The sequence below is a fragment of the Neobacillus rhizophilus genome, assembly GCF_018343535.1.
Taxonomy (GTDB): Bacteria; Bacillota; Bacilli; order Bacillales; family Cytobacillaceae; genus Neobacillus; species Neobacillus rhizophilus.
The window spans coordinates 607146-664816 of sequence record NZ_JAGYPF010000002.1 but is presented as its reverse complement, the minus strand read 5'-3'; the positions used below and the strand labels follow the sequence as shown (position 1 = coordinate 664816).

The 57671-nt window shown below is 43.8% G+C and carries 53 protein-coding genes (2 of these 53 cut by a window edge); 5 read left to right on the top strand and 48 right to left on the bottom strand.

Translation table 11 applies throughout. The features are described 5' to 3' along the window. The 32 genes from KHA99_RS11055 to KHA99_RS10900 all read right to left on the bottom strand — a co-directional run. On the bottom strand, positions 1 to 220 hold the beginning of the coding sequence (locus KHA99_RS11055; RefSeq protein ID WP_213117501.1) for an ROK family protein. 683 nt of this gene lie to the left of the window's left edge; only the first 220 of its 903 coding nucleotides appear in the window; its start codon is at positions 218 to 220; its stop codon lies off the left edge, out of view. Between the two features lie 180 nt (positions 221 to 400). Beyond that, complete coding sequence (locus KHA99_RS11050; RefSeq protein WP_249366652.1) at positions 401 to 1159, bottom strand: carbohydrate ABC transporter permease; 759 nt, start codon at positions 1157 to 1159, stop codon at positions 401 to 403. Positions 1160 to 1248: 89 nt separating this feature from the next. Next, positions 1249 to 2187: a carbohydrate ABC transporter permease gene (locus KHA99_RS11045; protein WP_213117984.1), complete on the bottom strand. Its 939-nt coding sequence runs from the start codon at positions 2185 to 2187 to the stop codon at positions 1249 to 1251. A gap of 70 nt (positions 2188 to 2257) precedes the next feature. Continuing rightward, on the bottom strand, positions 2258 to 3508 hold the full coding sequence (locus KHA99_RS11040; RefSeq protein ID WP_213117499.1) for an ABC transporter substrate-binding protein: 1251 nt from the start codon (positions 3506 to 3508) through the stop codon (positions 2258 to 2260). Between the two features lie 256 nt (positions 3509 to 3764). Next, complete coding sequence (locus KHA99_RS11035) at positions 3765 to 5039, bottom strand: Gfo/Idh/MocA family protein (RefSeq protein WP_213117498.1); 1275 nt, start codon at positions 5037 to 5039, stop codon at positions 3765 to 3767. A gap of 88 nt (positions 5040 to 5127) precedes the next feature. Then, positions 5128 to 6177, bottom strand: a complete 1050-nt coding sequence (locus tag KHA99_RS11030; RefSeq protein ID WP_213117497.1) for a LacI family DNA-binding transcriptional regulator — start codon at positions 6175 to 6177, stop codon at positions 5128 to 5130. Between the two features lie 213 nt (positions 6178 to 6390). Beyond that, positions 6391 to 7125: a GntR family transcriptional regulator gene (locus KHA99_RS11025; protein ID WP_213117496.1), complete on the bottom strand. Its 735-nt coding sequence runs from the start codon at positions 7123 to 7125 to the stop codon at positions 6391 to 6393. A gap of 146 nt (positions 7126 to 7271) precedes the next feature. Further along, entirely contained in the window at positions 7272 to 8189 is a 918-nt protein-coding gene (locus KHA99_RS11020) for a DMT family transporter (protein WP_213117495.1), read from the bottom strand. Between the two features lie 150 nt (positions 8190 to 8339). After that, complete coding sequence (locus tag KHA99_RS11015) at positions 8340 to 9107, bottom strand: SDR family oxidoreductase (RefSeq protein WP_213117494.1); 768 nt, start codon at positions 9105 to 9107, stop codon at positions 8340 to 8342. 115 nt (positions 9108 to 9222) lie between these two features. Beyond that, positions 9223 to 9609: an FxsA family protein gene (locus KHA99_RS11010; protein ID WP_213117493.1), complete on the bottom strand. Its 387-nt coding sequence runs from the start codon at positions 9607 to 9609 to the stop codon at positions 9223 to 9225. A gap of 42 nt (positions 9610 to 9651) precedes the next feature. Continuing rightward, complete coding sequence (locus KHA99_RS11005) at positions 9652 to 10137, bottom strand: SRPBCC family protein (RefSeq protein ID WP_213117492.1); 486 nt, start codon at positions 10135 to 10137, stop codon at positions 9652 to 9654. Positions 10138 to 10650: 513 nt separating this feature from the next. Further along, complete coding sequence (locus KHA99_RS11000) at positions 10651 to 10968, bottom strand: hypothetical protein (protein ID WP_213117491.1); 318 nt, start codon at positions 10966 to 10968, stop codon at positions 10651 to 10653. A gap of 21 nt (positions 10969 to 10989) precedes the next feature. Further along, the gene (locus KHA99_RS10995; RefSeq protein ID WP_213117490.1) at positions 10990 to 16713 is read right to left on the bottom strand and encodes an Ig-like domain repeat protein; all 5724 of its coding nucleotides are present in this window, start codon (positions 16711 to 16713) and stop codon (positions 10990 to 10992) included. Positions 16714 to 17235: 522 nt separating this feature from the next. After that, positions 17236 to 18144, bottom strand: a complete 909-nt coding sequence (locus KHA99_RS10990; RefSeq protein ID WP_213117489.1) for a hypothetical protein — start codon at positions 18142 to 18144, stop codon at positions 17236 to 17238. A gap of 12 nt (positions 18145 to 18156) precedes the next feature. After that, positions 18157 to 19845 (bottom strand): serine/threonine protein kinase, encoded by a 1689-nt coding sequence (locus KHA99_RS10985; RefSeq protein WP_213117488.1) that lies wholly within the window; start codon positions 19843 to 19845, stop codon positions 18157 to 18159. Between the two features lie 15 nt (positions 19846 to 19860). Further along, positions 19861 to 20631, bottom strand: coding sequence for a PP2C family protein-serine/threonine phosphatase (locus KHA99_RS10980; protein WP_213117487.1), 771 nt, complete (start codon positions 20629 to 20631; stop codon positions 19861 to 19863). Between the two features lie 91 nt (positions 20632 to 20722). After that, positions 20723 to 21985, bottom strand: a complete 1263-nt coding sequence (locus KHA99_RS10975) for an FHA domain-containing protein (protein ID WP_213117486.1) — start codon at positions 21983 to 21985, stop codon at positions 20723 to 20725. Positions 21986 to 22024: 39 nt separating this feature from the next. Then, complete coding sequence (locus KHA99_RS10970; RefSeq protein WP_213117485.1) at positions 22025 to 22330, bottom strand: WXG100 family type VII secretion target; 306 nt, start codon at positions 22328 to 22330, stop codon at positions 22025 to 22027. Between the two features lie 13 nt (positions 22331 to 22343). Then, positions 22344 to 22649: a WXG100 family type VII secretion target gene (locus KHA99_RS10965; RefSeq protein WP_213117484.1), complete on the bottom strand. Its 306-nt coding sequence runs from the start codon at positions 22647 to 22649 to the stop codon at positions 22344 to 22346. Positions 22650 to 22674: 25 nt separating this feature from the next. Then, positions 22675 to 22917, bottom strand: coding sequence for a hypothetical protein (locus KHA99_RS10960; protein ID WP_213117483.1), 243 nt, complete (start codon positions 22915 to 22917; stop codon positions 22675 to 22677). A 57-nt stretch (positions 22918 to 22974) separates the two neighbouring features. After that, positions 22975 to 24279: a DUF2974 domain-containing protein gene (locus tag KHA99_RS10955; protein ID WP_213117482.1), complete on the bottom strand. Its 1305-nt coding sequence runs from the start codon at positions 24277 to 24279 to the stop codon at positions 22975 to 22977. Positions 24280 to 24283: 4 nt separating this feature from the next. Next, complete coding sequence (locus KHA99_RS10950; RefSeq protein WP_213117481.1) at positions 24284 to 25018, bottom strand: hypothetical protein; 735 nt, start codon at positions 25016 to 25018, stop codon at positions 24284 to 24286. Between the two features lie 130 nt (positions 25019 to 25148). Continuing rightward, positions 25149 to 25454: a WXG100 family type VII secretion target gene (locus tag KHA99_RS10945; RefSeq protein ID WP_213117480.1), complete on the bottom strand. Its 306-nt coding sequence runs from the start codon at positions 25452 to 25454 to the stop codon at positions 25149 to 25151. A 17-nt stretch (positions 25455 to 25471) separates the two neighbouring features. Continuing rightward, a complete protein-coding gene (locus KHA99_RS10940; RefSeq protein WP_213117479.1) occupies positions 25472 to 25774 on the bottom strand; it encodes a WXG100 family type VII secretion target in 303 nt (100 codons plus the stop codon). A gap of 30 nt (positions 25775 to 25804) precedes the next feature. After that, on the bottom strand, positions 25805 to 26056 hold the full coding sequence (locus KHA99_RS10935) for a methyltransferase (RefSeq protein ID WP_213117478.1): 252 nt from the start codon (positions 26054 to 26056) through the stop codon (positions 25805 to 25807). After that, entirely contained in the window at positions 26049 to 30767 is a 4719-nt protein-coding gene (gene essC, locus KHA99_RS10930; protein ID WP_213117477.1) for a type VII secretion protein EssC, read from the bottom strand. Before essC ends, KHA99_RS10935 begins: the two co-directional genes overlap by 8 nt. Positions 30768 to 31207: 440 nt before the next feature. Next, positions 31208 to 32398, bottom strand: coding sequence for a serine hydrolase domain-containing protein (locus KHA99_RS10925; RefSeq protein WP_213117476.1), 1191 nt, complete (start codon positions 32396 to 32398; stop codon positions 31208 to 31210). Positions 32399 to 32772: 374 nt separating this feature from the next. After that, positions 32773 to 32979 carry a DUF2997 domain-containing protein gene (locus KHA99_RS10920; protein WP_213117475.1) on the bottom strand — a complete coding sequence of 69 codons (207 nt, stop codon included), beginning with the start codon at positions 32977 to 32979 and terminating at the stop codon, positions 32773 to 32775. 20 nt (positions 32980 to 32999) lie between these two features. Continuing rightward, a complete protein-coding gene (locus KHA99_RS10915) occupies positions 33000 to 34691 on the bottom strand; it encodes a Ycf46 family AAA ATPase (protein ID WP_213117474.1) in 1692 nt (563 codons plus the stop codon). A gap of 68 nt (positions 34692 to 34759) precedes the next feature. Beyond that, positions 34760 to 35482 carry a ComEA family DNA-binding protein gene (locus KHA99_RS10910; protein WP_307852061.1) on the bottom strand — a complete coding sequence of 241 codons (723 nt, stop codon included), beginning with the start codon at positions 35480 to 35482 and terminating at the stop codon, positions 34760 to 34762. Between the two features lie 27 nt (positions 35483 to 35509). Continuing rightward, positions 35510 to 35962 (bottom strand): DUF1257 domain-containing protein, encoded by a 453-nt coding sequence (locus tag KHA99_RS10905; RefSeq protein ID WP_213117472.1) that lies wholly within the window; start codon positions 35960 to 35962, stop codon positions 35510 to 35512. 4 nt (positions 35963 to 35966) lie between these two features. Further along, positions 35967 to 36584: a 4Fe-4S single cluster domain-containing protein gene (locus tag KHA99_RS10900; protein ID WP_213117471.1), complete on the bottom strand. Its 618-nt coding sequence runs from the start codon at positions 36582 to 36584 to the stop codon at positions 35967 to 35969. Positions 36585 to 36895: 311 nt separating this feature from the next. Between KHA99_RS10900 and KHA99_RS10895 the strand changes: the two genes are divergently transcribed. Next, on the top strand, positions 36896 to 37282 hold the full coding sequence (locus tag KHA99_RS10895; protein ID WP_213117470.1) for a hypothetical protein: 387 nt from the start codon (positions 36896 to 36898) through the stop codon (positions 37280 to 37282). Positions 37283 to 37294: 12 nt separating this feature from the next. Here KHA99_RS10895 and KHA99_RS31180 read toward each other — a convergent pair whose 3' ends face one another. Continuing rightward, positions 37295 to 37417 (bottom strand): hypothetical protein, encoded by a 123-nt coding sequence (locus KHA99_RS31180; RefSeq protein ID WP_261363789.1) that lies wholly within the window; start codon positions 37415 to 37417, stop codon positions 37295 to 37297. 288 nt (positions 37418 to 37705) lie between these two features. Between KHA99_RS31180 and KHA99_RS10890 the strand changes: the two genes are divergently transcribed. Then, positions 37706 to 37984 (top strand): hypothetical protein, encoded by a 279-nt coding sequence (locus KHA99_RS10890; protein WP_213117469.1) that lies wholly within the window; start codon positions 37706 to 37708, stop codon positions 37982 to 37984. A gap of 22 nt (positions 37985 to 38006) precedes the next feature. Here KHA99_RS10890 and KHA99_RS10885 read toward each other — a convergent pair whose 3' ends face one another. Next, positions 38007 to 39017 (bottom strand): HAAS signaling domain-containing protein, encoded by a 1011-nt coding sequence (locus KHA99_RS10885; protein ID WP_213117468.1) that lies wholly within the window; start codon positions 39015 to 39017, stop codon positions 38007 to 38009. Continuing rightward, positions 39004 to 39351, bottom strand: coding sequence for a PadR family transcriptional regulator (locus KHA99_RS10880; RefSeq protein WP_213117467.1), 348 nt, complete (start codon positions 39349 to 39351; stop codon positions 39004 to 39006). Before KHA99_RS10880 ends, KHA99_RS10885 begins: the two co-directional genes overlap by 14 nt. A gap of 565 nt (positions 39352 to 39916) precedes the next feature. On the opposite strand from KHA99_RS10880, the gene KHA99_RS10875 reads away from it, so the two are divergent. Both KHA99_RS10875 and KHA99_RS10870 read left to right on the top strand, forming a co-directional pair. Then, the gene (locus tag KHA99_RS10875; RefSeq protein ID WP_213117466.1) at positions 39917 to 40600 is read left to right on the top strand and encodes an HAD family hydrolase; all 684 of its coding nucleotides are present in this window, start codon (positions 39917 to 39919) and stop codon (positions 40598 to 40600) included. A gap of 33 nt (positions 40601 to 40633) precedes the next feature. Further along, positions 40634 to 41536, top strand: coding sequence for a hypothetical protein (locus KHA99_RS10870; RefSeq protein WP_213117465.1), 903 nt, complete (start codon positions 40634 to 40636; stop codon positions 41534 to 41536). An 80-nt stretch (positions 41537 to 41616) separates the two neighbouring features. Here the strand turns inward: KHA99_RS10870 and KHA99_RS10865 are convergent, their stop codons facing one another. Together KHA99_RS10865 and KHA99_RS10860 are read right to left on the bottom strand one after the other, a co-directional pair. Continuing rightward, a complete protein-coding gene (locus tag KHA99_RS10865) occupies positions 41617 to 42339 on the bottom strand; it encodes a CBS domain-containing protein (RefSeq protein ID WP_213117464.1) in 723 nt (240 codons plus the stop codon). Between the two features lie 12 nt (positions 42340 to 42351). Continuing rightward, positions 42352 to 46281: a PAS domain S-box protein gene (locus KHA99_RS10860; RefSeq protein WP_213117463.1), complete on the bottom strand. Its 3930-nt coding sequence runs from the start codon at positions 46279 to 46281 to the stop codon at positions 42352 to 42354. A 290-nt stretch (positions 46282 to 46571) separates the two neighbouring features. Here KHA99_RS10860 and KHA99_RS10855 point away from each other — a divergent pair, with 290 nt between their 5' ends. Further along, entirely contained in the window at positions 46572 to 47279 is a 708-nt protein-coding gene (locus KHA99_RS10855; protein ID WP_213117462.1) for a DUF421 domain-containing protein, read from the top strand. 66 nt (positions 47280 to 47345) lie between these two features. Here KHA99_RS10855 and KHA99_RS10850 read toward each other — a convergent pair whose 3' ends face one another. From KHA99_RS10850 to KHA99_RS10800, 11 genes are all read right to left on the bottom strand, one after another. After that, a complete protein-coding gene (locus KHA99_RS10850) occupies positions 47346 to 47609 on the bottom strand; it encodes a hypothetical protein (protein ID WP_213117461.1) in 264 nt (87 codons plus the stop codon). Positions 47610 to 47612: 3 nt separating this feature from the next. After that, positions 47613 to 48773, bottom strand: coding sequence for a Ger(x)C family spore germination protein (locus KHA99_RS10845; RefSeq protein WP_213117460.1), 1161 nt, complete (start codon positions 48771 to 48773; stop codon positions 47613 to 47615). Next, entirely contained in the window at positions 48770 to 50230 is a 1461-nt protein-coding gene (locus KHA99_RS10840; RefSeq protein WP_213117459.1) for a spore germination protein, read from the bottom strand. The genes KHA99_RS10845 and KHA99_RS10840 overlap by 4 nt, the downstream gene beginning before the upstream one ends. Further along, on the bottom strand, positions 50196 to 51323 hold the full coding sequence (locus tag KHA99_RS10835) for a GerAB/ArcD/ProY family transporter (protein WP_213117458.1): 1128 nt from the start codon (positions 51321 to 51323) through the stop codon (positions 50196 to 50198). The genes KHA99_RS10840 and KHA99_RS10835 overlap by 35 nt, the downstream gene beginning before the upstream one ends. A 303-nt stretch (positions 51324 to 51626) precedes the next feature. Beyond that, positions 51627 to 51926 (bottom strand): hypothetical protein, encoded by a 300-nt coding sequence (locus KHA99_RS10830; RefSeq protein WP_213117457.1) that lies wholly within the window; start codon positions 51924 to 51926, stop codon positions 51627 to 51629. 206 nt (positions 51927 to 52132) lie between these two features. Beyond that, positions 52133 to 52627 (bottom strand): DUF456 domain-containing protein, encoded by a 495-nt coding sequence (locus KHA99_RS10825; RefSeq protein ID WP_213117456.1) that lies wholly within the window; start codon positions 52625 to 52627, stop codon positions 52133 to 52135. 35 nt (positions 52628 to 52662) lie between these two features. Beyond that, positions 52663 to 53049 carry an MmcQ/YjbR family DNA-binding protein gene (locus KHA99_RS10820; protein ID WP_213117455.1) on the bottom strand — a complete coding sequence of 129 codons (387 nt, stop codon included), beginning with the start codon at positions 53047 to 53049 and terminating at the stop codon, positions 52663 to 52665. 245 nt (positions 53050 to 53294) lie between these two features. Next, positions 53295 to 54548 carry a nickel pincer cofactor-dependent isomerase, group 22 gene (locus KHA99_RS10815; protein ID WP_213117454.1) on the bottom strand — a complete coding sequence of 418 codons (1254 nt, stop codon included), beginning with the start codon at positions 54546 to 54548 and terminating at the stop codon, positions 53295 to 53297. A 107-nt stretch (positions 54549 to 54655) separates the two neighbouring features. Beyond that, positions 54656 to 55663 carry a 4-hydroxythreonine-4-phosphate dehydrogenase PdxA gene (pdxA, locus tag KHA99_RS10810; RefSeq protein ID WP_213117453.1) on the bottom strand — a complete coding sequence of 336 codons (1008 nt, stop codon included), beginning with the start codon at positions 55661 to 55663 and terminating at the stop codon, positions 54656 to 54658. A 55-nt stretch (positions 55664 to 55718) separates the two neighbouring features. Continuing rightward, a complete protein-coding gene (locus KHA99_RS10805) occupies positions 55719 to 57074 on the bottom strand; it encodes a four-carbon acid sugar kinase family protein (protein WP_249366592.1) in 1356 nt (451 codons plus the stop codon). A 285-nt stretch (positions 57075 to 57359) separates the two neighbouring features. Beyond that, positions 57360 to 57671, bottom strand: the end of a protein-coding gene (locus KHA99_RS10800) for a PrpR N-terminal domain-containing protein (RefSeq protein ID WP_213117452.1). Its footprint extends 1464 nt past the window's final position; only the last 312 of its 1776 coding nucleotides appear in the window; its start codon lies off the right edge, out of view; it ends in the stop codon at positions 57360 to 57362.

The following is a 57671-nucleotide window of genomic DNA, read 5'->3' as shown; positions in this document are numbered from 1 at the left end:
CCTTGCCCGGTACGCCGACACCAATACCTTCTATGTCAGTAATCGAAAAAGAAGAATCGTTCAGAACCTGTTCTACCACTTCAACGACTCTAGTAAACATGTGCTCTCTATCTGAAGGATCACTTTTCACTTCGGCTCGTTTTAGCAATTTACCCGTTTCCGAGATGATTCCCGCGGCAATCTTGGTCCCGCCGATATCAAGGCCAATGGCTTTTTTCATAATGAGCACCTCGACTGTAAAAATATATTTATATATGTATGGATGGGTTGTTGGTACAAGTTTATTTAAAGAAAAACTCATAGACTAGAATGCTATGAGTTCATTATTTTCATAATTTTATTATAACACGCTTGCTTGTAGGGTCAACCCAACAGTTTCAAAAAAACTACGAACAAATTCTTATTTTCCACCGGTAACGGCAATTCCTTCAATGAACTGCCTTTGCAGGAAGATAAATAGGATGAGCATTGGCAGAATCGCCAAGAAAGAGCCAGCCATGAGAATCGGGTAATTGGTCAAATATTGGCCTTGCAGGGAGGATAAGCCCACTGATAGAGTCATAGATTCCGGCGAGCTGTTGACAATCATTGGCCACATCAATTCGTTCCAGCTCCAAAGCGTCGTGAAAATCCCCAGTGCAATTAACCCCGGTTTCGCGAGTGGCAGCATGATTTTCCAATAGATTTGGAAATGGTTGCAGCCATCAAGCCTTGCAGCCTCCTCCAATTCCTTTGGCAGCCCCATAAAGAATTGGCGCAATAGGAAGGTTCCGAAAGCGCTAAACAATCCCGGCACAACAACAGCCGACAGGGTATTGAGCCAGCCCAACTTTACCATAATCATATATTGCGGCAGCAAAAACACTTGACCAGGTACCATTAACACGGTCAGCGCTAACAAAAACAGGACATTTCTGCCGGGAAATTCAATCCGGGCAAACGCATAGGCTGCAAGCGAACACAAAAACAGCTGGCCGACAGTCCGAAGCAGTGTGATGATGACCGTATTATACATAAATTTAAAAAAAGGCAGGAGCCCAAACACCTCTTTGTAGTTCCCCCATTGGAACTCCTCAGGAATGAAAACGGGAGGCACATGAATGGACTCTTGGTACGTTTTTAGCGAGGTGAGAATCATCCATAAGAAGGGCAATACCATTGCCACCGCTCCCACAATCAGGATGAAATGGATTAGGAATGTTTTACTTGTAACAAGCTGTTTTGTTCTTTGCAATGGTACCACTTCCTTTAATCATAATGAACCCACTTTTTCTGTAACACCATTTGAATCGCGGTAATAATTAGGATGACAATCAATAATAGAACAGCGATAGCGGCCGCATACCCTTTATCATTTAATACAAAGGCATGCTGGTAGAACAAATATACAATCGACTGCGTACTTTCTAATGCCGTACTGCCTTTTCCAATCATCATGAAAATCAAGTCAAACACCTGGAACGCCCCGATGAGAGACATGATGGTCACAAAGAAAATAACCGGTGAGAGAAGTGGCAGTGTAATTTTAAAGAACACCGTGACCGGGCCGGCACCATCGATTTCGGCTGCTTCATAGTACATTTTCGGAATTCCCTGCAATCCGGAAAGGAAGATGACCATGTTATAACCAATCCCGCTCCAAATCGCGACGGCAATGACCGAATATAAGGCAATATGCGGGTCGGTGACCCATTGCGGCCCTTTGATTCCGATTAATGATAACAGATAGTTGAGCAGCCCGTAATCCGCGTTATACAGCCATTTCCAAACCATAGCGATGGCGGCCGGCATGGTAATCACAGGTAAAAAATACAACGTCCGATAAACCGATTTCCCCTTAATATTTTGGTTTAACAGAACGGCTATAATAATAGATAGGAAGATTCCAATCGGTACAGTAAAGATTATATAAATGCCCGTGTTTTTAAAGGATTGCAAGAGCGTGGCATCCTCAAGCATCCGCTTGTAATTGTCGAGCCCTGTCCACTCATACTGGCCAAAAGAGCCCCATTCGGTAAAACTAAAATAAAAATTCTGGATGATCGGCCACAGGTAAAAAATAGCCAACCCCAGCATCGTTGGGGCAATCATCAGATAGGCCCAAAAATAATCGGAACGCTTTCTAGTCTTTGCAAGGCTCGCAGCCTTTAATCTTTTTGCTGGTTTGACTTCGGTCTGAAGAGGAATTTCTTTCACTACTATTCCCTCCCTTTAAGGAAATGGAAGAGAAGAAATAGATTCTCCTCTTCTTTTTTTACTACTTGGATAACGCCTCGTTCGCTTTCTTGGTCAACTCTTTTGCGGCATCTTCAATGCTTTCTTCTTGGCTCCATGCCTTTTTCAGGATATCGACCTCGTATTGCCAAATCTCCCCTGTGCTTTTTGCATTTGGCAGCGGCACAGAGTATTCGCTGGCATCAATAAAGGCTTGCAGATTAAGGCTTGGAACAGATTTCACCCAAGTATCCTGCGCGCCGTTAAACGCTGGAATGACGGTTCCTGTTTTCGCATAGATCTCTGCAGCTTCCTTAGAACCCAGGAATTGGACAAACTTCCATGCCGCATCTTTATGCTTTGTATTGGCCGCAATCACATTGGACAATCCATGAATCGCTGTTGCGCGGGTTTCGCCTTTTGGGAGAACGGTTACATTTAAATCAGGGTTCTTCTTATATTCCGGTACCATCCAAGGGCCATCAAGCATCATCGCTACTTTTCCGGAAGAGAAAAGCTCAGAAGCTGCCGTTTCTGTCATTTGTGCTTGTGTTGGTGATAAACCTTCTTTTATGAAACTTGTATAGAATTTAAGGGCTTCGACTGTTTTTGGATCATCAAATCCAGCTTTTTTGCCATCCTTAGAAATAACATAGCCGCCATTTTGCCAAATGAAATTATAATAGCCTTCTTGGTTAGCGATGGTTGAAGCAAAGCCCCAAACCCCTTTATCTTTGTTTGTCAGCTGTTTTGCCGTTTCCTTTAATTTAGTCCAGTCCCAGGTTTCATCCGGATACGCTACACCGGCATCGTCAAAAATCTTTTTATTGTACCAAAAACCGATTGTATCGTAGTCTTTTGGAATTCCGTAAACTTTTCCGTCAACTGTATAAAGGTCGATTAATGATTTTGGATAATTATCCAAGCTATAGTTATCTTTTTTTGCCATATCGCTTAATGGAAGGATTACTTTTCCCTCTGCATATTGAGTAACGTGAGCCCCATTCATCCACAAAACATCAGGCAATGCACCGCCCGTTGCTGCTGTTTCAAGCTTTTGGAAGTACTGTCCGTAAGGAGTAATCTCCGTTTTCACCTTGATGTTTGGATGTTTTTCATTAAATAATTTGATAATATCCTCGATGGCTGGAAGTTGTTTTTTATCCCAAATGCCGTAGGTTATTTCGACTTTCCCATCTTTCGCATCACTAGAAGCTTTGTCACTATCACTGCAGCCTGCAAGCCCCAATAATCCTAGAACCACAGTTAGAAGCATGATTAGCCATTTTCTCATCCTTTTGCCCTTCTTTCAGAAATAGTTTAGTAGTTTTTCAATTCATTACTGTTTTTACACATAAGGGTTTTTCTAGATGATAAAAAATCTTCATGTTGATCCATTGAGGTTTCTCTTAACATATTCAGATAACGCTTACCACCTCCGTGCCCAAACGTTTTCCTAATGGAGTTAATTATTCCATTCCTTCTTCTTGCTCTTAATTTATTATTGCATCACCACAAAAACGCGGTGTGACAATCCCATTTTTTCAACTTTAAGCTTTAATGGTTTCTTGTAAACTTTGATAATAGTCATCGATATTAATAGATTGGCCTTCATGCATGCGGGATTCTTCAGCGGCAAATGCCATCAGGTGGCTTCTAACAGAAGCAGAAGCAGAAGAAACCCCGCCTTCGTTTTTGCCAATCTGGATCTCCCGTAGGAATGTTCTCATGATTCCTTGATCACCGCCGCCATGCCCGCCTATTGGCCGATCAAAATGGATGACCGTTTCTTGCTTGGTCAAGAAATCAAAGATAGAAATCTTATTTTCCTCCATATTTCCACGGATTTCTCCTTTGGTACCCATGATCTGGACAATTCGTGTCTGCTCTCTTGTAAAGCCGCACATGCTGAAGGTGGCCGTGGCACCATCCGCAAATTCCATATTGACAACCTGATGGTCAACAACATTATTATCGGAGCGGTACACGCATTTTCCGTAAGGGGTTTCATTTAATGCTTTGATAATCCCTTCGTTTGTATGGTCCTCGGTGAATTTCTTGGCCCAGCCCTTGCCTTCGCCAAGATAATATCTTCCCGCATGGAATGGGCACTCAAGCTCGGCAGGGCAGCCATCCAAACATCGGATTGGCGCACCAGCAGGGGCATTTTCCTCTTTAAAATGGAGCAACGAGCCATATGAGCTCACGCGTTTACACTCTTTACCCATCACAAACGAGATAATATCCATGTCATGGCATGATTTCTGAAGGATCATTGGACTCGATTTTTCTTTATTATTCCAATTCCCTCTGACAAAGCTGTGGGACATATGCATGACTTCCACATTTTCATTCAGCTGCAAAGAGACCACCTCACCAATATCCCCTCTTGCGATCACCTCTTTAATCTTGGACCAAAAATCGGTATATCTCAGGACGTGGCAGATGGTCAGCTGCCGGTTATATTTTTTCGCCTGCTGTTCCATCAAAATACATTCCAATGGATCCGGTGACATTGGTTTTTCCAACAGAACATGATAGCCAAGCTCTAACGCTCTCATGGTTACCTTGAAGTGGTCTCTGTCGAGTGTACAGATAATGGCAATTTCCGCAATCGGCTCCTCTTGCTGCAGCGCCTCTTCCCACGATTCATAACTGTTCTCTGCCGGAATCTGATGGGCTTCTTGTACTTTTGTTCTTCTTTCAGGCCACGGCTCCGCGACACCGACAATCTTCAATTCATTCGGATAAGCCGCAGCATACGGCGCATAAGCCCTTGCCCCTCTGTCACCCGCTCCAATCAGGAGTGCTGTCATTGTTTTCATAATCCTTCTCCTCTCATTTCGGTTTCTGCGGAAAATTTTCCGCAAGTTATCCAAACGTTTTCCAAGAGCTTTTAAAAAAAGGAACCGGTTAGGTCCGTTTTATAGCAGATGACTCACGAATGACCAATTCAAATGGCAAAATCAGCTTAATGGGAAGCGTTACTTTTTCTTCTACGATCTCCATGATCGTCTTCGCTGCCATTTTTCCCATTTCATATTTAGGGATATCAACAGTTGAAAGCGGCGGTGAAGAATATTTCCCCATTTCGATATTATCGACACCAAAGAAGGCGATGTCTTCCGGAATTCTTAACTCATTTTCAATTGCAGCTCTCATCGCAGCTATGGCCATCATGTCACTGGCGCATACCATCGCTGTCGGTAAATGACCGGGATTGTTTTGAATCAGCTGATTCATTTCATCGTAGCTGTTTTCCATTTTCCACTTCGTGTTGAGGACCCATTCCAGCCTCATGGCAAGTCCCGCTTCGTCCATGGCAGCTTGAAAACCTTTAAACCGGGATTCATCATGCAAATCCTTATAGGTTTCATTTGCCCCGCCGCCAATAAACCCTATTTCTCGATGTCCTTGGCAGATCAAATGCTTAACGACCGTTTTAATGGCTTCCTTACGGTCATAATCGACAATGGCGATATTCTTATTCGTATAGAAAAAGTCCAGTCCTACCACAGGAATTGTTTTTTGTATGTAGTCAATCAGGCTGTCATCAATCCTGTCAATCAGCAGCAACCCTTCAATCCCCAAGTCATGGATTGTCTTATGGAGCAGCGATTCATTTTCCAGCTCATCCTTGGTAATACTTATTAGGGTGTAATCTTGATTCGTTAATGTATCACGAATCCCGGTATAGATATCGGAAAAGTACGGGTTGATTTCCGCTTGCTTTGGGTTTGCTACCCAGCCGATTTTCATCGTTCGTGTATTGCTTTTTTGTTGTTTATTGTGAACAAGATTACGGGCATGCTGGTTCGGTGTATAACCTAACTCCTTAACCGCCTGCCAAATTTTATTCTTCGTTTCTTGATTCACATTTCGTGTTTGGTCGTTTTGAATGACCCGCGAAACCGTAGAGATGGAAACGCCTACATGTTCCGCAATATCTTTTAATCTTACCACTAGTAAAACACCTCGAGGTCAAAGCTTACAACGGCAATTGCTTAAATTTTTTGAATTAATACGAATATAGCACCATTCATAATTTTAAGTCAATAACCATTATATTAAAATCTTTCTTGTAAATATTATCCTGCCATATAAGTTCACGAGAATCATACATTTTTTTTAAAAGCCTCACCTTATGAAGTGAGACTTTTTTTGAATAAGATGAACCTACGTAAGCTCTGTATAAAACCGGCAGCGATCGCCGCGAACGATTGAACGGCAAAACTCCACCGGCCTCCCGCTCGTGTCAAAAGCGGTTCGTTCTAACAATAGAGCTGGTTTTCCCGCTTCTGTCTTTAGGTATTGGCTTTCATCTGAACGGATTAATACAGGTTCAAACGCCTCTCTTGCCCTGCTGACAACGACGTTAAATTCTTCCTCAAGCAGATCATACAGGGAGGTCTCCCCCACCCTTTTCAATGGCTCGATATTTGGTACAACTCTTTTAGGAATAAAGGAGGATTCTAGAATATATGGGTCATCATCGACACAGCGAAGGCGCTTCATTTCAATGACCTGTTCATCGCCGGTTACTTGCAGTTCTTCCATAATCTCCGGGGTCGGCTTGACTTCTCGTATGTCAATGATGACGTCATTTGGAACCATCCCTTTTTCCTTAAATCCCTTGCTGAAGCTATATAATCCCATTAAGGACTGTTGCATCAACTTCGGCTTCGCCACAAACGTGCCTTTTCCCTGAATTCGATAAAGCAGCCCGTCCTGAACGAGTTCCTCAATGGCCTTTTTTGCGGTATTTCTACTAACGTTATAATCATTCATTAATTGATGCTCGGATGGAATTTGATCCCCCGGCTTCCAGTCACCACTATCAATCGACTGTTTTAATCTTTCCTTTAGCTGATGATAAAGTGGTATCACACTATCACTTTGCAATGGTTTCATCGTAATCTACCTTCCTCACGATATGACAGGTTCAGAGTCATTATACCACCAATTGTACCATCAATCCATCAAGTTTTACACAAAATGATACATAGGGACGGTTCTTGTGCCTCAAAATAGTGATGCATGAGAACCGTCCCCATGCATCACAGTGGGGGCTGGACGCCTACTGGTTCGATTGCTGGTGTGTTTTTTTTGGATCCGAGTGTGTTGACGACGATAACACCGGCAATGGCAACTGCGCCTCCGATGATAGAAATGAAGCTTGGCTGTTCATTGATCCAAATCCAGGCAATGAGGATGGCGAATACCGGTTCAAAATATATCATGCTCATAACCGACCCGGATTTTCCTAAGGAGAGGGCGATAGTCCATGTGACATAGCCAATCGCAGTTGGAAAAATCCCTAAATAAATAGCCGATAAATGGGCATCCAGGGATGCGTGCTGCAGTTCTTGAAAATATCCCGGAAAGTAAATAAAAAAAGGAATCGTTCCAACCCAGGTAAAGTAGGCTGTTAATTCTATCGATGAATAGCGTCTCAAGAGAGGCTTTTGAAAGGCAAACATCACTGATGTCCCCAAGGAAGCGATTAATAGAAGGAACACCCCACTGGAGATATGGAAAGACGAGCCTGCTGTTTCAAGTGCAATGATACCGATTCCCAAAAAGCCCAAACCTAAGCCAATCCAGCCAAACAACCCTAGCCGTTCCCGTAATACGAATAGAGCAATTAGGGCAGTAAAAATAGGCGTTGACGAAATCAGCATCGCCGCGACTCCTGCATTTACGGTTTTCTCACCGAAAGCAACGCCGATATGATAAATACTGATCCCTACAAACCCCAATATCGCAATTTTCAGTATATCCCCTTTTTGTGGCAGACGGAATTTAACACCGGGCCATAGCGCGTAAATCGCAAATAGTGCCGAAGCGATAAGGTATCGAGTGAGGATAAGATGCCCTGGTGAATAGCCTCCATGTAAAATCACACGAATGGCAGGGAAAGATGCTCCCCAAATCATAACGGTAAACAACGCAATGGTTAAAGCTTTTATATTCAAAATCCCCTCACCTCTTTTTTTCTACATAATCTCAAGATTATCACGGTGATAACATTGTTTCAATTTAAAAATATGGAAGAGGGGGATTTTAATTTAGGACTATATTCGTATTTAGTAGCTTGTGACCAATGTGGCCATTTTTTGTGGCCTTCAGCCTCGCCAATCCAGGTTATTTTTCAAAAATCCTTCCCATGCCTTTTGGCTTCCTTTTAAATTTTCTTCTCTTGTGGCTTTAAGCCGGTTCTCGGTTTCGCCGTAGCCTATTTCTTGCCGGTTATTTTCGAAACCTTGGAAAATGGTGTCAGCAAAATCGCCCAGAGGTGCCCCGAAGGTGTGCAGTCCCGCCCCGCCTAAATCTGTATTCACTGCTGGTGGGAAAATTTCAACCACCTCTATGCTCGTTTCCGCTAATTGTTGCCTTAAGGAAACTGTAAAGGAATGAAGAGCTGCTTTTGTCGCACTATAAATCGGCACCCACACACCAGGCATCAGCGCCAGTCCAGAGGAAACATTAATGATGGCCGCATCCTTCTGGTTCTTTAACTGCGGGATTAAAAGCATTGAAAGATGAATTGGTCCTTCGATGTTAATGGCGATTTCATTTTGGTAATAGTCCCAATTCTTATCCGGTTTGAGGAGATTCACTCGCTGCTGAATGCCAGCATTGTTCACCAAGATATTTAATGAAGGGAATTCCTTGGAAACCCATTCTGAAAGCTTGACCCGGTCCTCTAATTTAGATACATCACAAGCATGTATATGTAGTTTAGGATACTTTGCCTTTGCTTCCTCAAGCTTTTCCTGGCGCCGGCCGACTATGATGACCTCGTTCCCTCCTTCCAAAAACCGCTCCGCAAATGCCAGGCCAATACCAGAGGCACCGCCGGTTATTAAAATCGTGTTACCTGATAAATTCATCCTGCTTACCCCCTTTTATTTTTTTATAAAATACCTTTATAGAATAAAACAGGGGCCCCACCCCACTGCTTTGCCGCATTAAACTTTTGCAGAAGCAGGGTTTCGGGCCCCTTGCCTATTTTATGATTCGTATATTGCCTTTTTCTATTCGTTTTCTTAGTGCGTTAATCATAAGAAGTTTAACCGGCTTTCGAGTTGGAGGGAATAGGAGCAGGAAGCCGAATATGTCACTCAAGAACCCCGGTGTTAACAGCAGGATTCCGCCGATTATGATACAAATGCCGTCCAAAACCGCATCGCCCGGGATTTGTCCCATTCGAAACTGCTCCTGTGCCTTCCTGATGGTTTGCAGTCCCTCTCTTTTGGCCAAGTAAGCGCCTAACACACCGGTCAAAATAATGAGCAGGATGGTAGGCCAGACCCCGATTGTTTTTCCCGAAAGAAGCAAAAAGCCAATTTCCGCTGCCGGAACGGCGATGATTAATAACAGTAAATACCGCATATAGTTCTCCTTCCAAATGTGTCTGTTTCCAGTCCGATCCTTTTATGCATTTGGAGACACTTTCTCAACAGCTTGTTTATATTTCTCATACCACTTTTTCCATTCTTCCATCCGTTCGATCGTTTCGCCTTCCATTAGGGCCTTAATCACATCAAGGCATACATGCCAGCCTGCAAGGTCCTTCGGGGTATGGGGCGTGATTTTTTCAATCTTTTCTATTAAAAACAGCTTGCAGCCGGGGGCTTCAGTGGAAAGTTCGAATCGCACCGCCATGTCGCTTCCCCAAGTAAATTCCAATACGGATTGATCTTTGAGGTCCGTGATGGCCATCTTCTCAAAGTTTCCGTCGCCCATATCGAACTTCATAAACCCGCCTTCACGAAGCTCACCAACTCGAAGCTCGTTAAACCACTTTGCTAATTTTTCGTTGTCCGTTAACCAGGACCATACCTCCTCAACGGAGTGATTAAATTGCCGCTCGAATCGTGCGATGTAGCCATTTTCTGATTTTCCTATGACTGCTAGCATCGGTTTCTGCCTCCCGTAAAAAAATATTGTTATCTCCATTATAGGAGAAACAAGGTTTATTTAAAAATATGAACTCTATTTTTACAGTTTTCTCATCTTTGGGGACTTCACCAGTAAAATTAGGACTCTATTTTTACCGTTCTCTTATTTTTTGTTGCCTCACGGGTAATATAGGACGTCTATTTTTACCATTCTCTCATTTTCGGAAACCTCACGGGTAAAATAAGGCTTCTATTTTTACCGACCTCTCATTTTCGAGGACCTCACGGGTAAAATATGGCCTCTATTTTTACCGTCTCCTCTAATTTTGGAACCCCACGGGTAAAATATGGCTTCTATTTTTACCGTCCCCTCATTTTTGCAACCACATGGGTAAAATAGGGCCCCTATTTTTACCGACCACCTAAGGTTTTGAACCTCACAGGCAAAATAAAGGGCGATTTTTCAAAAGGAAACAAAAAATAAGACTTGCCAAAACGGCAAGCCTCTAAACATATGACCTCAAATAGAGAATCAGGTCCCTTCTTCTTTTCTGTAGCCACGCGGTGTGTTGCACTGTGGACAGGCAGCGTTGCTGGAGTCGAATGGGCTCCCGCAGTTTCGGCAAAAGACGACTCCTGCACCGGCAGCAGCGGCAGGCTTTGACTGCCCGCCAGCTGGCATCTCTTTTTGCACCGTGGCCTCTACTGCGGCGGCTTGCCCCACATCCAGCTTCGCCGCCTCCTTTTTAAACCTCTTTAAAACCCCAATGACTACTATCAACGTAATAATATTCACAACCAATCCGGCGGCCGCGATGATCAAAACGAGAAGTGATGTATCTTTAAGCATGATTACGTCTTCCTCCTCTCATTACTTTTCAATAGTCTCGGTTCCATAAGTTTTCCTCTTCCGAACAAGGACTAGCGCCGTAATTACAGCTGCCAGGCTGCCGACACCGCCAATGGATCCCATAAACAAGGTCTTATTGTTATACCAGCGGACAATCGGGTTGGTGGAAACAAGAATGCCATTGACCTTTTTACTTAGCTCGTTCCCGGCTGCATCCACCGCAATAATCTTCACATTTTGCTTGGAGTTTAAGCTTTGGATGTCAAACGTATAGTTTTCACCTTCCGCCTCATGCTCCACTTTTTTACCGTTTAAATAGATCTCGGCACCCTTGAGAACAAGGTTGTCCTTCACCGAAACCGTTACCTTTTTAACATCAACAGGATACTGCTCCCCACTCTCAATGTCGATCGGCACAATCACCGGAGCGGTCTTGTCGATACCAAAGGAGATTTCAGCCTGCTTCTTCTCATCGATATTCTCATTGATGTTACCTGCTGCATCTTCGGAATAAAGCGCAACGGTATATTTGCCATCGCCGGTAAATAGCGATTTTTTCACCACATACTTGTACTGGCTCCACTGCCCGGCGCCGCCGGTTTCAGTGACGGTATAATCCTTACCCTCCGCCAAATCAGAAGGCGTACCGTTCTTCGTCATTTTGACTTGAATCGTATCAGCTTTCAGGCTGTCGACGTTCGTTTCGGTCACGATGACGTCCGTTTCCTTCTGCACATATTTTCCCTCAATCGCCTTCAACGCATCATCGAACACATAAACCGAACCAAAGCGGTTCACAGAGAAACGAATCGTTTTAGAGGTTTCATTTCCGGCAAAGTCCACAAGCGTCGCCGTTAACGTATAAAGGTCATCGATTTCCTTTTTCTTCTCGAAATTTTTAAACGTAAACACTTGGCCGTTCGGTGCATCGGCATAGCTGCCATCGAGCGCCGCCGGGCCGTGATTCGCTCCGGTTAGCTTAATGCTTACAGCCTTTTGATTAAAATTCGTATCGGAATAAGTGATCACCGGAATTACGTCGCCGTTATTGGCCGACTGGTCCTTAACGCCGGTAATTGTCAGTTCAGGCGCCGTTTGGTCAACGATGAACTCCTCCGCCTTATAATCGGCAGCAATATTCCCAGCCTTGTCGGTAAAATCAATATCAAAGCTGTACTTGCCATCCACTGCATATTGGATGGTTGCCGTGTGGATATCGCCTTTTGAGCTCCAGCCACTTACCTTCGGGAAGGCCGCTGCCGCACTATTGTCACTGGCGGTGCCTGTTACCTTAACACGGCCGGCATCAAAGTTATGCTCATTAATCGAAATCGTGGTCGTCCGGCTGGCCCGATAATAGTTGCCATTGGCCGCTGAATTGTTACTATAAGAAACCTTCACAACAGGAATGGTTTTATCAATCGTAAACTTTTGCTGCGCTACGGCTGGTGCAGCATTTCCGGCATTATCCTTATACTTGATATCAAAGGTATAATCGCCATCCGCGCTGAACTTGACGGTTGCTGTGTGTGTTGTCTTATCCGGGTCCGATGAATTGGCAGCAGTACTCCAGCCCACCAACGAAGGCACAGCCCCATCTGTATTGGTAATCAAATGTTCGACATCTTTTGGATTGAAGTTCCGCTCCGTCACCACAACGGTTGCCGTCCGGTCTGCTTTGTAAAAATCAGGGTAATCCTGATCCGCCGAATTGTTGTCATAAGTCACTTTGATCTGCGGCGCCGTCTTGTCGATGCTGAACGTCAGCTCTTTTTCCGATGTGTTACCAGCCCGGTCCGTCACCTTGGCCTTGACCACAATGGCGTTGCTATTGTTGCTGACCGTTATTGTTTTTGTCATCTCGGTAACAAGGTTTTTATCTGTCTTCGCTACCTGCCAGCCGTCTGGATTGCTGCCATCTGCAAACGAACCGTTATTATTAAGTTGCAGGCGTCCGCCTTGGTTGTTCGCCGTATCATAAGGCGCTACAACCGACCATTCCACCTGGCTCAAGCCTGAATACGTATCCGTCACTGTCAGCTTGACATTCACGTTATTCGCGTAAAGCTCGAGACCCTGATTGTCGCGGTAGCTCGTATCGACTTTTTCCAATGCAATATGTGATTCTTTGGCGTGCTTCGCCTCATCCTCAATGACCGTGCCATCCGGTGTGGCAAAAGCACTTGTATTATTGACATGGTCCGTCGCTTTAGCAAAAATCTGTCCCTTAAACGCTGCCGGAACGTTGAAACTAAATTCGCCTGTTGTTGGAACAGCCGCAATGCTGTTGACCTCTGTTGGCGCGATTCCCTGTAGTGAACCATCCGCAAGCACCGCATAGAATTTGCCGTTCTCGTAATCTTGCAGATAAAGTACCATTGATTTGACTTCGCTTGTCGCTTCAAAGCCAATCACTGGATCCTCCGCTTTCACCGTCACCCGAATCGGCTTTTTGAAAAAGAAGCCATATTCCGTAAGCTCGACCGCATCCGTCAGGCTTTCGGTTGCATCCTCCTGACGGTCATCCGTTGAAAAATGAAAATCGGTAATCATCGGACTTGTTTCGTCGATGAAAATCGTTTTTTCAACCTGAGCGGCATTTCCTGCGTTATCAACTGTTTCAACGGCAATATGGTAGGAACCGTCTTCGTTTCTGGTAATCCGGGAATCACCGGTATCCGTCGCCGCCAAATCCGGGCGGTGCTGGACCATCGGCTCTTCATGGTAAAAATACTCATCAATAGGCTGGTCGTTCACGTTGATCTTAACCGTATTGACACCGGAATCGGCATCCTGCACATCGACGTCGTACGTGACTTCGCCGTTGTAAAACTCTTTTGTATCATCAGCCACATAGGATGAAACGCCTTCTTTGGCTGTAACGTTGATAGCGGCAGCGGGGGCCGTTTTTTCAATCATGACAACACCGCTGTCTTTGGCTTTAATGTTCGAATTGCTTGAGTTTATCAAATATGGCGTCTGGTTCTCGTTATTCACATTGTCCGTGACTTCGACTTGGAACGTTCCTTTGAAACGGTCCACATCCAGAGTGTAGCTGGCTTCAGCGGTTAGGCCTAGTTTTTCAAAGCTTTCCCGGGTTAAGGTTGGAGCCTCTTCGCCCGCGTTCTCTGGAACAGCCTTCAACTTCAGATCCTTGATTCCGGAAGCGTCATCCTTGACCTTTACTGTCACTTCTAATTTTTTATTAAAAAATGTTCCGAAGCTGAGGTAGTTTAACACCTTGGCAATCGTGCTGTCGTTGATGACAGCAAAAGTGACAGCCTCGCCGTCAGCAAGCACCGGTGCGTGTTCATCAATAAAAATTTTCTTCGGCGCTGCATCAGTTTTATTGCCGGCATTATCTTTTACCGTAACGGAAAAATCGTATAAGCGATTTTCTTGATTAAGCGTACTTGTATCAATCGCTTCAATCGCCGGACTAACTTGCTTTTCTTGCGAGAAATCATATTCTTTATATTTCTTGTCATTTAAATTAATAGTCACCGTATTAACGCCGGATTCCAGGTCCTCGGCTTTGATGTTTAATTTTGCATCACCGCTGTAAAACTCAATATTATCAACCACATACGGATTTTTTTCTGAAGCAACCGTTAATTCCGCGGTCGGCGCATTCCTATCAATCATGAAGTGTCCGTTGCCTTCCGGGTCGACATTCGTATCGTTGACATCATAGTTTTGTTTGTTGTTGACATTGTCGGTCACCTCGACGGAAAACGTCCCTTCGAAACTTTCATCATCGAGGAGGAACACTGCCTCGGCTGTCCGGATATCTTTACTGAAGGTTTCTGAAACCAATGGAACCTTCTTTTTATTAGTTGAATTCACTGATTTCGCATACAAAGTAATCGCCTTAACCCCGGATTCCCCATCCTTGGCATCAACGGTCACCTGAATTCCTTTGTTAAAAAACATTCCAAACGTAAGGATGTTTAAAACCTGGGACCATGTGTCGTCGTTGATTTGTTTGACTTTCACAGCTTTACCGTCAGCGAGTGTCGGGTTCGTCTGGTCGATGTTAATGTTGATTAATTTTTCGGCCGATTGATTACCTGCCTGGTCAACTGCCCAAATCTTGTATTGGCCTTTTTCGACTGGACCGAAAGAGTAGCGGTTGGTTTTGGCATCGAATGTTGCTTCAACAGCTGCATCGACTGGGTCACCCACTTTGCTGTATAAAACTGTTTTTATAAGAGTAGAGTAGGCGACGCCGTCGAAGTTTTCAGTTCCATTTTCAATTTCACCGGAAACGGTCACGGTATCGCTGAACCATTGCACGCTATTAATGGTAGTTTTGTTTTTTCCATCCAAAGCTGGCTCTTTTATGGCTGGACCTTGTTTGTCAAATACTAGCAATATATCGCCAGGCAAGTTAACCGTTTGCTCGCTCTTTTTCGTGCCTGCAATCTTCACCTTCATGTCTTTAATCGAAGTGGATTTATTGAAGGTGTACTCCGTTTGCCACTTTTTGCTGGAGCTCGCGGAGGTTTGCAGATTGATAAGGTTGTAGCTTCCAATTGGTGCAACCTTCACCACAGCATCCTTTGAATAGACGCGGATTTCTTTGCCGCCTTCTTTATATGAGTCGATTAATGAGCCGGAAGTTAGTGTAATCGAAACGTACTGCGACCAAGTCCCGTCTAGAGTCGGGACTTTCTCGTATGTCACTTCGATTAATTTTGGCTCGATAATATTTTTTACAGTGTAAGAATAAGTTCCGTCCTCGTTTTCTTTAAAATTCTCATCAGCCGCGAGATTCACAGGTGTTCCGTTTATGGTGATCGAGGCCACCCGGTAGTCCGCATTCGGTGTCATGGTTGCAGTCGCTTCCCCGTTATAACCGACGGTGGGTATATCAAGCTTCACATCACCGTTTCCTCCGTTGACACTGGCCGTTACAGCGTAGGTATTGATGGCAAACTGAACCTGTACATTGTGGTTGGCTGTTACATTTGTGAAAGTATACTTATAGCTATCTGGCTCTATTAGCGTCACAGCGGTTGCCAGGTCGAGATTGGTGCCATCCAAGTAGATGCTTTCGACATGAAAACCGGTTAACGGTGTCACCGTGAAAAAGGATTCATTGCCGTGCTGGATGTTGACCGTTCCGCCTTGAGAGTTAATAGTTTGATTATTTTCGTCTTTTACAGTACCTTCATTTGATTTGTAGTTAAAAGCGATTGTGTATGTTTTTAAAACAAATACGACTTCAATCGTTGTGTCGGCAGAAATCGAAGGAATAGTGCTTGTGTAATTTCCCTTGTCAGTTACACTCTGCAGAACCCCAGCAATTTTTACGGACTGAATTTCGTAATTGGGCTCTGGTGTTATTTCAATGGCAACATTTGTCCCTGTCTGCACCTGAACGGGGTCTGTGTAATTTGCATCATTGATTTTTATCGTGCCGCCGGCAGTTGCCTTAACTGAGACTTGATAGGTTGCTGTTTCAGGAGGGTCCGTTGGTGTTCCAGTCTCGGTTGTTCCTCCCTGTTCAATTGATTCAACAGGTATGGTCGGGTCCTGGCTTGTTGTTTGTGTTTGCTCCCCAGACTCCGTTGTTGCCCCGCCAGTTGCTGCAGTTTGATCAGTTCCAGTGTCTGCGGTGTCTGTTGTTGTTTCTGCAAACACCGGCATGATGGCGCTGGCTGGTATGTTATAGGCAACCAGCAAAATGGCAAGGATAACCGCCAGAATGCGGGTCGCCCTTGATTTCCTCTTTGTAAACACTTTTTCTCCTCCCCTTGAAAAAATACTATTTAATTAAAATACCTATTAGTTACCATTCCGATGTTTTTTGGCCTGGTTCAGGCACCAATAGCCCTTATTGGTTACCAAATCGTTCATTTTTTGACGGGTTCGGGCTCCAATGGCCCTTATTGGTTACCATTTCGTTCAGTTTTTAGAAGTTTCGGGCTCCAATAGCCCTTATTGGTTACCATTCCGTTCATTTTTTGGAAGTTTTGGGCTCCAATAGCCCTTATTGGTTACCATTCCGTTCAGTTTTTGACGGTTTCGGGCTCCAATAGCCCTTATTGATTACCATTTCGTTCAGTTTTTGACGATTTCGGGCTCCAATAGCCCTTATTGGTTACCATTCCGTTCAGTTTTTAGAAGTTTCGGGCTCCAATGGCCCTTATTGGTTACCATTTCGTTCAGTTTTTAGAAGTTTCGGGCTCCAATGGCCCTTATTGGTTACCATTTCGTTCATTTTTTAGAAGTTTCGGGCTCCAATCGCCCTAATCGCCTACCCTAAATCACTTCATCCGTATGGGTAATCTTGATATCTCTAATTATCTTAAATTCTATCTCTGAAATTGGGGTATCTTCTTTATCATCCAATTCGACAACAGGATTTAGCACGGTTGTTTCATTTGATTCTATTAAAACCTCAGTGCCGCCATCCAAGACTTCGGTCCCCAAATTCAAAACCTCAGTTCCTGGATCCAGCACCTCAGTGCCAGGCTCAAATGTCTCCACACCTTCATACAGCACCTCCGTACTGCTGTCTAGAAGGACCTCAGTTTCATTTGAAAGGACCGCTGTCCCTTCAGATAGATGTTTATCTGCCTGGAAAAGCACCTCTGTCGCATCATTTGCCAACACTTCTGTTGCATCAGAGGGGCCATTCCCGAAAAATCGGTCTACTTTTCCTGTAAAACCTGTGTTTATAGTATTAAACTCATCCCCAGTGCTTACCGTATTCCCTCTATCGTTCCCAGTACTACTTGTAAATCCAGGGCTAATAGTGTCAACCACGTTCCCTGTGTTCACAACAGAATATGCCGCATTCCCCATATTCCCTGTTCTTCCAACAGTATCCCCCGGCCTTGCCGTACCTCCAGCTGTATTCCCAGTCCTACCAGTGCTTCCAGTTTTCCCGGTATTCCCAGTCCGCCCCGTCCACAGCCTTCGAACCCCGACCGGCTCCGTCAAAGACCCGCGATCAAGGTTAAAGGCATCCGGCTGGTGGCGCTTGCTGCCCGTCATCTTGTTTCGTTCGCGAATTTCCTCAATCTGGCGGGCGGCTGTCCGTCCCGACAAATCGCCGATGATGGCCAGAATGTTCATTTTGAAAAATAAAAACACGGCCACTATTAACAATACGGCGGCGAGGGAATATCCGGCGATGGAAATGATCTGCCATGCTGCTGCTCCCATGCTCGTCACCCCCTATTCCTTCCGAAAGGCGTTATCAACGGCTTTTTCAGTTAGGGCAAAACGCCCGATAACATCCTTTTTAATCGTTTCCGTCTTCTCGGCGGTAACCTCGACATCCTCCGTACTCCGCTTGACAGCATCAGTAACCGCACGAAGGTCGCTTTCCTTTACGCCATCCAATTTAAACTTCCGGGCATAGGTTTCAATCGAATACATCGTCAATTTATAGAGTTCTAGTTTAACAATTTCACTCTCTTCAGGGCTTTTATCGACCATTTTAATCAGCCCCTTGATGTTTTCCCAATAGGGCTTGTATTTACCTTTGTCGGATGCCTCCTCGATGTGGAGGGTGATATTCTGATTAAACCGGCCGATATCGCGGTAAATGACCGCCATCTCGTAATAATCGCTTTTTTCCGAGCCGTACTGGACAGCATCCTCGAACCACTGGATGGAGCTTTTCATTCTCGTAATCTGGTTATCACTATTTTCACTTTTTCCATAATCGTAGTAATACCAATACATTTTCCCGACTTCAAAAGCGAGGTCCGGATAGTCCGGATTGTCGCGAAATTCGATGAGGTGGGCGTTGATTTTTTTCTTAAACTGCTCTTCCTCCGGGACCGTAAAGGCGGCATCCCCTTTGAAGGCATTCAACAACCCTAGGTAGGCCTTTGTTTCAACCGGCTTAATATCGATTGCTTTTAAAAAATAATCAATCTTCGCCTGATCGGTCGAGGCTTTTTCCGCCATCTGAATCGTTTTGTTGTAATCGGCATTATTTGTTTGGATGTTCATCACCTGGCCAAGAACGCCAATGCCCAGACTCAACACAGCAGCCCCCGCCACCGCATAAAAGCCGCGCAGCTTCTTTTTTTGCTTGGCACGATAAAGGTCGTCCGCCTCTTCATAATGGTTCAGCGCATACATCAGCTCAGCACAAGATTGATAGCGGTCATCTGGATTCAACTGGGTGCATTTTTCAATAATCCGTTCCAAACCGCCCGACAACGAAGGGTTCCACTGCCGGATTGGATAGAGCTCATAAGGGGGCTCAGTCGGATTGTGCCCGGTCACGAGATGATAGAGTGTCACGCCCAGACAGTAAACATCGGTCCTTGGGTCGGTCTGGCCCTTCCCGCCGAACTGTTCCGGGGCGGCGTAGCCCTTCGTTCCCAGGCTGACGGTATCGGCAAGATTCTGCTCTTTGTATTCGCGGGCAATCCCAAAGTCAATCAGCTTCAGATTGCCGTCCGGCTTTAGCATCACGTTCGCTGGCTTCATATCCCGATAAATAATCGGCGGACTGCAGGTATGTAAGTAATCAAGCACCTCACAAAGCTGTTTCGCCCATTCAATCACAAGGTCCTGCGGCTGGGCACCGTATTCTTCCAGAATCTTGCTGAGCGGTTCGCCTTCGATGTAGTCCATGATGACAAAAATAACTTTTCCATTGTCGATGATATCAACAATCCGCGGCAGGGCCGGGTGGTCAAGCCGCTTGATCATGTTCGCTTCGGCGATGGCACTCTGGATGATGACCTCGTTGTTCTTGTCTCTTCCTCTTTTTTCAATCTCTTTGACGGCCCACTGCTTGTTCAGGCGTTTGTCCATCGCCAGGTAGACCTTGGACATCCCGCCTTGGCCAATCAACTTCAGTATTTCATATTTTCCGTCGATAACGGAGCCAATTGCTGCCACGTGTAATCCCCATCCCTACTGAATTTTTACAAGCAGCACAGTGATATTGTCTGTTTCCTGTCTTTGCTTATTAAGTTCCACTAAGTGGATTGCGTTTTGTTTCATAGTCGCTTCATCCACCAATACCTGTGGGGCAAATGCTTCAAAAATCTCCTGGTCGCTGAGCATGTGGCGAAACCCGTCGGAACAAAGCATATAGACTTCGCCGGGAGTTGCGCGGCCATGGATAAATTCCGGCTCAACCAGCCTTGATGCCCCAATACATTGCAGGAGGACATTCCGTCGCGGGTCGGTTTTCGCCTGCTCTGGTGTGATCGTGCCCCGCTTGAGGTCTCTGGCGACCACCGTCTGGTCCTCTGTCAGGATTTCAAGCTGCCTCTCCCTAATTCGATAGACGCGTGAGTCGCCGACATGGCCAATCAGCATGAACGTGGTATCGATGAGAAGCAGCGCGGTAATCGTCGTGCCAAGCTGTATTCTCACACTTCGCCCGTATTCGGAAATCCGTTGGTTTTGCTCTTTAATGATCCGATCCCAGCGGTACTGGATCTCATCCCAATCCTTTCGGGCAAGCTGGGCAGGAAGGTCAGTCTCAAACCACTCTGAAAAAGCACGAACCACACTGGCGCTGGCCACTTCCCCCTTGGAAAGCCCGCCCATCCCATCGCATATGACAGCTAAAACGACCTTTCCAATCGATGTTTCGGCAACCTTTATAAGCAGGCTGTCCTGATTCGTCGGTTTCTTAATCCCCGTATCTGTAACTGCCGTGCATAACACTTCCATTGTCTAACCTCCTTGCCTAAATAATCGGTGCCATTCCTGCGGACATTTCCCCTGCTTTTTACACCAGTTTTTGTCCGTAGAGAGAAACAGCCTATATATAAAACGTAAAGTCCTCATTTGCCAGGCGGAGCTTGGTACCCGAAAAGATTTCAATTTCCTTCATAACCGGAATCACCCGGCCGTCTACGTACGTTTTGTTGGTCGAGTTGTTGTCGATGATATAGTAGCGGCCGCCCCTGGTGATAATATCGGCATGGCTGCGGCTGATGGCGTTATTGTTGGAAACGAAATAATCGCAATAGCTCCGCTCCTTGCCAATCCGAAATGCGGGTTTGTCTACGCTGATTTCCTCCTGCGTCTTCTCCCTGACCAAGTAAGGGAAGCGGGGTTCTTCATACACATCAGCCTCAAGTACAGTTGTCCCGCCAACATCCTCAACACCCAAAACCGTCGTTCCACTGAAATGTTCCGTTTCAGACGGCCCCGCCGCAAAAGGCTCTTTTGTTTCCGCCGCAGCCTCAAGCCTGCCTGCCTGCCCCCCCAAGGCAGTCCCGCACGCCGAGCAAAATTTGGCATCTTCCATACTACCGGCCCCACAGCTCGGACATGCCTTTAATTTTTTTGAAAAATCATATTGATTGCCGAATGGATTATAGGCAATGCTTGAGGGGCGACCTTTTTCGCTGGCCGCGTTCCCGGTCTTCCCGGCTCCGGCCCCATACCCGATCCTCCCGGATTCCCGCGGGCCATCGCCAACACTGCCCGTCGAACCGGACGGCAGATACCCCTTGTTGTCGACTGTCTTCCCCAGCAATTCAAACAATAATTTTTCAAAACCATTAATTGAAAATGGGCTATGGCTGCGGAAATATTGCAAATAGGAGGTCACATAGCCATTGTCTTCATGTTTATTAAACACAGCCCGAAAGGTAATATCGTTAAAAAAGTCAGGCACTACACTCGCGTTTTGGTTATTGACAATCGGCCAGTAAATGCATTTGACCTCTTTGGTCCGCGGGTCGAGAAAAATCGTCTCCCAATTTAGCATCAGGTTGCTGACGTTCAGCAGGTTCTTCTCACATTCCTTGGCAACCGCCGCAATTCTGGCCATCGTCCCCAAGAACATTTTCTTGCTGACAATCCCGCTGAAATAGGATTGCAGCGTCATCATCCCCTCGACATGACACCTTAGAACGAGCCCCTTTTTCGTCTTCTCGGCCGCCACCGGCAGAAGACTGCCGAAAAGTCCCGCTGCAACGCCCTTCAGTTCCCGTTCATTAATAGCCTCCGGGTCGATCAGCTTATTTACGACCAAATATTTATTTGCCTGCTGTTCAACGGTTGTTTTTCCCATAACTATCTCCTGTTTCAAAATACTAAACTTATAAAAGACTCACAGCCGGTTCGCTTTATTGACGGCCTTCGCCTGCGCATCCTTATACTCTTTTGCGGCAAAACGCAAAAAATCGGCGTACTGTTCGAGCGCCTTGGTCATATTCTTCGAGGTGGAATCATGGTCATCCACCCGGTTCCACTGCTGCTGAAATTTCGTCGCGTCCTTGCCCTGCCAGGACGAAGCAAGCAGAGTGACCTCTCTCCCGGCTGAGGACATGTTTTTATTGTGCCTGGAAACGTAGGTATCAATGGCATCGGCGGCCGCTTCAAACTGACTGTGGTTCACCTTTATATGGTAGCTCACACGATTTTCCTCCTTATAAAAACAGTTTGGAAAGTGACGTATTTGTTTTTTCTGTTTGAGTGTAGCCAGGGTCGACAGTTTGCTGCAAAAAGGCCACATAATTTTGCAACACTTCATAACGCGGTTCATGAAAAGCGTTTCTGATTTCGTGGAAAGCGCTCATTGCTCTGGATGCCGCAGCTCCGTCCCATGCATTGTTTAATACCCTCATCGCAGATTCCACTGACGAGAAATCATCTCTGATTACACTATTATAGTTGGCAATATTTTTGGCAGCCGAAGACACCCGGGCCGTATCGACTTTAATAAAATCAGACATTATTAAAACCCCTTCCTTTTAAAAATTAACTCGCCCCGCCGTGGGCTTTGGCAAACGACTCGGTTACCTTCGAGGTATCAATATTGTTCAGCTTCCCGGAAACGTATCGATAGTGATCGGCAACTTGATAGATTCTCGAGGCACATTTTTCTTGACCGATTCCTTCAAAGCCTCCGCCGATTCCAGAAGCGATACTTTCTAATTCGTTTATGATCTGCTGAAGTTCTCTTTTAATCAAATAAAGCTCCTGCTGTGCATGTACATCCATCACCATTTCCCCCATTACAAGCATTTCTGTTCCTAAATCCAACCCTTTTTAGCCAGTTCACAGGCTGCCCATTATTTTCCGCTCTACCGTTTCAAAGTCGTCGGCCGTTTCCTCCAAGTAGGCGGCGCATTTTCTCAATTTATAGCTTTCTCCCGTGAACAAATCGGCCTGAATCAGATTCCATAAATCCAAAAACCCGACCTTGGTATAGAGGGAGTCCATCCTCCGGTCAATCTGGCCTAATCTTCTATTGATGCTTTCCAAACGCTGGGCATAGCTGCGCAGCTTATACGTATCCACCTGAATAAATGGGTGCGCCGTCGCATATTTGTAGCCGGAGTTGAAATGCTTTTTAAACCAGGAAGAAACACTATTGACCACTTCGCCCACAAATTCCTTCAGGGCATTCTTAACTTCATGGGTAAATTCCACAAACCGGTCAATCGCCTTCTTCAGATGATCGACAAACTTATGGACCAAATCTGGCAGGTCATTCACAAGAAAGTTCCCAATCCTCACCATCACGTTGATGGTAAAGGAGTACAGCATCAGATGGCGCTGGACGCTGCCCAATATTTTTGTCGCAAGCAATGCGGCAATGCCCTGGCCAAAATAGCCTGAAAAAGGATTTCTCTCAATAACAGCATTGCCGTCTTTGTCAATCATCATGGCATCAACGGCATGCGGACCGAAAAACCCGTCCTGTGTCCCATTGTTTTTCACATACCTTACTGGATACAAGGTGGTCCCGAGCCAGGCGACAATGTCCCCATTGACCACAATTGCGTCAAACTTATCCCGCTGCAGTGCCGCCAGCTGATCCGGACTTAATTTGTAAGGATTGATTGGCTGCGGGTTGATGGTATGGACCTCTTTGACATTGTTATAGTTGGTCACATATACTTCGGCAGCCAGTTCACCGCCCTTGGAATGGCCGAACAAATAATTGTTCCCGCTCTTATCCTCATTTTTTTCAAAAAAAGCAATGGCCTCGAGCGACTGTGGGGACACACCGATAGAGGCAGTCATCGTATTATCCGCCATATCCTTCGGATTGTGGAGCAGGTCATCCATTCCTTCCGTTCCCCTGAAGGACATGCCGGTTGCGCCGGTTTTCGGGTCAACATAGGCAATCGCACAAAAGCCGGATTTATCATTTCGGTTCGTATAGTCCTTGATCACCAAATGATCCAGCCCTGCGGCTTTAAGCTCTTTTGCCAGCTTTGGGTCGGCCGCCTGGACCCTTTTATAAAGAGAATCTCCCGCATGCCAGTTTTTTGTTGGCATATCTGTATAAGCAATCTTATTTAGGACAGCGATTTGACGATCTTTTAACTGATCTAAAGAGACTTGTTCAGCCATGCCTTCAACCTCCTACTGTCTTTAGCTGACTCTTGAACTCTTCAAACGATAATCCTTTATCTAAAACCGTCAGCGTCTCTTTTACAGATTTGTCAAATTCCTCCCAATCCTGGACTCCGTAGAGATAGAAATTTTCCACATATTTTTTCGCTTTGTCTTCGTCCCCGGAAAAAGCAACTATGAAACTAATATTTTCCGAATCAAACGTCTGCAAAGTTTGGTAGACTTGATACAATTCCTTTAACACTTCATCGTCCGCTTCACCTGAAATGGAAATGATGCTGTCCAAGCTGTAAACATCACCCTTGGCAAACGTAAATTCTTTCTGTTGCATATTTTCGATTGTGAGGTCTTCGTTATTCAGATTGGCGTACGTTTTGGCTGCCCGTAGGTTTTTGATAGAAGTGTAATCGATTTTTGCATCAAACAGTTTACCAGCATAAGCATTGGGATAATTATCATAAAACTCTCCCTTGCTCGACAATGTTTCCTGAACATTGACCAAAACGCCATCCTCCGATTTGGCAATCAGAATATTCTTATTGAGACTGTCATTAAAGCCGCGTTTCGCCGGAATATACTCGATCTTCGTAAATCCCTGTCCATACGTATCCTTTAAATACTTAAGCATTGCCTGTTCACTGGTTTTGGCTTCTTTATCAGTTGACTCCTGCTTCATACACCCGCTCACTCCCACTGCTAAAATGATTAAAAGAAAGCTGTAAAGGATCCTTTTCATGGTCACTTCTCCAAACTTTATCTAATGTTTTTGTATTTATTAAAATCCACATGGACTTATTTTCAAAATTAAGGCTAAAGGCGATGGGGGAGCCATCACCTTCAGCGTGGTCACTTTTTCAAAAACTTTCTTATTTAAAAGCATCAGCTAAGTTAACGTTGGCTGTTTCTGTTTCAAAATAGCCTTGGTCAACATTTACACGTAAAAACTTTACATAGTTATCAAGAATCTCGTAATAGGTTTGGAAGTACTTCGCAGAAAACTCATCATAGGCGGAAACAGTTGCTTGTGCTGCTTCCCCTTCCCATGTATTGGTAAGATTTTTGATGGTGCTCTGGCTATTCTTCAATTCTTCCAACAGCTGTTGGTTTAGTCTTTCAATCGTATTCGCTATATCAGCCACCTGGGCCGTACTTACTTTAATCGAACCTGCCATGTATAAGTCACTCCTTCCTAGTTTGTTAATTTCCTGACTTGAACCATATTATTATCTTGTGTAGCGGCATAATTAGCACGCTGTGTATCAAGAGCGCGGCTTGCGGTTGCAAGCTTATCGGCCATTTGTTTTAAATCTTGATTGAAACCGTTAATTTGATCAACGAAAGCCAGGTTATCCTCGCCCTCCCAGGCTTCACCCATAGTGTTTGCTGCTTGCATTAACTGCGTATAAATTCCGGTGTAGGTTTCGGATAGTTCGGCTAATTTTTTTGAAGCCGTTTCAAGCTCTTGAGGTGTAACTCTAATTCGTTTCCCCATTTGTCATTCTCCTTTCTCTTTTTTAAAAATTTATATCAACATGAGTTTCGAACCGTTCTTGATGCCCAGCTCGGCAACCGGCATGTTAATATTGAAAATAATTCCTGTTTCAGCATCGCATAAAACCTCGCTGCCCATCGCTTTGAAGTTGCCATTGGAGAGGTCGGTCAATAGCGTCGACACCAGGGTGAGGACCTCACTCATTTGACTTTCCAAGGGAATGTACACATCGTAGCTTTGGTCTGCAGCAGGAAGGAAAATTTCCACGAGTACTTTATTCATCGTCGTCATCATTCTCCTTTTGCGAGTTTAATAACTTGACCTTGACGGCCTTCCCATTTTGGAGGGAGTAGGCAAAATCCGACGGCATCTCCTCACGCATTTCGGATGTGGTCTTGGCCGGCTTTAACTGGAATTGCTCGGTTATGCCGCTGCCAACCCAGATACCATTTCCACTGTGAATATGTTGTTTGAACCATTTATCAAAGGTCACGCTCGAGACATTCTTGGACTGTTCAGCAAACATAATCGTTACGTTATACTTTGCATCCCCTTTTTCCAAGACCAGTCCAAGCTTTTCGGAGCCTAGCTGCGAGAGCGCATTTTTTAAAGCCACAACGGAGTTGATGATAATCACCTTTTGCTTGAAATGCTCCACTTCGCGGCCCTCTTCAAGCGCCTCTTTGAAGGAGTTGTTCCGGTACACGACTAAATCAAACAGGTCGCCCGTCACTTCCTCAAATTCTTTGACGGTCGAATAATATTGGAAACCGGCATTGTTTTTCTGGATAAAACTTTGCTCGGCATCAATCAAGGTTACATCCACGCCCGCTTGTTGCGCCATGAACTCGGATAGGTCATGGACAAAGCTCTGGTGCTCGGTTCCAGCCGACAGAATCATATTGAGATAGGATTTGCCGAACGGATAGTAGTGAACGTTGAGCGAGTTCTTTTCCACCCCAATCGGAAGCGTGAGGCTGCCTTTTGGCCCGGCATATTCGGCCAGGAATTCGTGGTCCACTTGTTCCGGCAAAATCGGAACCCGCTTCGCGGCAGTTCCTTTCCAAGCTTCCTGCAGCTTCTGGCATTCAGCATGAATAGATGGATATGGCACATGTTCGGCGGTAATTTGCGCGACCTGGAATTCATAAATAGCATCCCGCTTGATGAGGCCGCGGCCTTTGCATTTCGATGGGAACAGCCCATCCGTCTTGCCGACAATCGTTGCATAATCGGCGTCATCATTTAATTGCAGGGTAATGAGCTGCTTAAAGTTCTGCAGCAGTCGGAAGCGGACTGCGCCCGTTCCCAGCGCAGTGAGGACAAAGTAGATTCCGTACTTGGTACCTTCACGCGACAGGTAAGAAACCGCCTCTTCCTTTTCGTCATAAATCTCGGTAAATGCCGAGAAGTTATGGATGGCAACGACAATCGCCGGAACCTTCTGGCCCGTTGCCTCGACATAGGACCGGTGGTCGCCGCCGTAATCAGCAAACAGCTTCTTCCGTTTTTCCACTTCACCCTGCAGCATTTTAAACAGGTTGCTGACCTTTTCGCTTTCATATGAAAGGATGACATCGCCAACATGCGGTGCTTTTGAAAAAGCCCTCAATGTTTCCGAAGCGAAGTCTAATAGGTAGAGATTGACTTCCTCCGGGGTATGCTCATGGATGAGCGAGTAAACCATTGTATTTAAGAAGGTCGTCTTGCCGGTACCGGCCGCCCCGTAAATGATGGTGTTGCCTTCGTCGGTCAGCGGCAGGCGGAGCAGGCACTGCTGTTGATGGACCGGATCGTCGTATTCGCCGATGACTGGGTTAAGTTTAAAGGAAGCCCTCCGGCTTGCGGTCGCAAACGATTTCCGAACGTCTTCTTGCACGGTTTCCGCTGCCGCTGCAATTTCGCTGACAGCCTCCTGAAAAACATCTGGCCTATTTTCTGAAGTTAGCCAAGTACCACGATCTGCATTGTATTTTTTTCGAATATCGGCCAGAAGAATAAGGGCTGGAATCGGCTCAAGCCAGAGCGGACGTATCTTAATATTCTCCTCAGCCGCAATATTACTTAAATAATCAGTAATCACATCAAGCTGCTTTTTCGGATTTGTGAAAAGGCCTTTCTTTTTATCGATCTTCGCCTGTTTAATCGGACGGCCGTTCCGGTCGATAACAACAACGCTGGTATCTTTTTCAACAACCACCTTGTCAGATGGATAATAAGGAGCTCCAGCCCAGGCCGACTGCCCCATTTCGAACAATTCGTTATAGCCGACCTGCAGGTAAAATCGGCCTGTATCCGTCAGTTCGGCAGCATCCGGACGCTTCAACATATCCATACTGTCGGCCCGTTCCTGCACCTTTAAGCTGACCCGGAATTTACTGTTACTCCAAATCTGGTCATCGACGACACCACTCGGCTTCTGGGTTGCCAAAATCAAGTGGACGCCAAGGCTTCGGCCAATCCGCGCCGCGCTGACAAGCTGAGTCATGAACTCAGGCTGCTGTGTTTTCAGCTCGGCGAACTCATCGGAGATGATGAACAAATGCTGGAGCGGTTCGCGGACGACTCCTTCGCGATATAGTTTTTGATATTTATAGATATCGATATTGCTCTCGCCCACCAATTTGCTGGCGTCAGCAAAAATGGCCTGGCGGCGCTTCAATTCACTTTCAATCGACACGAGCGAGCGCTTGATGGCAGCGCCGTCAAGGTTCGTGATGATGCCGGCTGTATGCGGCAATTTTTCAAATGACTTTGCCATCCCGCCGCCTTTATAATCAATTAGAATAAACGCCACCTCATGTGGATGGTAGTTTACCGCCAGCGACAAGATATAGGAAATGATAAATTCACTTTTACCCGAACCCGTCATCCCAGCCACTAAGCCATGCGGCCCGTGGAATTTTTCATGAAGGTCGAGCTTGAACAATTCTCCGAGGGTGTCCACTCCAACCGGAGCTTCCAGAGACTTCGTTGGATCGTTGTCTTTCCAGCGGGTCAAAGCGTTCAAATGCTCCACCTTGCCAACCCCATATAATTCCAGGAACGTGACCATTTGCGGGAGGTTAAAGGAATTCGCCAGCGTATCAAGCGGCACATTGGCAAGCTTGACGCTTAACTGGTATGGGTCAGCGCCGTTCAGGTAGATGTCCGGTGTGAACGAGGTCGTCTTCCCGGTAATATCGTTTTTGTCGAACAGCTTTCCGCTGTTTTCTTCAAGCTCCACAACCATCGAGCACTCTTTCGGCAGGTTTTTCAGTTCATCATAAAAAGTGACGATACTGATATGCAGGTTTTCTTTCTTGGCATACACCTGCTTCAGCATCTCGGCTTTAAAGGCGAGCTCTTTGCTCAGGGCAAACACGATGTAGTACGGCTTGACATCCTCCATCTCGCTCTCATTCGTGTTCGCACGGATCTCAATTTCCTTTTCGATGTAGGCGGAAACTTCCTTCACTTCATTGTCATTGGTGGCGACAAAACGGAACTTATTATCATTGCTCCAAACGTGCGGCAGCCATTTGGCAAAGCTGAATTGTGCTTCCTCATCCTGATCATAGATGAAAATCATTTTTACTTCGTCGTAGCTGTACAGGGCGGACAATTGAAAAATCAATCCTTTGGCAAACTCGATTGTCTGCTTACGGGTGCCGATGACGCCGGAAATATGATTTTCATATAATGATAGGGTAATCGGAATATTTTTCAAAACCTTTGGCGATTCCACCAAGGTGTACAATTCTCCCTGCAGGTTGTCATCGTCAATCGAGAATTTTTTCTCCGAATAGGTAAGGTCTGCTGCAAGCAGGCCGCTGCCTGTGCCGACCCGCAATTTCAGAAAGTCGTTTTGGCCGGGGCCGCGCTCCCACAGATTGCGCTGGACATTTTCAATCCGGTTGATGCAATCGCTGATGGGAACATGATTTTCCCGAAGAATTTCCTCCTGCTTTTCCGCTTCTTCATTAAAGACGACAGCGATTCGGTCGAGATAATCCTTGTATTTTTCCTGGCGGATTTTCTCTTTTTTCCGTCTGCGCCGCATATCGAACTTTTTAGTTAGGATTGGCCAAAGGACAGTTCCCAGCAGCATGCTGCATGACATCACGATGGACGGAATCGCCTTAGAGATATCGCCGGTCGACATCGCGTGATTGACTGCAAAAAGCGCCGTCGCCATTGAGGCCATCCCCATTGTCATCGACGGACCAATCACCAGCATCATCGGCATCTCTTCACCAATCGCGTTCGGCGGCGGGGAGTCGATTTTGATAACTGCTTTTTCGACATCGCGCTTAAAACGGGGCGAACGGTAAAAGTAGTCAACTTCCGGCACTTCGTACTCTTCTTCCTCATCCGGGGTTTCGACCGTTTGCGGTATGAACGGCTTTAACGCATGGGTCTTGATGGTTAGCGTTCCGTCTGGATTGTTAAAAGCAACAAAATAGCTGCCGATGATCATTTTATAACCCATTATGTATATAGTGTCGCCAATCTTTAAGGCTTTGCTTTTCACTCTTTCGCCGTCGACGAAGGTTCCGTTTGAACTGTTTTGATCCTCGATGCGCCACTGGCCGCTATGAAAGGACAGCTTTGCATGTGATGCCGAGACAAAACGATTGGCCAGCACAATGTCGTTCTGCTCGGTCCGGCCGATGGTAATCTCGATATCTCGGTCAACCAAGTATTTTGTAAAAATTTGTCGGTCGTCCGTACTTGGCTCTGTGAAAATGATCGTTTTTTGGTCCTGGGTAGAAAGTCCTAAGTTATATATGCTTAACGGCTGCAAGACCGTATTTCGGATCGACTTCCCGGCATTGTCGAGAACCTTTACATCCTTATTCGACTTTAAAATCCACTCTCCATTGATCCCTTCAATGCCGATCAGTTTTCTGGAGAATTTGCTATTGGAATCGTAGATCCAATACTGTCCCCGCACCTTTTCCGGCAAGGATATCGAGTGAATCCTCTCCTTATTAATTAACGTAACATTCATCATTCTTCTCCTTGCATCATATCTCTAACGCTGCAAAGCCAGCTTGGGATTCGCCATAATTATCCATAATCTTATTCTCACATAACTAATGTCCTACAAAAAGAGACTAAATTACCATTTTATGGAGGTCCGAATTACTAATAGTGAAAAATGGAAAACAGATATGCGGTTAACTAGGTAGTTGATTTCTCCGCTCTCTGAAGAGGTACTGCTCGATATGCTGGATCGCCGCTTTTTTCGATAGTTTAATTGTTTCTATGGACAAAACTGGTGGAAATGGAGCTGAAAATGTCCGGAGGAAGGGATGCTGCGGAAAATTCCGGTGGAAAATAAAGAGGAAATGTCCTTAAGCAAGTGGGCAGCCACCAATAAAAATGCTGTTTTCGTATAGTTTGTTGCTTTTGGCACAAGAAAAACACCCGTCCATATGACGAGTGTTTTTATCTAATGCTTGGGTCAGGCATTTCCCCATCATCAACTGAGGATTTTAAGATATTATAAATATCATTTGTTATATTTGCCAGATCGGTAGAATTGTTTCGAGCATTTAAACAGACGACAATGGAGGTCTTATCATTATAATAAGTATGCATCACGTACCAGCCGCCCAATACGCCAATACTGTATGCCGAATCCCCATCATAATACAGTCCTAAACCATATTTTGAATGTGGCGAAGGTGTGAGCACTTGCTTAAGACTATCCTGGGAAACTAGTTTTCCACCCATTAAGGCGTAATCAAATTGGGACAAATCATAGGCTGTTGAATAAATGTCACCACATGCAAATAAGGAAGTCGCACTTAACCATTGGGTTATATCGACTTTGTTATCATCCTTTGTAAGATAGCTGACTGAATTATAGGGAAGCGGTTGCTTTGTTGTGATAAAACCAGTATCCTTCATTGGCACCTTACTAATTATATTTTTTTGTATAAAATCCTGTAGTGGCATGCCTGAAACTTGCTCAATTACATAACCAAGCACCATATAATTAGCATCTAGATAATCCCATTTCGTCCCAGGTGCAAATTTTAACGGTGCCTTTTCAATTTCCTGAACTAATTTCTGTGGAGTGTTAAGACCTCTATTCCAATGAAGCTTTTGAATTCCGGATGTATGGGTTAAGAAATGATATAGTAATAGCTGATTTCCTTCAGGAAAGTTTGGAATATACTTTGAAATCGGATCTTGAATACTAAGCTTATGCTGTTCCTGAAGCATCATAATACTTGTTGATACGAAAATTTTTGTAATCGAACCAATCGGATACGTGGTTGATGGATCATTTGGCAGCTTTTTTTCCACATTTGCATAGCCATTTCCCTCATTAAAAATAAACTGGTTGTTTTGAGAAACAGTAACAGTTCCGCTTATGTTATTAGCAGTTATATAGTTATGTATTTTTTGTTTTAATGCATCTACCTTTTGTTTGTTCATTTCAAGTTTGGTTTGCTCAACTTTTTTCTTTCTTTGCAATTCTTTTTCTATATTAATTTCTTGCGCCTTTACTTCTTTCGCTGCATTATTATTTGAACCCTTATCGGTTTGAATCAAACCAAAACAACCGCTCATACCGGCGGTGGCAAGTGTAAGGACTAACAGCAGTGAACCAAGTTTCTTTAATGTCATCGGTATCACGCAACCTCTTAAGAGAATTAGGAAAAATTCAAATACTTGGATATTATAACATACGTCCTATTACAAAAGAATTAGTTTTAATATGCCAAATACATAAATAGATTTATTTTAAAAAACGCGTAGGAAATTCATATGGAACTTATTGCACTTGCTATGGCTGGAACATCATGCAAGGAATAACTTTTGAATTTACATAAGTTTTTGGAAGCACCCTGAATCTAGGTATAAAGAAAACTCGCCAATACTATGGCGAGTTTCATTTTTTTAAATCAGTAATGTTACGTAATCGGAAATTTCAGAAGTTTAGAAAAGCCCCTTAAAACGAAACTCTTTACGATATTGCCTCGACTTTATATATATAAGGTTCATTTTAGAGTATTCTGCTGCGTTTGCTCCAGGGTGACCTGTTCGGTTTCATAGAATTCCTTCGTATATTCCGCCTGGACGGCATGAGCGTTTAGTATGTTTTCTAAAATCAAAATATAGTCTGTACATTTTTCCCCTTTAATACCCAATGTTTCCGCCTCAATCCGGCCATCGGGAAAAATGCGGATTTGAAGTTTTTCCTCCATCTGCCCTCATCACTCCCTTTTTAGAAATCGATTGTCCTGCCGCCGCGGTTAAAGCGGACATCATCTGCATAACCCTGGCTGTCTGCCTTTTCCAATCCGCCGCCTGGTACCAGCACAGGGTCTTTTCCATATTCCTTGAGATCCTCCTGCGGTGTGGCTGCAACGGCACGGACGTTGGCCCACTCGCGGATTCCGCGGATTTGCTCAGCCTGGGTCACTGACAATGGCACCGTATTGGCAATCGCCCGTTCGAAATCCTCCAGACGAATCGGCCGGTCATTGGAATAAGCCTCAAACAAGGCATCGATGACAAGATGCTCAATCTCGGCGCCGACAAAGCCGTCGCAGTTTCTTGCCAGCGTATCAAGCACGTTATCCGTTAACTGGAAATCGCCCTTTACTTCCTCATCCTTGATGCGCTTCTGGATGTGCACCTTAAGAATTTCCTTTCTCTCCCTGAGCGTCGGCAGGTCGACGAAAAAGATTTCATCAAAGCGTCCTTTCCGCATCAATTCGGGCGGCAGGCCGGAAATGTTGTTAGCTGTGGCGATGACAAATACAGGGTTTGTTTTTTCCTGCATCCATGTTAAAAACTGTCCGAAAATCCGTGATGAGGTCCCACTGTCTCCGCCACTTGTAATGCCGCTGAACCCCTTTTCGATTTCGTCAATCCAGAGGATGGACGGGGAAATTGCTTCGGCGGTCTTAATCGCCTTTCTCATATTCTCTTCACTGCTCCCAACGAGCCCGCTGAAGATTTTCCCCATATCGAGCCTTAAAAGCGGAAGCTGCCACATTGAGCTAATCGCTTTACTGATTAAGCTTTTTCCACAGCCGGGAACGCCTGTAATAAGCACCCCTTTTGGCGCAGGCAGGCCATATTTACGGGCTGAATCGAGCCACGACTTGTTTCGTTTCGCCAGCCAGCGCTTGAGGTTTTCCAGTCCGCCGACGTCCTCGATTTTTAAATCGCTGGTAATAAACTCGAGAATTCCCGTCTTCTTAATGATTTGTTCCTTCTCTTGTAAAATAACCTTAACATCGTTGATATCGAGTCGGCCGTCCTCAACCATCGCGCGGGCAAAAGCGTTTTCTGCCTCTGACAGGGTCAGCCCGAGCGCTGCTTTTGCAAGCCTTTCTTTTTCTTCGGTGGTTAAGGATATTAGGATTCGGCCCGTCTGCTGATTGACGCGAATCATCTCATCGAGCACTGCTTCAATTTCATTAAAGTTCGGCAGGTCGAAATCGACAATCGTGATATCCTTTTGCAAATCGTCCGGAATCATCAAAAACGGGGACGTAAAGATGACATTAATCGGGCTCGGGCTTTGCTTTATTTTTAATAAAATATCCCTTAGCTTCCGGATCACCTGGAAGTCGGCATGCCGCCCCTGTCCGCCAAAATAGATATGAAAATCCTGCAGCACGATGATGCTCGGCTTGTCATGTTTTTCAATAAACTCAAGCGCCTTCATCGGCTGTTTGTTGTCGCCGATGCCAACCGACTGCCGGTTATGGTCCTGAATTCCCTTTGTGATGCTCCAGGTAAACACTTCGCGCGGCGTTTTAATCAGTTCTGTGTCCTGGGCTACCGAGCGGATCAGCGAGAGGACCCTGTCCTCCTCCCAGGTTTGGATATATAAATAAGGAAATCTAGCCTTCAGTAGGTTGGCCAGCAGTATTCTCGTTCCTTTTTGCTTGACGATAGCCATGTTTCTCCTCCTTCTTTTACTTATGTATAAACAGAAAGCCGGAACTCTCCCCGGCTTCCCCTAGTTGTTTAATAATCAATGACTCTTCCAGAATGGATATGTGTATCAGTATGGTCAGTTTCGGAAAAAATCAGACGCTGCTTCATTTTTTCCAGCGTGTGCTCCTTCAATCCCATGATTTGCGCGAACTGTTCAAAGGATTCGAAACCGCCCAGTTCCTCGCGTTTGACGACGGCCTTTTTTGCTAGAATAATCCCAATCTCAGGTATGGCCGCGATTTCCTTTTCCGATGCTAGATTAATATTAATTTTCTCGATTTGATGATTTTTTGAAAAAAGCGGCTGGATCGGCGGGGTTAACGGATCAGCTGTTGCCTCCTGCTGTTTCACACCAGCTTCACTTTTTTGCTGCGGTGGCTTTTGCATCTTCCTGCCAAATTTCGCTTCCGCCTCCTGCCTAAGCTTCATCACCTCTTGATTGAGGAACGTTTTTTCATTGGCCTTTAACACATCCAATTGAACCAGATAAGCCGGGCGGATTTTAAAGGCATGGATAATCGGAACAATCCACAATGCCAGAAAAATCATCGCTTCAAATTCCGTGTAAGTCGGAATGAACGCCAGCAGGAAGACCCCCAAATAAATAAGTCCATAAATCCGCCAGCGCGCATTTTTAGCTTTGGTGCCTGCATAGAAAAATGCAATATAACTAGTCATGCCGATGGGTAGAAACGTGAAGATGATCCACCAGCTATTCAACATCTCCCATTTCCTGCCTCTGTCTGTGTACACTTTCGCCAATTTCCTGCTCCCCCTCGTTTAACGATTTACCAGATAGGTTAACTGGATGGAATGATCCTCAAGCAGTTCTTCTTTTTCTAAAATCATTCCCTGTTCCTTTGCCTTTTCTAGTAAATGTTGATAGACTCGTTGCTGCAGGTAGTGGGTGTAGGAACCCTCTACCTTTTCAATCCATTCCTCGAATGCCTTGATGTCCGCCGTTTTCGGGAGGACAAGCGAGTAGCAGCCCTCTTCGTTGACGATAAACGTCACTTCGTTTTCATTGTTTGTTTGCAGGGAATCGAGTGTCTCTGCTTTTCGGAACGAGCAGCTCCACTCCTCTAAGGCCTGCTGAAGAAGGGACTCATCCTTCATTCTAGTCGGAAGGACGGTATAGTCCTGATCGTTTTTTTGCGAACGGTTGGCGATTCCTTCGACAACCTCTTTTGTAACCGCAATGGCCAACGGAACCAGTACAATTTCAAGACTCATTTCGTTATCTCCTTCTTTCGTAATCTAGTTCTAGCAACATATGTAAATCGATGGGCTCGGCCATTCCGTTGGCGGATATCGTGCCGTCGGGATGGAGCCGGATTTCTAGTTTGTTGGGGATCTGCGCCAGTTTGGTTTCAAAATGCTTATAAACATCTGTTAAAAAGCGATATTGCTGATTTTTCGAACCGATCCAAGGACGGCTAAGGTCGTGTTGGCTTTGGATGTAGGGGCCGTCTATTAATAAATCCGTTTCTTTTAATAGGCTGTGCCAACTTGAATTGGGCGACTTCAAAATCGTTTCATATTCATAACCGGTGAACGTCACAATCGATAGCTTCAAAGCTTTTATTTTTTGCGCAAGGGTGGTGAGCGCCTGGGCTTGGCTAAACGGCTCGCCGCCTAAAAACGTGACGCCTTCTAGTTCAGGTGATGCTTCAAGGGTACGTTTGATATCTTCGAAGATTTCGTCAATATCCATCAAGCCGCCGCCGATTGGGTCCCACGTATGCGGGTTAAAACAGCCCTCGCAGTGAATTGGGCAGCCTTGAACCCAAATGCAGTATCTTAGGCCAGGGCCCTCCACCTTCGTTCTTTTTTCTATTCTCGACAGCCTTAACATAGGCAATGCCATCACCCACTTAAAAGGAAAATTCAGGTTTATTTTACCACAAGAGCATTCGAAGGGAGAAGAGCCGGGGCCTTTAATGGGCCTTTTGGAGGAGGAGGGTTCTCCGGACAAAAGCGGTGGAGATTTAACCTGAATTGTCCTTAAGACTGCTCTCCAAAGACAAAACTGAAAAAAATTTGAACCAAATGTTTCCAAGCTTTCCTAGATCGGCGCCTGTCAGGCTCCTGAATAACTACTTCAGTAAAGTCATATAGATAGAAATGGGGGAAGCCGTTTAAATTCGTAAAAAAAGGAGGGAGTTTATGTTCAAGTTTTTTTCTAAGAAACAGAAACAGAAGAAAAATGAAGACACAATAAACTCCCTTCTGTTAGATAAGCTGGACCGGATGATTGAGCTCCTTGAAAAGCAGCAGCAGGAACCGAACGGAAAAAGCATTCACATCGATAAAGTCCATATCGATTATCTTGAAAATATCACCTTCCAATTAGAGAACATTGAAATAGATGAGTTAAGCGGGAAACTGCTGATTGGCACAAATATAAGTGGCTCTGATGATTTCGCCGCCTCGATTATTCAAAAGATTGACAAGCAGGAGCTAAAAACAGAAGCCATGTCGGAAGATGCCGAGCCCTCAAACGAAAACATAACCAAAACCTCCAAAGGCTTCCGCTTCCGTAGCGGCGGCTGAACCTCTCATCCTTTAATCACGTGTAATATTGGCAATTTTAATATCTTGGTCATCAATAATGGAATCAATCACATCCTTGTCAGTATTGATGGCGACATTAGCAATGGAATGATTTCTATTTTCATAAGTGCTCACGTTTGCATCAGTCGCCTAGGCACGGGAAAATGTGTGTCATTCGCCCATAACATGAATATGATAACGAAAAAAGGAATGGGCTGAATTTGGATGAAACTTTCATTAGGCAAGATTAACATTACCCATATCAGTAACACTTCAGGGGTTTTTTTTGGAAAGAAGAACACTCATCAACAATTTCATAGCGAAACCTGCAAAAACGAAGTCGTGGGATCTCTGTCCGGAAATGAAAATACACTCCGTCATAGCCATTGGATGAAAACCAGAGCAAGGAAGGATGAATAATTCGTGGCATCCCCCATTTTATCTCCAACCTTTCACATCGGTACCATCAATATCGGCCATATCGAAGCAGCATCGGTTTTTAGTATCGGGAATAATTTCATTGATGATTTTAAAAGCAACAAAAAACATAACCAGGGGCTAGGCAATATTCACGGCAACCGAAATAACTTTGCTCATTCGAGTGCGGGGTTGACCAATTATGATGAAAATCAAAAGGAAAATAAGGAAACGACAGCGGCCCCAGCAACGCCCCTTAAAGGACAAGTGCCTCCAAGCAAGTAAATACTGCAAGGAGGCATTTTGTTTATTTTTTTGTCGCTTTCCGAAAACTATCGAACGCTTCCATTATGATCGTAACCGCAAATCCTACGGCGATGAACCGCCATATCCAGTCCAGGAAAGATGTTAGTGATCCTATTGTGGTATCCATTGTTTGAGTCATGTAGGGAATGATGGCAGGATTGAGCAAATTCGGGGTATTGGCAATAACGAGAAAAACAACGAAACTCATAACATGAATAATCGTATTGGCACACGCAAGCTTCAGTGTCCATTGGCGGTCCCGCCATTTAAAAACAACTAAGCCTAATTCCAGAATGGCGATGAGTACGATGATGGGCCAAAATGATAATAAAGTATTTTGATTAAAAAAGGGCATAACAAATTGAAGTCCGCTGCCCTCCACAGATTGATAGATTCCTACAATATCATCAGCCCAGAAATAAATCATCAGCCAAAAAATGATCCAAATAAAGCTAAAGATCACTTCTCCTCTTGATATCGCCTTCCTCTTTGGAATCATGTCAACCTTTTTCAACTGATCAGGCGTCCAGCTGCTATTATTTTTTGAAAAATGAAAGCCTTCTTTTGAAAAAGCAAACCTTTCTATCGCGGCGAAAACAGCGGTAATCCAAAATAATACATACATAAGCACCATGATGACATTGGCAATGATGTTTCCAATGGCTTTCAGAACCATAGCCAGGATAGCTTCATCACCGGCAAACGACATAATACCTACGACCGCATGGACGATAGCGGTCACTAAAATAGCCCAGGGGATTGTCTTTTTCAACGTCCAAATATAGGCATCATATACGTTTGGTCCAATCAAATACATCGGTTGATCCCGATAGCTCGCAGCGAGTACGGCAGGGTCGCCAAGCTTTGAAAGGGCGTCCTTTACGTCATCTTCGGTGTACTGCTCCGGCAGCATGTCTTCAATAGCAGCACGCAGTTCCAAGTCAATATCTTGGCGGAGTTTCTCCGGAAGTCTTCTTGTCACCTCGTACACATACACATCAATCAAATTCATCGTCCTTCTCTCCTTTTAATAAGGAATTTAACTCACTTGTCATCTGGGTCCATTCATTTTTCAATTGCTCATAAACCTCAGCTCCATATGCTGTTAAAACATAATACTTCCGCGGCCTGCTTTCAGTTGTGTCCCAGTTGCTTGTCACGAGTTCTTGTTTTTCCAAGCGGCGCAACAGGGGATATAACGTACTTTGTTCAATGGAGACACCTGCCACCTCAAGCCGCTGGACAAGTGAATAGCCGTATTGGGGCGTACGTAATTGACTTAAAATGGCCAGTGTAAGCGTTCCTCTCCTCAATTCCGTCGTGAATGATTGCAGTAAAGAACTCATGCTAATCCACCTCCTAACCACATACTGTAGGTCATACAGCATTGTATTTCATACAACATGACTACATTCATATTATTTTATATTTGTAGAAATGATTGGGCATCTGGAACAAAACGGGCAGGACAATCCAGCCCATTTGCAGAAATTCAAAAAACGCCTGGATAATCACTATCGAGACGTTATAATCGGGGTGTTCAAGGGATTTCCTTGTGACCGCCCCCCATAATAATTTGTTAGACATTGAAGACATAAACTCTAGTTTAGAATAACCAATATGATAATTTATTCGAAGTTCTATTAACCTATATCTTTTGTTTTTTCACTGGGGGATATACAAAATGATTTTTCTAAACGGGAATAATTTCGATAAAGGCTCAATGGTAAAAATTCAACGAAAAATTAACCACGACAAGGATATTAAGAGACTGATAAAAGCAGGGAAAAATCAAAGGAGGCCGCTCTTTACATTGCACTTATTTAAAGGATAATATGTTAGTGATAGGAAAAATTAGCTATGGCAAAAGAATCACAAAAATGAGCAGCTGGTATAAAGGAATGTGACAAAATGAAGTTAATGGTTTTTGATGTGGACGGGACTTTGTCTGAGCACGGAACGGCAATCCCTGAGGAAGTCGCGGAACAATTAAGGCGCTATGAACAAAGCGGGCTCATGATTGGAATTTGTTCCGGGAAACCGGCCTATTACTTAGCAGGCTTAGCGCGAGGGATGGGATTGAAAAAGGCCCAAATAATCGGCGAAAACGGCGGCGTTATTTTTAATGCGGCAACGTTGGAGGAATCTTATATTGTCAAAAGACTTCCGGTATTAGATGAAATTGAAAAGAAAGCCGTGGCAGATTTTAAGGATAAAATTTGGATTCAACCTAACCGCATCGCCTTGACTATTTTTCCAAAAAACCAACAGGAAGTCCCGCACCTTGCGGAATATTTCAAGGACATGCTGACACCGATTGAAAAAGAAGTCGTGATGTATGTGCATGTGGATGCCATCGACATTGTTCCCGTTGGGGTGGACAAAGGGGCCGCTTTAAAAAAACTGGCGAAAGAATTACAAATAGAGAAGGAAAATATCATGGCCTTCGGGGACTCCGCCAATGATCTCCCGATGTTCCGCGAATCCGGCAAGGTGGTCATGATCGGCCAGCGGATTGAATATCCAAACGCCGTATCATTCGAAAGCATCCATGAGGCCTTTCAATCAAAAACCGTCCATGACTTCATTAAATAGGAAAATGGCAAATGGGAAAAGGGGAAGTTACAGTTGAAAGCGGAAGTATACATACTTGGATTGTTTACATTTCAAGGGGAAGAAGACGAAAATATCGTTTTTAGCAATGAACAATTAAACATCATCAATACCAATATTGAAAATCAGTTGGGCATCAAAAGAGTCAGCCAGCCCAGTAAATGGGTTAACTATCCATTAAATAAAAAGGAACTAATGGAATGCCTTCACACATCGGCCTGTACCATCACGGCGGCGGAAATGGGATATTACCATCATCGCGTCATTTTCCGGTTTATTCTTGAAGGGGAAAACCTTCACCCTGAACTGCGCAATATAAGGCAAAACCTGAAATCCTATTCAAAGGAAATTATCCAAAAGGCCATCATTCAGCCGAACCGGGATCTAAAGTTTATAGACTTTGACATTTACCCGCTTTTTATTATCCATGAAGGGTTAAACTTTTTCATGAAAAAAGAAGACCCGGTCTTTTCGAATGATACGACGACAATGGCCTTTGATATCACCGAACCTAGTAAACTATCGCCGATTGGCAAGAAGTATAACATTCGCATCAGTATCCCTTCGACGATTATCTATACAAAGGCCGGGGTCAGCGATGATTTTCTCAAAGCGATGATCAATTCCATCTATCAATACTGCCTCTATGAAAAAAAGGAATTAAATAAGCAGAAAAAAATAACTGAGATTGGCGAAGGACAGCTAGTCAAATTATGGCATCATATTATCGACACAATGGGTGGCAGGACTCTTGACAAAAATATTGCAAAGGTATCGCAGACGAATTACATCCTGGCCTTTGCCGCACTTCTGATTGCCATTGTCGCTTTCGATATCGAAAAATTCACGGCCAACTGGCACTATTTAACCGGTTCCGTCAAAACCTTTGCCAACGTAATATTTTCAATATTTCATTAAAGGGAAATAAAACAGGTGCCTGACCCCCGCTGCTTTAAAGTGTTAATGCAGCGGGGCTCAGGCACCCTTTCTATAAACTATTACTCTATCGCATCAATTTCTACCAAATCCCAAGAAGTGACAATAGCAAGCGGTTTTTGCTGCTGCTCTCCAGTTTCCGTAATGATAACAGCTTCGAGTTTTTGATTTTTCAAATGATATTGTTCAAAAATCTCTTCTACCTCGAAGATATCAATATCTTTGCTAACAAACTCGACAAGACGGTCCCTTTTTTGAGAGTAGAGCTGCCTTACCTCCACTTCGTCAATCACGATACTGTTGCCGGTTAGATGATTGGCAAACCAACCGATGATCTCCTCCGCCGTTAACAGCCACTTAAAACCGTTCTCATCATAAATAGGAAAAAGCGAAACGGATTTCTTTTGAATGACAGTTAAGACATCCTTCAGTTTAGCATTTTCATAATAGTAAAAAACTGGTTTGGAAGCGATCGAATATGCCGCCTTTGGCTCTAAGAGCAACTCGGCAATCATTTCAATTTTATCGACGACAGCCTCATGCGGCTCCGCTATATAAAATCCTAATTCCACCTTATCATGGACAATGGAGTTCCTAAGACGGGCAAACATTTTCAAGTCATGGTAGTACTTTCGAATAATCGAGTGGCGCGGAAACCCTGACCGAAGCAGGTCGGTAAACTTATCGGATCGTTCCTCCACTATATTCCGTTGCAGCCAGGCATGTATTTGGTTGAAGGCCACTTCGAATCGTTCTGATAGTTTTTGATTTTGCAATGTTGTCATACGCGTTTTCTCCTATAACGGCAGCCTCACCTGCGCGGTGGTGCCGCAGTTTCCTTTGCTTTGGAAGGTGATCGTTCCGTTGTGCTGTTTGATGATTCTAAAGCAGATCATCAGGCCGAGGCCTGTCCCCTTTTCCTTGTTGCTGTAGAAAGGCTCACCAAGTCTTTTGATACGCTCCTCACTGATTCCGATTCCGTTATCGATGACCTGAATCAGCAGCTTGTCACACTCAACCCCTACCGTGATTTTAATGAGACCTTTTCGCTTGGTATCCAGCGCATCCATACTATTTTTGCAGAGATTCAACAGCACCTGTTTGATTTGATTGGCATCGCACATGATCGTTGGGATATCCTGCGCTATTTCCAGCAGAATTTCCACATCCTTTAGGTGCGCCTCCGATTTGATTAAGGTCTCCACCTCTTTTAACAAAACTGGAAAATTCACTTGCTTCAACTGAATTTCTTGAGGCCTTGCCAGAGAAAGAAACTCCTTAATAATGTCCTCCACCCTGTCGAACTCGCCAAGAACGACATCAAAGTATTCGTCCCTGATGATTCCCTGCTGGAAAAGCTGGATAAACCCTTTAATCGATGTCATCGGATTTCTGATTTCATGGGCAACCCCGGCCGCGAGCTCGCCCACCAAAGATAATTTTTCCGATTTCGATAGCAGCTCCTCTGTTCTTCTCTTCTCCGTAATATCATTACTGGCCACCATTATATGTTCCACTTTGCCATTTTCGCTGATCACCGGCGTACCGGTACATTCCAGCAGCCTCCAATCTCCATTCGCATGTAACAAGCGCAGCTCCACTTTACAAGGTGTTTTCGTCTCCAACACCTCGACGAACACCTTCTTCATAAGGGGCACATCTTCCGGATGAGTCAGGTGTTCATTGTTGTGTCCCATGAAAAACTCAGGTGTGTAGCCGAGGACGGTTTGATGGGACGGAGTGGCGTAGACGCAGGTTCCATCCTGATCAAATAAAGTAATCAAGTCGGTCATGTTCTCCGTAATCAACCGGTACTTATTTTCACTATCATGCAAGGCTTTTTCCACTTTTCTTCTTTCCGTAATATCCACACACGAAGCGATGACCTCGACCACTTCCCCGCCTCGTTTAATCGGGCTTAACGCAGCAAGGTAAGTAACCCCATTCAGCTCGCCTTCGTAGGAAACATGTTCTTCCCCGTCCCAAGCCCTTTGATAATAAACTTCCTTGTCTTCAGCATAATCCTCAGGTAAAAACTCTGCTAAACTCTTTCCTACCACAAGACTAGGGATAAGGCCAAGCCGATACAGCAACTCCCCGTCACACAGGGTATGAATGAAACGGCCATTAATTTTTTTATACTTAAAGGTCATCCCTTGCTGGAGGCGGATGGTTTCATTTAATTCTTTCCTCGCAATCCGGACGAATTCCTCCGCCCACTTGCGTTCGTTGACGTCCTGCGATAAGCCGAATTCCTTCACCATCTGCTGAATGTCAAACCAATTGTTTTCAACTTCTTCGGCCGGTACAGGTTTTGTAAAAAAGTAACCCTGCCCTTCATCACAAAGGTGCTGCTGCAGGAACAATAGCTGTTCCTTTGTCTCGATTCCTTCCGCCACCACACTTAAGTTTAAATTATGCGCCATTGAGATGATGGTTTTCACAATCGTCTCGTCATTAGGGTTTTTGTGCAGGCTCTGAACAAATGCCTGATCAATTTTTAATGTATCTACCGGGAATTTTTGCAGGTAATTTAACGAACTAAATCCCTTTCCAAAATCGTCGATACTAATCCGCACACCCAGTTTTTTTAGCTTTTGTAACGTATAAATAGTCCGTTCAATACTGGCCGTCATGCTTTCCGTGATCTCTAGCTCTAAAAATTGCGGCTCAAGCTGCGTCTCATACAAGACAATCGCAACGGTTTCATGCAAATTGGATTGCGTAAACTGACGGGCCGATAAATTGACAGAGACTGTGGTGGAAAAGCCTTTGCGCTGCCAGTCCTTGCACTGTTTACAGGCGGTATATAAGGCCCACTCCCCAATCGGCGTGATCAACCCTGTTTCTTCCGCAATCGGGATAAAGGTACCGGGCGCAATCATCCCGAATTCCGAATGGTTCCAGCGGATTAACGCCTCCACCCCGGTAATTTTTCCTGTTTTTAAATTCACCTTCGGCTGGTAATGCAGAAACAGCTCTTCTTTTTCCAGCGCCTTATGGAGGTCCATTTCCATCTTTAATGGATTCATGTTGGAGTTATGTTCTCTTTGGGAATAAAATTTATAATTATTTTTTCCGTCATTCTTGGCATGGTACATCGCGAAATCCGCTTTTTTGATGAGGATTTCGACGTTTTTTCCATCTTCCGGATACATGCTGATGCCGATGCTCGGAGAGGTAAAAATATCATAGTTTTCAATTTGGAAGGGCTCACTCAAAACATCCAGCATTCTTCTCGACACCATTGCTGCAACATCGCGATTGGCATCTTTTAAAATAATGATAAATTCATCTCCGCCCTGTCTGAACACAATGTCCTTATCATGCAGGGATGACTTCATCCGTTCCGCTACTTCCTTTAATAAATGATCTCCGGTCGTATGGCCAAGCGTGTCGTTGATCAACTTGAAGCGATCAAGGTCTAAAAAGAGAATCGCCACCTGCTGGCTTCGTTCTTGAGCAAGGACCAGTTCCTTCGAAAGGGTCGTATTTAACTTATTTCGGTTAGGCAGGCCGGTTAAATAATCATGGTACGCCATATGCTCATTGGTTTCTTCAATTTTCACCTGATTGGTAATGTCCTGTGCGATGCCAAAGACACCATTAATTTGTCCATCTCCCATTAGGGGGACCACGGTCACGTTGAGATGAATAATCGAACCATTACAATTCTTGATGGACGTTCGAAAATTTTGCGGGGTGCCATTTTTACATTGCTCAAAATGATAGAATGTTTCGGGCAGCTTTTCCGGAACAATGAACCTTTGAAAAGATTGCTGCTTCAGTAATTCATCGTTTCGATACCCCATAAGACTTTCACAAACAGAATTGATACTTGTAAACTTCCCATCTAAATCAATAGAGAAGACACAGTTTGCATTATGTTCAAAAAGCGATTTGTAACGCAGATTGTTTTCTTTTAATTCCTCCTGCAGTTTTTTATGCTTGGTGATGTCTTTGATAATACAGTACACACCGACCATTTTGTCATCAATCATAATTGGAATACTGGTTGTGCTAGTGAAAAGAATTTCTCCGCTTTTATGGACGATTCGTAATTCCATCCGCTCGGAGTGGCCACTTTCCGCAAGTTTATAAGCTTGATAGGTTTTAGGCAGATCAGCTTTATAGACCCAATCTCTAAAAGACTTACTCATCAACTCTGCTTCACTGTATCCAGTTAAAGCCTCACAGCTTTTATTGACACTCGTCACTTTCCCTTTTAAATCCAGGGAACATACTAAATCATGGTTGTAGTTAAATAGTGACTTATACCTTTTTTCGTTCATGATGAGCTGTTCCTGCAATTGTAAGGACTCTCTTTTTTGCTCGGTAATGTCATAGATAGACCCGCTAATAGCGATGACCTTTCCCTTGGAATCCATGATCGAATGGGCACGATTCTCGATCCATCTTACTTCGCCATCCGAACGAATAATGCGATATTCCATGGTCGTCGGGCTGCCCTCCAGATGCCGGGCGATCGCTTGGTCAAGAATCCCCCTGTCTTCCGGGTAAACAGAGTTGTGCCACAGATATGGGTTATTTATAAGTTCTTCCTGTGTATACCCATAGATGGCGGCATTCCCTTTCGAAACCCATAACGCATCCTTTGCCAAATCCCTATACCAAATCGTTAATTCCGGGCTATCCAATAGTTTCCCTAACGCTTCATTCATCCCTATATGCTCATCAAAAAGGGCAGCAATCGACATGACCTTCATATGTAAAACTCCGCTCCTTCAAGACATATCCCTTAGTAGATTCCATAAAATTACATTTTATACCAAATATTCAAAATACACTCTTCACCATTATACTATTTCTACCAATAAAGAGAAATGGAAGAAAGATAGGAAAAAGGTCTTAGTGAGGCAGGGGGACGGTTCTTATGCATCATTTAAGCGAGAACCGCCACTTCTTTCCTGCATATTTTCTCGCATATTTATGATAGTTTTCGGTGAAAATAAAAAAACTTCTATTGCTTTTAAACAATTTAGGTGGTGAGAGATTCGTGGTAGAGATTTTCGCGAGGGCGGTCGGTGCCTTTGTGGTGCTTTTATTGTTAACAAGGCTATTGGGACGAAAGCAGGTTTCACAGCTTACGTTTTTTAATTATATCACCGGCATTTCCATTGGAACGATTGCCGGATCGCTAACGGTTGACCCAACCTTGAAGGTTTCCTCTGGTTTTGTCAGCCTTTTAACATGGTGCGGACTGACGTTGCTAGTGGCGTTTTTCGATGTCAAATCAAGATCATTCCGCAAGGTTATTGAAGGGGAACCGGTCATCGTTATCAAGCACGGGAAAATACTCGAGCATGTTTTGAAAAAACAGCGCCTTGACATGGATGAACTGCAGGTCCTGTTAAGGAATAAAGATGTATTTTCGATCGAGGAGGTAGATTACGCGATATTGGAGACAAATGGGGAATTGTCTGTTTTGCTGAAGGAACAAAAGCAGCCATTGAAGCGCGGGGATATGGCAATGCCAACTCAAACATCAGCTAGGCCGCAGGCTGTGCAAATCCCGATGCCTATACAGGTGATAGCGGACGGGAAAATCATTGATGAGAACCTTCAGCCATTTAACCTAAATATGGCCTGGGGCCACGATCAATTAGCCCAAGCAGGAACAGACCTGTCAGAAGTCTTTTACGCAGAACTGCAACAGGATGGCACTTTATATATTGATAAAAATACCGACCATTTTATTCACTGAGGGTGAAGCAAAGGGACGGTTCTCGTGCATCAATGATGCACGAGAACCGTCCCCGCATTCCATCTATTAAAACCATATTCTTTTATTATAATCATAGTCTGATACATCGTAGCTCTCTTCTTCAATTGCTGGGGAATTTTCTTCACAAGGCTCCTCCGACGGGTTGTTGGCTAGTAGTTCCATTAATAGTTCCATTGCTGCATCCCCTTTCCTCTTTCTATCTCTATTATAATGGAAGCGATTACATTTTGTCCTCTGGTTTTTACTGGAAATGATAAATAGGGACGGCTCTTGTGCATCACCAAAATGATGCACAAGAACCGTCCCCATGCCTCAGAAATCCCCATTGCCTCGCAGGTCATATTTATAGGCATTGTAATGAAAGACTTGTACCTTAACGTTAACTTTACTTAAGGATTTCTTATCTAAATAGAATTTCTTTGATTTTTTTAGTTGTTGGTATTGTTTAGGGTGGGTCCGATACCATTTTTCTCCGGCTTCTAGGACATCAATCTGGTCGTCTACCCCTTTTTTATAAAGTGCTTCAAGGTTCTTTTTTATATCGTCTTCAATTAATTCATGTAATTTTTTCATGGGGATATCCTCTATTTTTTCCAGTAAATCAGCATGCGCAAAAAGCTCTATTGAAAACTTTGGTGAAGCTGCGCCCTTTTCGTATTTAATTTTCATTTTTGGCGAAGTCAGCCTGACAGCAGCTACCAACTTACCGTTATCCATCACTTTTCGATCTAATGCAACCCTATTTTCGAGCAGCCAATTAATATAAACTGCATCATCAAAAGGAAGAACTGTGATAAACTTTTTGTGCTGAAACACAGTATATCCATTAAAAAATAAAATGGGGAAGTTCTTTTCAGTCTTCCAGCTGTTTTTATCAATTTTGACTAATGGCAGTTTGGCTGCACCCATCGGTTCATAATAGTCTCTTAAAAAACGCATTAGCGTGATGGGCCTTATTTCATTCTCGGCCAGCTCACTGCCATCTTTTTTAAAAATCACCGTATACACCGCCGGATAGTCAAATAATGCTTTTGTATTAAAAACCTTTTGGATATTCTCTTCTGTCGTTACGACTCTCAGTGTGGGGCGAAGCGAACGATTTCTGCCTACTTCTTTAATTACTTCTTTCGCTTTGTGTTTGATTAAACGTTGGCTTAACACCAGCGTCTTAACGTGTCCAAAAAATAAAGGAGGTTCGGACTTTTTATATAATTTACTCACTGCCAAATTTAGTGTTTCACCAGTGGCTGATGCCACAAAAGTCGGAATCGGTTCTACAGGCCGGCCACCCTCTGTCTTTGCTACATTAGCAAAATTCAAGCCTTGAATATACGCAGTATACTCCTTCTTTTTTACATCATAATCCATACCTATCGCCACAATATAAGTTATATCTTGAATATTTTTTATTCCCGTACAGCCGGTAAAAATTAGACAACAGGAGAGAACCAAAACAAGTTTCATTATTCTCATGTTTGATTTCCATCCCTTGTTGGATCATCCGGGCTCGTTGATGCGGTTCTTGATTTGTATAAGCCATTAGGCATTCTTAAAAATGACTTCATCAATTCTTTAAGGCTTATTGGTGCCACCGATGAGAGGTATGGAACCCCAAAGGAAGACAGCGTTGAAAAGTAAAAAACCGTTAAAATAAAGCCGCTCACCACTCCAAATAATCCGAAAAAAGTACTAAGTAAAATAACAGAAAACCTGATAACCGTGATTCCTGTACTTAACGTTTGATTCACTAACGTAAAAGACGAAATATAGGTGATTGCAGTAATGACCAGCATAGTGGGAGATGTCAAGCCTGCCCTTATCGCTGCATCCCCTACAATTAAGCCTCCTAATACCGCTACGGTTTGCCCAATCGCCCGAGGCAAGCGTACCCCTGCTTCATTAAATAGCTCAAATAAAAAGAGAATGATCACCATTTCAATGGGCGAAGACAAAGGAAGACCGAAACGGGAGACTGCTACGGTCGCTACCAGTGTATATGGAATCTGTTCAATGTTAAAGGATGATAAGGCGATCCACAAACCGGGTAAAAAGCCAGATATCATTAACCCTATCAGTCTGATGATCCTTTCGATTGAAACATACGCATAACTGATGTAATTGTCCTCAGGAGATTTGGTCTGTACCAGTAAACTAGTGGGGGCGACAGATACAGTAGGATTCCCGTCCACCAGCAGAGCAAATCGACCTTGATTCAATGACTGAACAATAAAGTCCGGTCTCCCTGTATAATCCATAGTAGGAAAGACAGAATACGGCCGATCCCGAACAAATGACTCAAGTTCATGAATACTCAATAAAATATCAGTTTCGATTTTATCCAGCCTTTTGTGAACCTCATCAAGCACTCTCTGATCAATGACATCTTCTAAATACATGAGAGCCACTTTTGTTTTGCTTCTTTTTCCAATGGTGTATTTTTCTAGACATAATGATGAGCTATTCAACCTTCTTCTGACAAGGGATATATTTGTCTTTATATCCTCAACAAATCCGTCCTTCGGGCCTCTTATCGAAGTCTCAAGCGCTGATTCTTCAGGGATTCGTTTTGGAAAATCGCATGCTAGAATACTTAAAAGGACATCATCGATTTTGAATAGGACTTCTCCTTCAAAAAGCAAATCGGATAAATCTTCAATCGATTTCAAGGTCACATCTTCTGCTTGAAAAAAGGATTTAAGTTTATTTATAACAGGGCGGTCTGTCTGAAGTCCTAGTTTAGGCAATATATATTGATCTAAATAATTAATCTCGATTAAGCTTTCAAAATAGATTATTTCAAAACTTTCCGTATCCGTATGTCGTACATTGCATATTAAATCCCGGCTTTTTCTAAATTGATTTTTTAGCTCCTCAACCTTTTCGTTTGTTTTTGCATTATGAGGTGGTTTCGACCTTGCTGTTCTTGCCATGATGATCACCCTTTTTATTAAAAACTAATACAAGCACAACAGAAAACAGGATTTGTACGAGAAAAAATACCATGCATGCCGGCAAAAAGTAATCATAAACAGCACTATAGAAATAAAAAGTCTCGACTTTTATCATCATAAGACCGAATAAAAGGAGATACATAACGACAACAAGCTTTGGGTTCAGCCTGTAGGGTTGCTTCTTCGAAGTAAAAAATGCACATAGCAGATACATGAATAAGCCTACCCGGATTAATGCTCCACTCAGCCATTGGTATAAAGCGAAAAAGTCCAAATTAGAGATATATTCGCCGATACTTAAAATACGCCATTGCTCATAGGCAGGATAGCGAAAATTGACTGCGTCTGTTGGGCCAAATTCCATGATGGCTGCGGACAAGGGTCCCAATATTAAGCCCGTTAAAATTAATAATAAAACGAACATTTGTCTAAATTTAATGGGTTCCTGGGAATATGGCTGTAATAAAATTACCACGTATATCTCGAGGAGACCGGCCAGTCCATAAATGGCCCCTTTCATAAGAGGGGCATAACCCTCGGCGAGAACTGGAAACAACAAACTAGGATCCTTATGGTGAATGTTTGTAAATGCAATAAAGAACCCTAGCAGCATCACAATTGGTAATAGGAATCCGCTCGCTATCGCCATTGCTTTTATCCCGCTAAGCGTGACAAGGAAGCATACGGAAATTAAAATAATATTAATCATAAAAATGGGCGCATCGGCAAGAAAATAGGCACTTAACCAAATCATTAAATCCCTTAAGGTGAGATAGCAGCTTGTCAACAAAAAGAGCATCATCGGAATAAACAGGATGGTCGAAAACACCCTACCTAAACGCTGTTTCATCAATGAAAAGAGCCCCTCTTTCGGACTTTTTTTGACAATAAAGTAAATCAGCCATGAAAAGAAGATGGCAATGGGGTAAACCAAAAGAACACTTAACCAACTATCCCGACCAGCAGCAGTGAGCAAATTCGGGATAAGAATCACATGGTTAAGCAATCCAGTCGAAAGAATAAGCAACATAAACAACTGTCTTGGAATCAAGATTTTCACTAAGCTCTGCATACAAAACTCCATTTTGAGGATAAGTTGGCTTTATTATCCCCGCGGCAGGAAATTATATGTAAGTGAGGCATGGGGAAGGTTCTTATGCCTCATTGTGGCAAATAGACAAAGTCACGAATCGATCTAAAAATCACACCTCTCGACAAATTCACTTACTATTCCCCAAGAAATAATCACTACATATATAGTAAATTAGCAATAAATTACCCCGATTTCTGCAAAAAAAAAGAGCGATGCACGGGGACGGTTCTTTTGCCTCAAAATGCATAATAGAAGCACGAGAACCGTCCCTGTGTTTCATACTCAGAGCTTCCATTCCGGAAAGTCCGTCTCTTTTTGTTTTTCATACTCTCTTATTCTTGAGTATGAGTTTCCCAGCCTTCTTACAATGTATCCTTGTGGGCTCGCTGTTACTTCCTTACCCTTCAGCTCTTCATATTTAATCTTTGCAAACATGTTTGCCACATTAGCTAAACTTTCAATCGTGTCCATTAATTCAGGGTGATCACTGTTATACCTCTTGGCGATGGAGTAAATATAATCAAGTCTATTTTGAATAAGCTGAAGCGTTTCGATATCAAACTGTTCCCGTTCTTTTTTCATCACATTCCACTCCTTATCCATAACCATATGTTTAAAAAGTGATAATGGAACAAATGAAAAAATAAATAAAATTGGAATAGTTTCATTTGATGAAAATACTATTTTGCTTCTTATGCAAAAGAGGGATGAAACAGAAAGGGATTACCGTCGAATTCCAAGGGACTAAAAGAAAACAGACCTTGCAAACAGCTCATAAGCCTTCTTTTTTATAAAATCAAATCAAAAACAAACACGCCAATCATGATTAACTGAATAACTCCTTTTGCAACCGTTCCACTTAAAAAGGCGATTAAGGTAGCAAAGGCCACTTTCGTGGATTCCGCAAATGATTTCTTTTGCAGCATTTCAACGATTAATACCAATACAAACGGGACAATTATGACGCCAAATGGCGGAATCACAAAGCTTCCTACAATCAATCCAATCGTTGCCGCCCGCATCCCCCATTTAGAACCGCCGGCCTTGTCAACAAAGTGAAGATTCGCCAAATAATCCGCCAAAAATAAAACAATTGTCAATAATGCAAGCATGGTCCACGAAATCCAAGATAGTTCATTCGAATTTATCCCAAAATGGTAGAGCATAACGCCAACCCAAATAACCAAAACCGATGGGATGATTGGATATACCAGCCCTACAAAGCTGAAGACAAAACAGGCAATGATCAAAATCCATAATACGATGTCAAGAATAGAAATCACCTCTACTTTTCATTACTTATTTGGCTCATCCATCTTTAGCATTCAGCATTTGAGACTAATTTCGCCAAACTCTTAGGTGCGGCTCTTAAATAGCCTTCAAAAATATATCCGCGGATTTCTTCCCAGTTTAGGTCTTGTTTGGCCTGAAAGGAGGTCCAGCCATGTTGTCCAATATAGGGGGTTTTATAATAGCCCGGCTGCTGCAGGAGAAACTCTTGCGTAGTCGGCAATGTCTTGATCGAAATCGAAACAACACCCTCATTTTCCCCCATCATGACAAAAGGTTTATCTTTGACCCGAAACGACGTATGACCGAAACCATCCACTTGCTCTACAACTTCAGGCAGCGCCTTGCATATTTCCCTAATCTGATTCTCCGCATCCAATCCTAGCTTGGATGTAATTTGTCTATTATGAGCCATGAAGAAACTCCTCCTCTACAGTATACAATCATCATTTCTATTTACTGACAAAATAATCCTTTAAAAATGAGATGTATTTAAGACTTAAAGATACACCCGTTTAATTCAGCACATTCCTTTTAAGCTGCTGAACTGAATTTACATAATAAAAAACAGCTTCCGATTAAGAAAGCTGTTTTAAAAATTGAGGCAGGAGAACCGTCCCTCTGAATCATCAAATGATGCACAAGAACCGTCCCCATGCATCAATGCATTGGCAAGAAATATCCGTCTGCATCGAATTTCATTTCTTGGAGGTCTTCTAGAACTTCGATGTTTTCTTTATCTTTTAATTCGTTGAAGATGACTTCTGATACGTATAGTTCACCGATGTGGAGGGTGTTTGGAATCCTTACGATTCTTGCTTGTTCCGGTGCCACTCCCCAGGTAGCGCGCAGTGCTGCCTTCAATGCTTCTTGGTCATTGTCAAGGACAATTGGAATACTTGCACGAGCCAAGAAGGTGCTGGTGACGACATTTTCATTCATGGTTTTGATATCAATTTTTTCAAATAAACGCTTGGTAGTTAAATCCGCTAAGCCGATTCCTAAAGCATTGCCGTGGCTGACCTCGCTTAAATTGGAGGCTATGACATATTTGATGCTTGGCTTCTTCGGCTCTTCTACGCCCAACACCCGGATCCGGCCGATAATGTTCGTATCAAAGCCTGTCCCGCTATAGTTTTTGCCGATTTCATCCACTAGCAAAATATCCATTTCGTCGACTGGCAGGCTTGGCATCAAGGTAAAGGCTTTTTTCAATAATTCTCTTTCACGTTCTTCGATCTGGTCCGGTTCAATAGCTTCAATGATCGCCGTTTCTTCATGGGCATTTTCCACAATGCCAATTCCAAATAGAGTGTTGGACTTGGCAATCGCCACTTTCCCTACTTCAGGCATCATTTCGCTGATCCCTTTAATGCCATAAGTATGTAATGCTAGCGCTTGTTTATGCTTACCCATTCCGATGGACGCCATTTTTAAGACGCCGCTTTCAATTTTATTTTTAAAATCTGTATGCGGCTTGATGCGGCCCATTACGATGATGCCATCTGCATTGTAAGCTATTTTGTCAACATAAACAGGAATTCCCTCTGACGTTACGCCAACTTCCACGACATCCATGGAGGAACGGATTTCGCAGCCAGTGTATTCTTCGGTTACACCTAAGCTTTCTACCATCTCTTTTTGCCCTTCAGCTGTAGCGCCGCCGTGGCTTCCCATTGCCGGAAAAACAAACGGAGTTGCGCCTCTCTTCCTAATTTCATCTGCCACACTTTTCACGATTAAAGGGATATTGTTAATCCCCCGGCTGCCTACGGTAATAGCAATCTCCATGCCCGGCTTGATTTTTTCATCGGCATTGACTTGCTGAAATTGCTCCGCAATCGTTCCAGGGATATCCTGTAAACTTTCGACTTGAAATTTTTGTCTTATTTTCGCCATTTTAGGAAAAGACATAGTACTACTCCCCTTTCAAAAATAAACACCTTATTCATAAAAGAATTTCACACATACAAAGGCAGCAAGAGATCGGATAATGACCTCTTGCTTCTATTTCATCATATTTATATTGCCAAGTTCTCAGGAGCCAATTCAATCGCCATGCGAATCGCTTCTTTTAATGATTGTTCATCCGCAATATTTTTTCCAGCGATATCAAAAGCAGTTCCGTGGTCAACGCTAGTACGGATTGTTGGCAGACCAACCGTAATATTCACGCCGGCTTCAAGACCCAATACTTTAATTGGTCCATGGCCTTGGTCATGATATTGTGCGACAACAATATCAAAATCACCGCGTCTTGCTCTAAAGAATAATGTATCAGCAGGAAGCGGACCTTGTACATTAATGCCTTCTGCTTGAGCTTTTTCTACCGCAGGAATAATTTTTTCTTCTTCTTCGCCATGTCCAAAAAGGCCATTTTCGCCAGCATGAGGATTGATTCCGCAAACAGCAATGCGTGGAGACTTGATTCCTGCTTTTTGTAACGTATCATGCGCTAGTTTGATAACCGTATATTGACGCTCAACATTAATAGTATTAATGGCGTCAAGAAGGCCAATATGAGTAGTCACATGGATCACTCGTAAGTTTGGTGCAGAAAGCATCATCGCGAAATCCTTTGTATTGGTCAATTCCGCCAAAATTTCAGTGTGGCCAGGATACATATGGCCGGCTTTGTGAAGCGCTTCTTTATTTAAAGGAGCGGTACAAATGCCGTGAATTCTTTGTTCGTTCGCAAAAGAAATCGATTTTTCCAAGTAACGGAATGCCGCATTTCCTGCCTCTGGAGAAACCTGGCCCCAAGGTAGGTCTTCGGAAACTAAATCTAAATCGATAATATCAATGGTTCCGTATTCGTATTTGGCCTCTTCTGGGCTAGCAATGCTGTTTAATTGAAGATCAACATTGGTAACACCTAATGCTCTTTTTAAAATTTTCAAATCACCGACTACAAACGGACGGCAATTTTCGTAGACGTTTTTGTCATTTAAAGACTTAACAATAATTTCAGGTCCTACACCTGAGGGATCTCCCATTGTAATTGCAATAACTGGTTTATTTGCTGCCATCTTTGTTTCCTCCCGTTATCCTTTTTTAAAAATACCTTCAATAAAAGCGTTGCAATTAGCCACACACATAAGACGGATCAGTATGACGCCAATCGCGGTTTTTAACATGAGCATTTACATCCGTTATGGTTTGTAAAGCATTGGCGAGGGCTTGGTCCGTTCCAAAGGCGCCCGCTTTTGTCACAACCGGCATACCGTCAAAGGTCCCGCCGAACAATTTTCCGTACGGAATCCCGGCTTCCACTTCACCAATGACGCGAATCCCTTCACCGTTCAATACCTTACAAGTGGCTCCTGCAATATCCCCGCCAGTTAAAACTGCCCCGCAAACGGGCTTGCTATCAATTAATTGGCCGGCGATCACACCCATTGATTCGGCAATCGTATAACCGACATCAAAATTCGATAGCCCAAGCTTCTGTTGAAGGTCCTTCACGCGGTTGATGGTCTCGCGCTCGCGATTGGTCGTGACCACTAAATCGCCTTTTTCTAACAATGCCTGACCAACCTTCACAATCCGTTCAATTTCATGCTTTCTCCTATCTTCATAAAAGAATTCTTCCGGAGAAATGACAATTTCTTCGACATGATATTTGTCTTTCAGAACTTGAATTTGCCGATCAATGACAGGATTTACACTGCCCGCTACGACCAACACCGGAAGCCGGTCATCCGACTGTTGATGACGCAAAACCTCTTCACGCTGGCCCGTGTTGAAAAGATGATAAGCAATTCCGGCTGAACCTACCCAAAGGAAATTCTCTTCTAAAATTTCCGCCGCTTCGACAATCATGTTTAATTCTTCATCAGTCGTTGCATCCACTACGATAATTTTTGAGCTATCACCCGAGGATAGATCTTTTATTTTTTCTGATAGATGGCTTTTACCTTTTTGCACATCCGAAATGGAAATGAAGGTGACTTCCCGCTTACTTTGCTCCTGCAGCAATTTAGGCAGGTAGCTTTCTGTTACTGGGCAGACAGGATCCTGAGCAATAGGCGTTTCCTCTAAAAGAACACCATTTACATAATGATACCCATTCGTGGTCACTCGATTGCTTTTCGGAAAAGCCGGAACCACAAACGAGGTTTTTAACTTATATGCATCCATTACGGCATCAATCTCTGGGCCAATATTTCCCCGCATGGTAGAATCAATCTTCTTGAAAACTTTTGAAACAGACAATTTATTTAATTGTGCCGCTAGATTAAAAACAGCTTTATAAGCCTTTTCAGACGTTAAGGCACGGCTATCTGAATTTAAGACAATCACATCTGCACTTAAATGCGCTGGTTGTAATTGCGTCTCGGCAAATAGCACTGTTGTGTTTAACCCTTGTTTGGCAAATTGGACACCCGTATCATTGGCACCCGTTAAATCATCTGCGATAACCGCTAGTTTCACCTGCATCCCGACCCCCTTTATGCTAGTTCTAGTTTGTCTTGTATCGAGTTTTATTATTTTTCATCCGATTGAAGTTGCCTATTCACATTGGCATGATACGTTCTGCAACAAACCAATAGTTTTATAATAATGTCTTTAGATTCTGTTTTATTATTCATCTAAAAACGCTTTCAGCACTATTAATATTAAAACAAAATGTTGCATTTGGCAATATATCTAGAAAAAATGTCACAAAAAATTTTATTATGTTGCTTTTTGCATCATAAAATTTACATGAAAAAACGCAAGCTTTTATTTTAGCTTGCGCCACAGTGTGGAACGGTTAATACCTAGGCGTTTGGCCGCTTTTGATTGGTTTAAGCCTTCTTCTTCAAGGACTTTGGTGATAACTTGTTTTTCGATTTCTTCTAACGTACCGTTTAAATCGATAGGGGTTAACGCATCATCCTTTTTCTCAGGCTGCTCTAATCGTGCTAAAACGGCTGCCACAGCTTCCTTCTCGATATAATAAGAACTTGTTTGTTTAAACAATTGCTCGATTACTTGTTTGAGCTGTTCCACATTGCCTGGCCAATCATAATCGGCAAGCTCCGCCAAAGCGTC

Bases quoted from the DNA above. Each gene is read 5' to 3' on its own strand.
- KHA99_RS10950 (WP_213117481.1), bottom strand. From the start codon at position 25,018: ATGAAAAGGATCCTTTACAGCTTTCTTTTAATCATTTTAGCAGTGGGA.
- KHA99_RS10915 (WP_213117474.1), bottom strand. From the start codon at position 34,691: ATGGCTATCGTCAAGCAAAAAGGAACGAGAATACTGCTGGCCAACCTA.
- essC (WP_213117477.1), bottom strand. From the start codon at position 30,767: ATGAATGTTACGTTAATTAATAAGGAGAGGATTCACTCGATATCCTTG.
- KHA99_RS10940 (WP_213117479.1), bottom strand. From the start codon at position 25,774: ATGGGGAAACGAATTAGAGTTACACCTCAAGAGCTTGAAACGGCTTCA.
- KHA99_RS10975 (WP_213117486.1), bottom strand. From the start codon at position 21,985: ATGGGAAAAACAACCGTTGAACAGCAGGCAAATAAATATTTGGTCGTA.
- KHA99_RS10815 (WP_213117454.1), bottom strand. From the start codon at position 54,548: ATGTCTTTTCCTAAAATGGCGAAAATAAGACAAAAATTTCAAGTCGAA.
- KHA99_RS11000 (WP_213117491.1), bottom strand. From the start codon at position 10,968: ATGCTTAAAGATACATCACTTCTCGTTTTGATCATCGCGGCCGCCGGA.
- KHA99_RS11040 (WP_213117499.1), bottom strand. From the start codon at position 3,508: ATGAGAAAATGGCTAATCATGCTTCTAACTGTGGTTCTAGGATTATTG.
- KHA99_RS10830 (WP_213117457.1), bottom strand. From the start codon at position 51,926: ATGAAAAAAGAACGGGAACAGTTTGATATCGAAACGCTTCAGCTTATT.
- KHA99_RS10895 (WP_213117470.1), top strand. From the start codon at position 36,896: ATGTTCAAGTTTTTTTCTAAGAAACAGAAACAGAAGAAAAATGAAGAC.
- KHA99_RS11005 (WP_213117492.1), bottom strand. From the start codon at position 10,137: ATGCTAGCAGTCATAGGAAAATCAGAAAATGGCTACATCGCACGATTC.
- KHA99_RS10820 (WP_213117455.1), bottom strand. From the start codon at position 53,049: ATGGCTCATAATAGACAAATTACATCCAAGCTAGGATTGGATGCGGAG.
- KHA99_RS10920 (WP_213117475.1), bottom strand. From the start codon at position 32,979: ATGGAGGAAAAACTTCAAATCCGCATTTTTCCCGATGGCCGGATTGAG.
- KHA99_RS10925 (WP_213117476.1), bottom strand. From the start codon at position 32,398: ATGACATTAAAGAAACTTGGTTCACTGCTGTTAGTCCTTACACTTGCC.
- KHA99_RS10805 (WP_249366592.1), bottom strand. From the start codon at position 57,074: ATGCAGGTGAAACTAGCGGTTATCGCAGATGATTTAACGGGTGCCAAT.
- pdxA (WP_213117453.1), bottom strand. From the start codon at position 55,663: ATGGCAGCAAATAAACCAGTTATTGCAATTACAATGGGAGATCCCTCA.
- KHA99_RS10850 (WP_213117461.1), bottom strand. From the start codon at position 47,609: ATGGGGACGGTTCTTGTGCATCATTTTGGTGATGCACAAGAGCCGTCC.
- KHA99_RS10885 (WP_213117468.1), bottom strand. From the start codon at position 39,017: ATGAATTTGATTGATGTGTATGTGTACGAGGTGACAAGAAGACTTCCG.
- KHA99_RS10845 (WP_213117460.1), bottom strand. From the start codon at position 48,773: ATGAGAATAATGAAACTTGTTTTGGTTCTCTCCTGTTGTCTAATTTTT.
- KHA99_RS10990 (WP_213117489.1), bottom strand. From the start codon at position 18,144: ATGGGAGCAGCAGCATGGCAGATCATTTCCATCGCCGGATATTCCCTC.
- KHA99_RS10935 (WP_213117478.1), bottom strand. From the start codon at position 26,056: ATGAATAAAGTACTCGTGGAAATTTTCCTTCCTGCTGCAGACCAAAGC.
- KHA99_RS10960 (WP_213117483.1), bottom strand. From the start codon at position 22,917: ATGGATGTACATGCACAGCAGGAGCTTTATTTGATTAAAAGAGAACTT.
- KHA99_RS11010 (WP_213117493.1), bottom strand. From the start codon at position 9,609: ATGCGGTATTTACTGTTATTAATCATCGCCGTTCCGGCAGCGGAAATT.
- KHA99_RS10945 (WP_213117480.1), bottom strand. From the start codon at position 25,454: ATGGCAGGTTCGATTAAAGTAAGTACGGCCCAGGTGGCTGATATAGCG.
- KHA99_RS11035 (WP_213117498.1), bottom strand. From the start codon at position 5,039: ATGAAAACAATGACAGCACTCCTGATTGGAGCGGGTGACAGAGGGGCA.
- KHA99_RS10905 (WP_213117472.1), bottom strand. From the start codon at position 35,962: ATGAGTCTTGAAATTGTACTGGTTCCGTTGGCCATTGCGGTTACAAAA.
- KHA99_RS10860 (WP_213117463.1), bottom strand. From the start codon at position 46,281: ATGAAGGTCATGTCGATTGCTGCCCTTTTTGATGAGCATATAGGGATG.
- KHA99_RS10880 (WP_213117467.1), bottom strand. From the start codon at position 39,351: ATGAGTTCTTTACTGCAATCATTCACGACGGAATTGAGGAGAGGAACG.
- KHA99_RS11050 (WP_249366652.1), bottom strand. From the start codon at position 1,159: ATGGTATTGCCCTTCTTATGGATGATTCTCACCTCGCTAAAAACGTAC.
- KHA99_RS10835 (WP_213117458.1), bottom strand. From the start codon at position 51,323: ATGCAGAGCTTAGTGAAAATCTTGATTCCAAGACAGTTGTTTATGTTG.
- KHA99_RS10965 (WP_213117484.1), bottom strand. From the start codon at position 22,649: ATGTCTGATTTTATTAAAGTCGATACGGCCCGGGTGTCTTCGGCTGCC.
- KHA99_RS10980 (WP_213117487.1), bottom strand. From the start codon at position 20,631: ATGGAAGTGTTATGCACGGCAGTTACAGATACGGGGATTAAGAAACCG.
- KHA99_RS10875 (WP_213117466.1), top strand. From the start codon at position 39,917: ATGAAGTTAATGGTTTTTGATGTGGACGGGACTTTGTCTGAGCACGGA.
- KHA99_RS10900 (WP_213117471.1), bottom strand. From the start codon at position 36,584: ATGTTAAGGCTGTCGAGAATAGAAAAAAGAACGAAGGTGGAGGGCCCT.
- KHA99_RS10840 (WP_213117459.1), bottom strand. From the start codon at position 50,230: ATGGCAAGAACAGCAAGGTCGAAACCACCTCATAATGCAAAAACAAAC.
- KHA99_RS10865 (WP_213117464.1), bottom strand. From the start codon at position 42,339: ATGACAACATTGCAAAATCAAAAACTATCAGAACGATTCGAAGTGGCC.
- KHA99_RS10955 (WP_213117482.1), bottom strand. From the start codon at position 24,279: ATGGCTGAACAAGTCTCTTTAGATCAGTTAAAAGATCGTCAAATCGCT.
- KHA99_RS11025 (WP_213117496.1), bottom strand. From the start codon at position 7,125: ATGAAACCATTGCAAAGTGATAGTGTGATACCACTTTATCATCAGCTA.
- KHA99_RS11015 (WP_213117494.1), bottom strand. From the start codon at position 9,107: ATGAATTTATCAGGTAACACGATTTTAATAACCGGCGGTGCCTCTGGT.